Below are 57,671 nucleotides of genomic sequence, written 5' to 3' on the forward strand. Positions count from 1 at the left end.
AAAGATCAACACGCCCTAGATAAAGTTATTGGGGTTAAATAATCTATTGTTCTCTTCATTTAGAATGTAAGCAAATTGATTACTATTTCAATAGCAGAAGTTATCCGAAACTTTAAGTGCTCTGAGGTTCGTAACAAGGTTTTGTCCAAAAATGAGTTGAACGAAGCCGCTCTGCGACTGTAACCCGACTATCAGCTAACCCTGTTAAAAGTCCGTCAATTTTAGCAAACCTTCATAATCACTGGCTCGAATCACTGAGTTGATTTTTCATATACGCCAGAAACGAAAAATGTCGCATCCATGCGACATTTCTCTTTTGGCGGCCAAACCAGTTTTGCTATATCCATTCTAGATTTCAATCCATTAGGAGATTATTCAGAATGTAATTATAAGACGCTGTTAATGTTGATTAGTTCCCTTTATGCGGCATTTTTTTTCGATTTATCTTCTAAGTCGAATCACGCAGCGATTAATTTCTTGGTGTAGTTGTTTTTCGGCGCATTGAAAATCTCTTCTGCAGACCCTTCTTCCATTACTTCGCCCTTCTGCATCACCAGTACGCGATCCGACAGTGCTTTCACTACCGAGAGATCGTGGCTGATGAACAGGAAGCCGATATTGTGCTTGGCTTGAATGTCTTTCAGCAGGTCAATCACGGTCAGTTGTACTGAGCGATCGAGTGCTGAAGTCGGTTCATCCAGCAAAATGAAAGAGGGCTCTAGAATCAGTGCGCGAGCAATCGCGATACGTTGTCTTTGCCCGCCAGAGAACTCATGTGGATAACGGTTTATTGAATTCGGCTCTAAGCGAACTTCAATCAATGCTTTGCGCGCTCTTTCTAAACGTTCTTGCTTGGATAGATGAGGTTGATGCACCGTTAAGCCTTCGGTGATGATTTCCCCAACTGTCATGCGTGGTGATAAAGAACCATAAGGATCTTGGAACACCATTTGGACATCTTTCTTGAGCTTGTGACGCTCTTTATCATTTAATAAGCTAACGTCTTGGCCTTTGTAAACAATACGTCCGGTACTCGGCAGCAAGCCGATTAATGCACGTCCAAGGGTTGATTTACCTGAACCAGATTCACCAACAATGCCTAGCGTTTCGCCTTGCTTAAGATTCAACGAAATGCCTTTTACGGCTTCGAAGTACTGGCTTTTACTCTTGATAAAGTGTGATTTCACCAAGAACTGAACTCGGATGTCGTCAGCACACAATAGTTCTGGGGCTGTCGCCTCAACAGGAACCTTAGCGCCTTTCGGAATCGAGTTAATGAGCATTCTTGTGTAATCATGTTTAGGACTATCGAACAAAGATTGAGTCATCCCTTCTTCTACGAGCTCACCTTTACACATCACTAGCACGCGGTCTGCAAAGTGTTTCACCACACCTAAGTCATGGGTGATGAACAAAATTGCCATGCCCATTTTGTTTTGGATTTCTTTGATAAGAGAAAGCACTTCCGCTTGTACGGTCACATCCAATGCGGTGGTGGGTTCGTCGGCAATCAAAATATCGGGCTCGTTGATCAAAGCCATCGCAATCATGATGCGCTGCAACTGACCGCCTGAAAACTCATGCGGATACTTGTTGTAAGCTTGTTCTGGCATTGGTAAATGCACAAGATTGAAGAGCTCTAGCACACGCTGTTTTGCTTTTGATTTCGATACATTGCGGTGACACATAATGGCTTCTTCCACTTGTGTGCCCACGCGAAGGTATGGGTTGAGAGAGGTCATCGGTTCCTGAAAGATCATGCCGATTCTATCGCCACGAATCGACTGCATTTCTCGTTCAGTCTTGCCAAGTATTGATTGCCCCTCAAATTCTATTTCAGATTGAGCATCAATGATGGCGTTATCAGGGAGCAAACGCATGAGTGCGTTAGAAGAGACTGATTTACCTGAACCTGATTCACCAACAATGGCCAAGGTTTCGCTGGATTTAAGGGTAAAGTTAACCTTTTTTACCGCATCAATGATTCCATCATTGGTTGTGAAGCTAACGGAGAGGTTATTGACTTTAAGAATGGCCCGGTCCGACATGATATATCCTTATCAATTTAAGACATTAGGTGAAGATTTCACTTCTGACGTGGTTTTAAGTTGCCCAAAATGGTGATGAGCACGTTGAATTTGTTCTAGTTTGAGCATCCAATACGAACTGCGCTGAGCGCTGCAAAAAGCGATCAGGTGATTGAGCAAACCTTCGCTCTGCTTTTCCAATAATCCAAAGGTACGTTGAATCAGCTCAGTGTTCTCCAGAGAGATAAATTGCATCAGAGCGTAAGATTGATTCAAGGTATCGAAGGCTTGTTGGTGCTGACCTAATCGGTTGAGTATCTCTGATTGAGCGACGCTCGCGTCTCTTAACCCGGCAAGCAAGCAGGCAAATTGGCAAGGCTTGATATCGCTTTGGTATGCTGCATCTTGGATGTGGTGAGGAAGTGAGGTTAGAACATCACCATATAGGCGCTGTGCTTCAGGCCAGTGACCTTGTTCCATTAACTGTTCAGCTTTTAGGTAGTGCATCCAGCATCGTTCAATTTCCATATCCACATCCTCAATTTATAATATCCGTAAATGTTAATGATATTTGTTATCAATTGCAAATTAAAATCATTCACATGTTAAGTTGGTGAATTAAATGACGAGCTATTCCTAAAAACGGCTTAAATTGTGTGTTATTTGTTCAGTTGAACAGCTGTGTAGCGTAAGTCACTAAATTTGTAGGAAATTACATCTACACTGATTTTATCTACACCCAAGTAATGAAGGACTAAGGAGGCGGCGATGGCGATGCAAAGACTCAATACAGAACAGCTGTATCAGGTAGCGGATTTAGACAAGCTACCATGTAAGTCGACCAAAGAACTGGCTCCAATTGACGAAATCGTCGGGCAGGAACGGGCACAAAAAGCCGTTGAGTTCGCGATGTCAATCAAGGAAAAGGGTTACAACATTTATGCGATAGGGCGAAATGGTCTGGGTAAACGCACCATGATCTTGCGCTATCTGAACCGTCACCCTCAAGAAGTGCAGGAGCTTTTTGATTGGTGTTATATCGCGAACTTTGAAGATATTCGTACACCTAAGGTACTGAAATTGCCGCGTGGCGTTGGCAGCAGCTTAAAGCAAGATATTGAAAAATTGATGCGTAAACTGCTGAAAGGTATGCCTCTAGCGTTTGATAACGAGATGTACTTTAGCCGTGCTGACAGGCTTAAAAACCAATTAGCAGCTAAGCAACAAGCCGCGTTAGAAAGCATTAGCCAAGAAGCGAAAGACAAGGGCATTAACCTGACGATCACCACTCAGGGTGATTACCAGTTTGTGGCAATGAATGGCGATGATCTTCATACCGAAGAGAGCTTTGATCTGCTTTCGCCGGAAGAGCAAGATCAATTCGATAAAACCATTGATGGATTGGAAGTCGGCCTACGAACCATCTCTCGTGAACTGACGGAACTTGAAGAGACGTACACTGAGAAAATTCAAAAGCTGAATGATGATACGGCGCGAGATGTGATCACGCACTTCATCAAGCAATTGAAGAAGGATTACAGCCAATATCCAGACATCAAAAAGTACCTAACGGCACTGCGTAAAGACATTGTCGACAACGCTGACATCTTCTTAGAAGAGAGCACGGAGCAAGCAGAAGTTGCAACGGCCTCTTTGGATAAGAAAATGCCGCGTCGCTACAAGGTTAATGTGATTGTGAGCCAAAAGGAGGAGACTCTGCCGATCGTGGTGGAAGAGAATCCAAATTATCACTCTCTGTTTGGCTATGTAGAAACGGCGACGTTCAAGGGTACTGTCTTTACTGACTTCTCATTGATTCGCGCAGGTAGCTTACACAGAGCCAACGGTGGCGTATTACTGATGGATGCGGTGAAGGTACTTGAGCAGCCGTACGTTTGGGAAGGCTTGAAACGAGCACTGCGTTCACGTCAATTGAGCTTCACTTCATTAGAAAAAGAGGTGACCTTAACGGGGGCGGTATCGCTTGATCCAGAACCGATTCCATTGGATGTTAAGATCATCCTGTTTGGCGATTACCGAACTTACCAATTGCTGCAACACTACGATGCAGAGTTTGGTGAACTGTTCCGTGTAACGGCCGATTTTGAAGATGAGATGAAGCGTACTCCCGATTCTGAAATGCATTACGCGCGCTTTATTTCGAGCATCGTGCACGACAACAACATGCTGCATTGTGACCGTAAAGCGATCGCTCGCATCATTGAGCACAGCTCTCGTCAGGCGGGTGACCAAGGTAAATTGTCTCTGCACTCTGCTCACATTGCTAATCTGCTTCGTGAATCAAACTACGTGGCGAGAGGCTCAAAATCGAACCTGATTCGTGCAACGCACGTTGACCAAGCGTTATCTAACCAACAGATGCGTGTCGGACGACTGCAAGACAGCGTGATGGAAACCTTCACTAACGGCACAACGCTAATCCATGTTGATGGTCAAGCGGTTGGGCAAGTGAATGCGCTGTCTGTACTCAGCACGACGGATCATATGTTTGGTGCGCCGAACCGAATCACGGCAACCACCGCTTACGGTGATGGTGAAGTGATTGATATTGAAAGAAACGTAGACCTAGGTGGCAGCATTCACTCAAAAGGCGTGATGATCTTGTCGGCTTACCTTTCTTCCGTATTTGGCAAGACAGCCAAAGTCCCGCTCACCACTAACATCACCTTCGAACAATCGTATGGTGGCGTCGATGGTGACAGTGCGAGTATGGCTGAGTTCTGTGCGGTGGTGTCAGCGTTTTCTAAGCAGCCAAACCGTCAAGACATCGCGATTACAGGCTCGATGAACCAGTTTGGTGAGTCTCAGCCTATTGGTGGTGTGAACGAGAAAATTGAAGGTTTCTTTGATGTGTGTGAAATCAAAGGGCGTTCAAACGAACAAGGGGTGATCATCCCGCGTTCAAATGTTCACAACCTGATGCTGCGTAGCGATATCGTGAAAGCGGTTGAAAAGGGCGAGTTTAATATCTGGGCGATTGACCATGTAACAGAGGCGATTGAGCTGTTCACAGGCAAAGCCGCTGGTGAAGCAAGTGATGAGGGTAGCTATCCAATTGATACTATCTTTGGTATCGCCCAAGCTAAACTGAACGCACTGCGCAAATAGTTTGAATATCTAGATACACAGTTTAATAGCTAAGCTAAATAGATAGATAAACAAACAGATAAACAGCCAAAACGCAAAAGCCATCGATTCTAGAGTCGATGGCTTTTTTGTTGGTTGAGGTTTAGTTTGCCAGTGAACTAATTGTAGTTGGTCAGCTTGCTGTATTCGGTGAAAGTCGCGTGTTAAAAGGCGTTACCCATTTCGTAAGCAAAGCTTGGTGCCATCGAACTTCAGTTTTGCCAACAAGTGTTTGGCGTTAGCTCGGCCAATATCATCAAATTCGACACCGTATCGAGCGTAGTGTGTCGATTTCTGTAGATTGCAGACGATGCCTCGCAATGGCGGAATCAGTGGTCCGTTGTAGTTCTCAGGGGTTATCTCAATAGACACGCGATCGGCAATCTGAATCGCACGAGAGGTTGGTGAGGTAACGAAACGACAACCACTTTTCGATAAATCTCGTATCTCACAGTTTGCTCGCTGGTCGTTGAAGATGATTCTTGAAGCCAGATTCACTTCATAGCGTGTTTCTTTACGTAGCTGTGTCACTTGCATCGTGCTTGGTGTAGACAGCACTAGAATAGGGAAGGGTTCACCAATTTTATGGTGAATTTGGCTTCTAAAGTGGATAAGCGCGCCTTCACCTCGTAGAGAATACGCACGAGCGGTCATCCAAAAACCTTCTTGAAAGAAAAAGTTCAGATCTTCATTGGATACCTCGGGAACCTCAACCACAATACAGTTATCACTGTGCGTACCGATAAACTTGGTGGTGGCGAGAAACTTCGTGCCAACGGGAGTCGAGACATTTAATGTCAGCTCACTGCCGTGCTCAATCATGGCCAGTGCATCAGTGCTATTGATAGTGGAAACGGTGCGATTACGAGGGTCTTGAAGTGCCTGATTATGCTCCAAAGGCTTCTTCAGGGGTGCGTTCATTATATGTTCTCCATGCGCCAACATGCGTCTGTTAGTTATACTGGTAACTTGCTAACAAGGGGTTATTACGTGCTAGATTTAGTGGACGTACTCACATAGATTTATAGAGTGCCTTTTATCATTTCTGATTTTATATTAAGCCGATTGCACTGAATTATTTGCTGTGTTTGTAAGTACTTAGTTTTATTTATATGCACTTGCGCTAGTCTATTACAAGGAACTCATACTTCAAACTTTTATTGTTTGTCGTATCAATTATTTGCAGGAGTTGAGAATGCAGGCAGTAAAATGGGATCAAGAAGTGAACCAGATCACGGTAGAGTTAGAACCCAACCAGTTCGCGGTCGTTAAGTATCAAAAGGACGGAGATGTACTACATATCACGTCGACACGCATTCCTGATGAACTGCAAGGTAAGGGCTTTGGTAAGGTGATGATGGAGTCGGTATTACCTGAAATTGAACAGGCGGGCTTCAAAATTGTGCCGGTTTGTAGCTATGTGGTTCACTACATGAATAGGCAGCCACAGTGGTCACATCTTCTATCCGAAAAAGCATAGCAACGAGTTATATGTCTCAATCAATACCGTCAAACAATCTTGCTCAATCACAAGTGAGTACGAGTCCAAACCAACCTGAGCTTTATCAAAAAATTGCGACCTTACTGGGTTGCCATCAAGGGTTTGATATCCAAGTTATTCAACGCCTATGGGGCGGGTATGGCGAGCTAGTTCGCTTAGTCTTTGATAAAGATAATAGCGGCTCGATGAACAACGCCTCAGTAAACAGTGTGATCGTTAAGCATGTCGCACTGCCAGATAAAGCCGAACACCCCAAAGGCTGGAACACCAAATTATCTCATCAGCGAAAGGTGCACTCTTACCAAGTTGAGACGGCTTGGTATCAGTCGTTCACTCAGCAATGGGATGAGCGTTGCCCTGTGCCTGTTGGGCTGCAATGTGAACTAGAAGAGAATGAGTGGCTGATTGTGATGCAAGACTTAGCGGATATAGGTTTTCCGTTAACCTCTCATTTTGATGTTCTTGCTGCTTCTGACTATCAGGCACCTAGTTACACACGAGAAGAGCAAAAACAACGCGATGCTTGCCTTAAATGGCTCGCTAACTTTCACGCAAAGCATATCAATATCAATCAAGAGCAGTTGTCATCATTGTGGCAAGTCGGTACTTATTGGCATCTAGATACACGTCCTGATGAGCTCAATGCCTTGGCTGATTTACCATTGAAGAACCAAGCCAAGCACATCGACCGTTTACTAAAAGAATGTCCATATCAAACCTTAGTCCATGGCGATGCCAAGCTCGCCAATTTTTGTTTTGATTCTGAAAGCGAGCGCGCGGCTGCGGTCGATTTCCAATATGTGGGCCATGGTTGTGCGATGAAAGATGTCGCTTTGTTCATGAGTAGTGCGGTGAGGCCGCAAGACTGCGCTGAACTTGAGCCACAGGTACTGGATATTTACTTCCGACACTTGAAAGAGGCATTGGCGTACTATCAGCCACAGCTTTCGTTCTATGAAGTCGAATCCGCTTGGCGACCAATGTTCTATGTCGCATGGGCCGACTTCCAACGTTTCGTAAAAGGCTGGAGCCCAGAGCATTGGAAGATTAACCCGTATACTGAGCAGTTGACCTTACGAGTGCTTACTCAATTAGACGAACAGGAGTCCGTCAATGTTCGATAGAACTGCGAGCTGGAAAACGCCGCAAAACTTTTTATTACTGATTTCGATTGTTGTCCCTATCGCGTTTTCGAGCTGGATGGCACTGCTTAATAACTTCGTGATTGAAAAAGCGAACTTTGATGGTGCGGATATTGGTTTACTGCAAAGTGTTCGTGAAATACCTGGTTTCTTAGCGTTTACCGTAGTGTTTGTGCTGGCCTTCATACGTGAACAACGCTTTATGTTGATATCGCTAGCGATGCTCACTGTAGGCACCGCGATTACGGGTCTGTTCCCTTCACTCACTGGTCTGTTGCTGACTACGATTTTGATGTCGACGGGCTTCCACTATTTTGAAACGCTGAAGCAGTCTTTGTCACTACAATGGTTGAGTAAAGAAGAAGCACCAGAGATGTTAGGTAAGATGATCTCCGTTGGCGCGTTGGCATCTTTAATCACTTATGGCTCTATTTGGGTGATGTTAGAGCAACTCAAACTCGACTTTGCTTGGGTGTATGGCATCACTGGCGGAATTGGTTTTGTTTTAGTTTTGGTGATGACCTTTGGTTTCCCTGAATTTCAGACTAAGACCCAACAAAATAAGAAACTGGTATTGAGAAAGCGTTACTGGCTCTACTACGCGCTAACGTTTATGAGTGGTGCAAGAAGACAAATCTTCACCGTGTTTGCAGGCTTTCTGATGGTAGAGAAATTCGGTTACTCGGCAGCTGACATAACGCTATTGTTCTTAATCAACTACCTATTTAACTTCTTGTTCGCAAAACGTATTGGTCGATTTATTGGTGTGGTGGGTGAGCGTAAGGCGCTGATTTTCGAGTATGTCGGTTTGATTGGTGTATTTGTCGGTTATGGCTTAGTGCAAAACGCAGAGTGGGCGGCAGCACTTTACGTGGTCGATCATTTGTTCTTTGCATTGGCACTAGCGATCAAAACTTACTTTCAGAAAATTGCAGATCCGGCTGACATGGCATCAACCGCTGGTGTCTCTTTCACCATCAATCATATTGCAGCGGTCGTTATTCCAGTGGTGTTTGGTGTGATTTGGTTGTCTTCTCCTGCAACGGTTTTCTATATTGGTGCAGTGATGGCCGTGGTTTCTCTAGCGCTATCTTTAAACATTCCGAAGAAACCTGAAGAGGGCAACGAAGTGCGAATGTTTAGCTGGCGCTAATGTTGGTCTCGATATTATGAAATAAGCAAAAAGCTCCAATAGTGATATTGGAGCTTTTTGTTTATGTGGGATATGTATATCTAATCCGCAAAATAGGTTTCACGCGGATCAGTTTCTTACGGTTTTTAATTCGGTACGCAGCTTGAAAATTCCCTTTGGTGCCTTGGTGAGTAAAATGCCGCAAAGTAGGGGGATCATCATAAACAATGATTGTTCAGACAGAACTTCACCGTTGACGTAACAAGATATTAGCAGCGCTACTACCGGGAAAATCAAAAAGCAGATAGACGCTTGGAAAGGGGTCGAAACCTGCCCTAATTTGAAGTAAGCCACAATGCCGCCAACACTCGCGACAAAGCCTAGGTAAACCACGGCTGAGATTGAATCCTCAGTGAAGGATTCAACATTCACGTTTTCACCTACAGCTGAAACAGCGAATAAGAATAAAGCAGCAATCAGGCTCGGTACGGCGTTGTAGGTCAGTACTTCAATACCTTTGCAGTGCTTTTGAACCAGCACATACATAACTGCGTGAATCGCAACAGCAAGGCCTAAGCAAACCGTGCCAATTAGGTAGTCATCGCCACCCATCTGCATTTCGTTGCCAAGGATTAAACATAGGCTCACAACAGCAGCGATCAACCCGAATATCTGGTGCTTCGCTAGTCGTAGACCTAAGAATAAGCCAGACATCAACATCACAGCCACAGGCATGTTGGCGAAGATGATCGACGCTAAACCTGAAGAGATGTATTGCTCGCCATAGATCATCAACGTAAACGGAATCGCGAAATACATCAACGCAACAATAAGCAGCCATTGGCGCTTACCTTTAGGGAACAGCAGTGGTTGGTTGAAGACTTTCGCCAATACTGCAAGCAGAGGTGCTGCAAGTAAAAAGCGCAACGCAGTAGCAAAAATAGGTGGGATAGAATGCAATGCTACTTCCATAGCGAACCAAGTGGTTCCCCAAATTAAGCAAACAGAGACAAAAAGCAAAATAGTTAGCGACTTCGAATTCATGGTGACTACTCATTAATAATTATTTTAAATCATAGGCTTGTAGCGCCTTAATGACGTGGCACAGTATAGAAAGGTAGTCGGAGAAAAGTTTTGTCTTTTTATCTCTAATTTGAGTTTTTTGTGGAAATTAAATCTCTAGTATGATTATTTTATAGAAAATAAATTCGATTTAGATAGTTAAAGTAAAGTCATTGTTCTTTGTGAGGTTTAATTTAACTTAAGGAATGGTCAACTCAACGAGTATGGCTGTTGGGTTATTGCTGTTAGCGTAGCAACAAAAAACGCGCCCTCAATGAGGCGCGTTTTTGAACAATACGTTTAAGAGGCTGCGTCTACTGCGTAACAGGCTTGACTTGTTTGGATTGTCTTACCGCAAGGATAAGTTGTGGTAGCAGTGACATCACTATCATGCCGGTCATTAGTGAGTATTGTACTGCAGTGAATGATTCACCCATCAACACCATACCGGTCACGATGCCAGCTACTGGGTTTGCGATGCCACCGAAGGTGAAATCAACCACCGACATACGCTGTAGCAACCACACATACATGCCGTAACCCAGCGCTGTGTTTAGCCCAATAACCCATACGAGTCCCATAGCATTACGAGTATCGAAATGAGTGACAGCGTTAATATAAGGCTGCGGATCGATGAATGCATGAACGCCAGACGCGACAGACAAAATCGTACCGCCCAGAATCAGTTGCCATGTTAATACCTTCCACCAGTGCATGCGGTTACCCAGTGACTTGGTAATGCTGCTGCCGATGACAATACACATTATTGCGGCAAACATTGCGCCTAAACCGATTGGGTTCAGAGCAATTTGGCTTGGGTTAAACAGTATCCACGCTAAGGTGATCAAGCCAATACCCGAAAGGGCTTGAATCAGATGCGGGCGCTGTTTTTTCACTACCCAGTGGAAGATCATCGCGAACACCGGCACGGAGATCATGCCCACGCCAGAGATTGCCGAAGGCAGCGTTAGCGCCATCACGAAGATCAAGCCAAAGAAGGTCGCGATATTGATAAGGCCCAGTGTGAAAATGATTTGCCACTCGCCTTTTTTAGGCAGTGTTGGTTTTACTGCTAGCAATAACAAACCAGCAGGTAACGCACGCAAAGCACCCAATAATAATGGTGGCCACTCCTGTAGCGTAAATTGCGTCACTGCATAGGTTGTTCCCCAAAAGAACGCGGGGATCATTGCTAATAATATGTTCATTTAAAATATCTTTACGTTAAGATAACTATTGTGTGAACTGTATACTGAGAACTAGTGGTTGTAAAGTATCTTTATGTTAAACTAGTTTGAAGTAATCAGACTAACAACGGAGCGAGATTGCAAATGGATGCTATCGACCGCGTAGTAGAGCAATGGGCAAAGGAAAAGCCCGAACTAGATACTGAGCCTATGGCAATGATGGGTCGGATTATGCGTATTGCCAAGTATATGGAGACGCAAGTTGCCGAGCTTCATAAAAAATACGACATGAAGCTGGGTGAGTTTGATGTGCTGGCGACGTTGCGACGTTCTGGGAAGCCTTACCGACTGACGCCATCTGAACTGATTGGATCCATGATGCTGACATCTGGCGCGATGACCAATCGCCTTGATAAGCTAGAAGCCAAAGGGCTGATCAGTCGTGAACACAGCAAAGAAGACAGACGCAGCGTGAGTGTCCAGTTAACTAAAGATGGTCTTATTCTGATTGACCAAATGATGACTGAACATGTCGAAATGCAGAAAAAACTGGTTAAATCATTGTCTGCGAGTCAGAAGAAGAACACCAACCAACTTCTGAAAACATGGTTGAGCGCGTACGAGTAGTTTTTCTGATCTTCCTTTAGATTCAATAAAAAACCGAAGCCTAATCGCTTCGGTTTTTTTGTTCCTGTCTAAGAATTTCAAGTACAGAGAGTTAGCGAGTTAAGCTTGCAGCATCTCATCACTGAACAGTTCTGCGCAGCCAATACCATTAATGGCGCAGCTTTCATCAATGTCTGAAATGTCACCGCTCACGCCGATAGCACCCAATACCGTTTTATCCTTGTCTCGAATCAGTAGCCCCCCAGGAACTGGCACCATGTTTCCGTGCGCGAGCACGTTTACGGCGGAGATAAATGCTGGTCGGTTGTCAGCATCTTGGGCGAGTTTTCTAGAGGAACAACCCAGTGCGAGTGCCCCCCACGCTTTAGCGATCGCGATGTCTGGTCGCATCATGCTAGAGCCGTCTTGACGTTGCAGAGAAATCAGCTTGCCACCGCTGTCTAAGACGGCGACCGTCAAAGGTTCTGTGTGGATCTTGTTTCCTGCTTTTAAGGTGCCATCAATGATGGTTAACGCTTGTTGTAGAGTCAAACTTCCCATGTTATCTCCTAGTTTTTCAAGGGGCCGTGTACCAAGCTAAGTCAGCCAATCATTACGCTTGTTGTGAATATCATCGACTGATTCAGCTCGGTACAAGAGTCCTAACTGGACTCTTGTAATAGCCCATAGCTGGGTAAAGTTAGGAAGGCAGCGAACTCTTTGGCTGTAGAAAGTTGATAGAAAAGATCAGCTGTCTCTTCAAATCGACCTGCTGTATAGCGCGAGTCTCCGACTTCATGTTTTATCGTGTCTAGCTCTTGGTAAAGCCAAGAGTGGAATAGTGATTTGGTAAAGGTTTGGCCATCATCGAGTGTTACCCCGTGGTGGATCCACTGCCAGATATTGGCTCTTGAGATCTCAGCAGTCGCGGCATCTTCCATGAGGCCGTAGATAGGCACACAGCCGTAGCCTTGAATCCAAGCTTCGATGTAATACAGCGCGATGCGTATATTCTTACGTACTCCTACTTCGTCGCGACTGCCCTCACAAGGCTTTAGCAACGAGTCTGCATTGATCACATGCTCTGGGCTTTGAAAATCCATTTGGTTTACTTTGCCATCTAAGTGCTTATCAAAGATCGACATTGCCAAATCAACCAGTGCAGGGTGCGCGACCCATGTGCCGTCGTGTCCGTTCTGAGATTCTCTTTGCTTATCTTCGATAACCTTGGCGGTTACACGCGCCATTTCTTGCGGATCTTTCGCTGGAATAAAGGCCGACATACCACCCATCGCCAGTGCGCCGCGAGCATGACAAGTACGCACCAACAGTTGGCTATAGGCATTTAGAAACTCTTGATCCATGCCGATCCCGTGGCGGTCAGGCAGGATGCGGTCTTTATGGTTTTTCAGCGTTTTGATGTAGCTGAAGATGTAATCCCAACGGCCACAGTTCATTGCCACGATATGATCACGCATTGCGTACAAGATCTCTTCCATTTGGAATACGGCTGGAAGCGTCTCAATCAAAACCGTCGCACGAATGGTGCCTTTGGGTACGTGGAAATAGTTTTCGGTGAAGCTGAAAATATCGTCCCACCACTGTGCTTCTTCCATGCTCTCAAGCTTGGGAATGTAGTAGTAAACCCCTAAACCTTGTTGTGCTCGTGATTGATAGTTATGGAAAAAGTACAAGGCGAAGTCCATCAAGCAACCGCCGATAGGCTGATTGTTGAATTGGATGGATTGCTCAGGAAGATGGATCCCTCGTGGGCGTGCGATCAGCAGTGCAGGATCGTCGTTTAATTGGTAACGCTTCTGCTTCTTCTCATCGAAGTAGCTAATGGTGCCAAGGTTGGCGTCTCTTAGGTTGATTTGCCCTTCGACCATATTGGCCCAAGTCGGGGAAGACGCATCTTCAAAACAACACATGAAGACTTTCGCGCCTGAGTTTAGCGCGTTGATCACCATTTTTCTTTCGATAGGGCCGGTGATCTCTACGCGGCGATCCAGTAGCTCTGGTGGCGGTGTTGCTACCTTCCACTCTTTATTCTGACGAATGGAGATGGTGTCCTTTCTGAAATTGGGTAACTCGCCGTTGTCATATTGAGCTTGTTTTATGTCGCGGTCATTTAGCAGGGTATGACGGCGATCTCCAAACTTATTAACAAGGGCTTCTAAGAACTTTAATGCATCTTTAGACAAGATCTCTTTGTACTCGGAGTTGTCCATCTTCCCAAGTACCTGCATACACAGCACATCTTTTCTCTCTTTCACGTCATTCATCATTGCTTGTCTCCTTTACACAATATGATGTCATTTTGTATACAAAATTCTCTTTTTAAGGATATTTATATGGTAGAAATTGTAAACAAGCAAACGTTATTTAACATTTATTTATCATTTGATCTTTTTGTAATTTATTTTCACGTAAAGATATTTTATGTAAAGCAATGAATTGTAAGCTTTTCAGGGTAAGTGCGTACTTAATGTGATGGGTTGATGTAACAAGATTGTTTCATTCTGGGGTTGATAAATAGCGAGGATGGCTCATAGTATACAAAAGTTATGTTAATTGTATACAATCTGAACTGGAGGTTCGAATGGCAATTATGAAAGCGATTGAAGCAGCGGTAGAAGTGCTTAAACGTGAAGGTGTAGACATCGTATTTGGTGTTCCCGGCGCAGCAATAAACCCTATGTATGCGGCTATGAAAAAACTCGGAGGAATCGACCACGTCTTAGCTCGCCACGTAGAGGGTGCATCGCATATGGCTGAAGGGTACACACGTACCAATCAAGACAATATCGGTGTGTGTATTGGTACTTCTGGCCCTGCGGGAACGGACATGATCACGGGTCTTTATTCTGCGTCTGCTGATTCGATTCCAATTCTATGTATCACAGGCCAAGCGCCCCGTGCTCGTCTTCATAAAGAAGATTTCCAAGCGGTCGACATTGAATCTATCGCTAAACCAGTCACTAAATGGGCAACCACGGTGCTGGAACCTGCACAAGTGCCACGCGCATTTCAAAAAGCCTTTCATTTGATGCGTTCGGGTCGCCCGGGGCCAATCCTGATAGATCTACCGATTGATGTTCAGCTGGCTGAGATTGAGTTTGATATCGATACCTATGAACCGCTAGAACCTTACAAACCGCAAGCAACTCGCGCGCAGGTTGAGAAAGCATTAACCATGATGTCTCAATCGGAGAAACCGCTGATTGTATCGGGCGGTGGCGTGATTAATGCTGGTGCGTCTGAATTGTTGCAACAGTTTGCCGAGATCACTGGAGTTCCTGTGATTCCAACCTTGATGGGTTGGGGCTCGATCCCAGATGATCATGAATTAATGGCAGGCATGGTAGGGCTACAAACGTCTCACCGTTACGGCAACGAAACCATGCTCAACTCTGACTTTGTGTTTGGTGTCGGTAACCGATGGGCTAACCGTCATACCGGTTCTGTGGATGTTTACACTGAAGGCCGCAAGTTCGTACATGTGGACATTGAACCGACTCAAATCGGCCGCGTGTTCTGCCCAGATTTAGGCATTGTCTCTGATGCGAAAGCAGCACTAGAGCTAATGGTCGAAGTGGCGCAAGAGTGGCGTGATGCAGGCAAGCTGCCGAACCGAAACGCTTGGGCAAGTGAGTGTCAGGAACGCAAATCGACCATGCTGCGTAAAACCAATTTCGATGAAGCGCCGATGAAACCGATGCGCGTTTATGAAGAGATGAACAAGGCATTTGGTCGTGACACTTGTTATGTGAGCACCATTGGTTTGTCGCAAATCGCCGCCGCTCAGTTCCTGCATGTTTATAAGCCTCGTAACTGGATCAACTGTGGTCAGGCTGGCCCGCTAGGTTGGACAACACCCGCCGCATTGGGCGTACGAGCGGCCGATCCAAATCGCGATATTGTCGCTATCTCTGGTGATTACGATTTCCAATTCATGATTGAAGAACTGGCAGTAGGCGCGCAGTTCAACTTGCCATACATTCATGTGTTGGTGAACAACTCATACTTAGGTTTGATTCGCCAAGCGCAGCGCCAATTTGATATCGATTATTGTGTACAACTGGCGTTTGATAACCAGAACGCGCCAGAGCTTGAAGGCTACGGTGTTGACCATGTTGCCGTTGTTGAAGGCCTAGGCTGTAAGGCGATTCGAGTTCGTGAACCAGAGCAAATTGCCGCTGCGTTTGAGCAAGCAAAAGAGCTGATGAACAAGCATAAAGTACCGGTTGTTGTTGAGCTGGTTCTTGAGCGAGTAACCAACATTGCGATGGGCGTTGAGATCAATGCCATCAACGAGTTTGAGCCACTTGCCGAAAGTCGCGGCGATGCCCCAACGGCGCTAGCGTACAAGTAATCATTAAGTCATGTGTATCCGTAGAGCACAGGTTTAGCTCTACGGAAAAGCCTCCAATAGAGCGAGGCTCCACTACAAATAACCAGATTTTCAAAAATAAAGAATAAGGACAGAGTCATGGCAAAATTTGCAGCAAACTTGTCAATGTTATTCACGGAAGTTGATTTTATGGATCGCTTTGAAGCTGCCGCAGAAGCGGGCTTTCAAGGTGTGGAATACCTTTTCCCTTACGCCTTTGATGCTAAGGAAATCAAAGCAAAGCTCGACGCTAATAACCTAGAGCAAGTGCTATTTAACTTGCCTGCGGGTGATTGGGATTCTGGCGATCGTGGTATCGCGGTAGACCCAGCGCGAGTTGAAGAGTTTCAAGCGGGTGTACCTAAAGCCATCGCTTACGCAAAAGCGCTCGGTTGTACCCAAGTGAATTGCTTGGCTGGGATTGTTCCGCAAGGTGTGACCCAACAAGACGCGCAATCGGCGTTTGTGATTAACCTGCATTACGCGGCGAACGCACTCGCAGCAGAAGGCATCAGCTTAGTGATAGAAGCAATCAATACTCGCGATATTCCGGGCTTCTTCTTGAACACGACTGAGCAAGCCAAAGCGATCCTCAAAGAGGTAGGGAGCGATAACCTTTCTATCCAATACGATATTTATCACATGCAAATTATGGAAGGCGATCTTACGCCGACCATGCAGCAAAACATTGGCCAAATCGCACACGTTCAACTGGCTGACAACCCAGGTCGACACGAACCGGGGACCGGAGAAATCAATTACCCATTCGTGCTCAATTATCTTGATGAGCTTGGTTATCAAGGCTGGGTTGGCTGCGAATACAAGCCGAAAACAACAACGACAGAAGGCCTTGGTTGGCTACACCAGTACCGTTAATTGCGTCTGGTAACCCTCAAACGTTAAGGAGAACAACATGTCTAAAATTGCATTTATCGGAACTGGCATCATGGGGAAACCTATGGCGAGTAACCTTCAAAAAGCAGGTCACGATTTGATTCTGTCGGATCACTTTAATGCAGCACCTGCCGATCTTGTGGCAGCAGGAGCAACGGTTTGCCATTCACCCGCAGAAGCGGCAGAGGCGGCGGATGTCATTATCTTAATGGTGCCGAATACACCACAAGTTGAAGATGTCCTGTTTGGTGACAACGGCGTCGAGCAAGGCCTCACAGCAGGTGGCGCAACGGGTAAGCTAGTTATCGATATGAGTTCAATCTCGCCAATCGCGACCAAAGCCATTGCCGCTCGGATCAACGAAGGCGGTGCTTCATACCTTGATGCTCCGGTATCAGGTGGCGAAGTAGGCGCTATCAATGCAGCGCTGACTATCATGGTGGGCGGTGAGCAAGACGCCTTTGATAAAGCCCGTCCGCTATTTGAAATCATGGGTAAGAACATCACGCTGGTGGGTGATAACGGTGCAGGTCAAACGTGTAAAGTGGCTAACCAGATCATCGTTGCTCTGAATATCGAAGCCGTGTCTGAAGCGTTAGTTTTTGCTTCGAAAGCCGGTGCCGATCCAGCACGCGTACGTCAGGCTCTATTGGGTGGCTTTGCTAACTCTAAGATATTGGAAGTACACGGCGAGCGCATGGTTGAAGGCACCTTTGACCCTGGCTTTAGAATCTCACTTCACCAGAAAGATCTGAACTTAGCGCTAACGGGCGCACAAGAATTAGGTGTTGCACTACCGAATACGGCGAATGCTCAGGAGTTGTTTGGCGAGTGTGCCGAAATGGGCGGTGAAGGTTGGGACCACTCTGCGCTTATCCAAGCGATTGAGAAACGCTCTGACCACTCGATTCGCTAATTAATTAAGGCTGCTATCGATTCGTAGCCCAACAGTTTGTTTATAAATCGCGTAGTTTCGTCTCCTTTTATACGCGTTCCTGATACGAGGCAGAGGTTGAAGTTGTTCCTTTCCAACTTGATCTTAGCAGGCACCCTTTGGCCTTGTATCGGGGTTCTTTTTTTCTCCGTCAACTAAGGAGTGGCTGATGGACATTGATGCTAAGCAGTTTCTACAAACCCTTTTCTCAAGTGCTGTTAATCAGGCGCTACCTAAAAATCACATCGAACCTTTTCTTCCTCAAGACATTTTTTATCGCTCTGCTAATCAAGCCGGGCGTACTGTGGTGATAGGAGCAGGAAAAGCAGCCGCGTCGATGGCCGCAGAGCTTGAAGCGGTTTGGCAGGCAAAGAAACAGCAAGATCTCGCACTGCGTGATCTTGAAGGCTTAGTGGTGACTCGTTATGAGCACACCGCACCTTGCGAACACATTGAGGTGATTGAAGCGGCGCATCCAGTACCAGATGCGATGGGCTTAGAGGTAAGCCAACGTATGCTGCAATTGGTGAGTGGTTTGAGTGCTGACGACACGGTTATTTGCCTACTGTCAGGCGGTGGCTCTGCTTTGCTAAGTTTGCCCGGTGGTGACATCAGCCTAGCAGAGAAGCAACAAATCAATAAGGCGTTGCTTAAATCAGGCGCTGCCATTGATGAGATGAACTGTGTTCGCAAGCATTTATCTTCGATTAAAGGTGGGCGACTAGCAAAGGCTGCTTACCCAGCAAGAGTCGTATCTTTGGCGATTTCAGATGTGCCGGGCGATGACATTAGTGTGATTGCCTCTGGCCCAACCGTACCCGACACCACCACGCGTTTTGATGCGATGGCAATTTTAGAGCGTTACCAAATAGAAACACCACGCACGGCATTTGAATGGTTAAATAATCCAGAGTCAGAAACCGTAAAGCCAGATGACGTATGTTGGAAAAATGCAGAGCACCATATTATCGCGACCCCGATGTCGGCATTGGAATCCGCTGCAGCAGAAGCTGAAGGCTTAGGCATTCCGGCTTATGTGTTGAGTGATTGCATAGAGGGAGAAGCGCGAGATGTTGCGAAGGTGCACGCTGCGTTGGCTAAGCAAGTGGCCAATCACAAGCACCCATTTGAGGCGCCTTGCGTGATACTTTCCGGTGGCGAAACCACAGTAACCGTTAAAGGCAATGGTCGCGGTGGGCGTAACTGTGAGTTCTTGTTGAGCCTATATAACGAGCTTAAAGGCCAAGACAACATATTTGCATTGGCTGCTGATACCGACGGGATTGATGGCGTGGAAGACAATGCGGGCGCATGGATCACGCCTCAAACATGGCAACAAGGTTCGAGCCTGTCGCTTAAAGCGCAAGACTACCTCGATGCCAACAACAGCTACGATTTCTTCAAGCAAGTCGATGTGCTTCTTACCACGGGGCCGACGCTGACAAATGTGAATGACTTCCGCGCAATATTGATTCTTTAACTTGAACAGTTCAAAAACACGGTATGGAATGGTCGCTTCTTAACAAATAGAGCGGCCATTTTATTGTTATCAATGCGGTGACCTTGAGTTCTGAGATTATCTTCTGGACTAATGAAGCACGTTGATTACTATGATTTTAGTAACGAGCTGTAAAGGATGCAATATGTCTAGGATCAGACAAAAGAATCAAGATTTAATCATCGAAGTCGCGTGTGAACAATTCGCCACTCATGGTTATGCTGCAACAAAAATGGCCGATATCGCGAAAGCGGCCGACATTCCCAAGCCTAACGTATTCTATTATTTCAGCTCAAAAGATAAGCTCTACAACGCTGTGCTTGAAACCGTCACTCAGCCTTTACTAGAAGCGTCTCGTCCGATTGAAGAGCTCAGCGATCCTGTTGAAGCCTTGTCTCAATATATTCAAACCAAGCTGATCATTTCTCGCGATCATCCACATGCCTCTAAGGTATTTGCCAATGAAGTGATGTCTGGCGCTAAAGTATTGCCGAAAGAGATTGGTGACGAGCTGTATAAGCAATCCCAGATGATTCTTGATAAGTTCTCGACATGGTCGGCGCAGGGCCTAATGGACGATGTTCCCGCTCATCACCTGATGTTTACCATCTGGGCGGCAACTCAAACCTACGCCGATTTTGGCTGGCAGATTTGCAGCGTGATGCAGAAGGACCAACTCGATGATAAAGACTATGCCGATGCCGCTGAGTTCATCACTCAGCTAGTGATTAAAGGCTGTGGTGTGAAAGGGAGCACTTGAAAGCTGGAGAGTCTTGCTGAGAGTTGCTTTAAGCTTGCTCTTCAGGAAATTGAAATGCCTTATCGTAGAATAAGGCATTTTTTACGCTTGTATTTTAGCTGTATGAGGCTTAGCCAACTAACAAGAAGAAGAGAGCTGTTGCGACAATACCTATCAATGCGTAGGGGAATTGAGTGGTTGCGTGTTGCATTGAGGTACACCCGGAACCTTGAGCTGACAATACCGTTGAGTCACTAAAGAAACATGAGTGACTGCCCGCTGCTGATGCCGAAAGCAGAGCCGCAATAGTTAAATGTAGAGGTACGCCAAGTTGTTCGCCTAGAGGCAATACGATTGGCATAGCAACTGCAAAAGTTCCCCAAGAAGATGCGGTAGCAAACACCAATGCACCGGTGATCATAAAGATAATTGCTGGGAAGTAAGACGCCGATAGATAAGGGCTTACTGTCTCGATGACATATTGTGTCACTCCTAGAGAATCATTCACAGACTTCAGCATGAATCCACCAATCACCGTTGCCAATGGCAGCAGCATAACTTTGATTCCGTCGTAGACAGCTTCAAACATATCATTCATTGAGATTAGACGTTGAACACCATAGAAGCAGATAGTAAAGATAATTGCGACAAATACGCCTGCTAATAGATCAATACCGAAGTACCAGCTTGCACCAACTAACACCACCATAGGCAATAGGAAGTTGATTAATCCCATCGTTGGGTTGGTGTGCGCTGTAATATCTGCGCCAAAGTCGATGTCTGTTGCACCGTCAGGACGTACTTGACCTTTCTTCGCTCGTTCCTCAGCCTGCTTCATTGCGCCTAAATCCGGCATCTTTTCTAACGCAACGAGAAGGACGATTATCAGCGTAACCCAGCCATAAGCCATGTATGGAATCGCTTCAATATATGCTTTGATACCCTCACCAGCTTCAGCCACTCCATTCGCTTCAAGCAGTGAGCTAAAGAAAATAGCCCATGTTGATATTGGCACCAGAATACAAATCGGCGCAGCGGTGGAATCGACTAGATAAGATAGTTTTTCACGGGAGATGTTGTATCCGTCAGTAATCTTCTTCATCGATGATGAGATAGCGATCGCGTTCAGATAGTCATCAATAAAGATCATGATGCCGAGGAAAAAGGTCATCAGCATAGATTGTTTACGGCTCTTAACCTTTGTGACCAACATATCTGAAAAGCTTAAAATACTGCCGCCTTTTTCGAGAATTGCGATTAATCCCCCCATCAGTCCGCAAACTAGAACGATCCATGCAATGGTTTCGTTCATCATTACATCCATCGATATGCCGACAATTTGCTCAACGGCTTGCGCAGGATTGAGTAGTAGTACACCAGCGATGGTACCACTAAAAAGCGCCTCTACGGTGCGGTGTGTAGTTAGGGCGAATACCAAAACAAGTGCGGTAGGGAGAAGGCTCATCCATCCATAGGCCTCTCCTTCTTGGTGGTTCAATCCAATTGATGTGAAGAAAATGAAAGTCGCGACAACCAATAGAGATACCATGATGTGTTGACTGTTGATCTTCAGCGGCGCGTCCAACGCCTTAGTTTGCGTAGTCATACGTGTAGTTCCTTTGTTTATGCTGAGTGCAACATCCAGTCGATTTCTAATGGAGTGATGGCGCGTTCAAACTCCGCCAGTTCACTTCGTTTACAAGCTAAATATAGATCGACAAACTCTTTAGAGATGTACGGGGTCAGCTCACTGCGTTCTAGCTGATCGAGAGCTTCAGACATACGCAGAGGTAAGTCTATTGCATCATCACTGAGGGAGTTAGGACATTGGTCTTTGGTATAGTTTTCACTCGCTAATACTGCGGATAGTACTACTGCAGCGAGAATGTAAGGGTTAACGTCAGCTCCCGCAATGCGGTGTTCAATTCGGCGATTGTTGCTGTCGCTGATAGGAACACGCAGTGCGACACCACGATGGTTCTCGCCCCAGTCTGCTTTCGTTGGCACGTAAGCTCCTGGAACAAAGCGGCGGTAAGAGTTAACGTTAGGGCAAATCAAGGCCATGGAATCGGATGTTTGAGCAAGCATCGCGGCCATGGTTTGATAAAAGAGATTACTGGGTTCACCATCTTGTTGGCTGAAGTGGTTATTGTCGTTGGAATCCACCAAGCTAAGGTGGATGTGCATACCGTTACCAGCTTGCTCACTAAATGGCTTAGCCATGAAGGTAGCATCGAAATCATGTTGATTAGCAATTTGACGAATTAGGCGTTTGACGATGATGATTTCATCACACACTCGTAGTACATCTTTAGAGTGGTTGAAGTTAATTTCGAATTGTCCTGGGGCGGATTCAGATAGTGCCCCCGAAGTATTTAACCCTTGTTCTTGAGCGACTTTGTTAAGATCGGCCAAAAAGTCTGCGTAATCATCCAAACCATCTAAGTCATAGACTTCGGTATCTTTTTCTCGTGATTTTTTGTTTGGGTTGATGGCTGTTTGTAGTGCTCCCATCTCACCCCGCTTCCTGTCTATTAAGTAAAACTCTAGCTCTAAGGCAACACATGGATGTTGATCTTTGGTGTGTAACTTTTCGAGAATTTCACTGACGATATTACGAATAAAGAGCGGGTTTGGGGTGTGGGCTGACTCATCCATCATACTCAACATTATTTGGCCCACTTGCTCTTTAGCGGTAGGCATCAATGTATCCGCAATTGGGAAACACATGTTGTCTGGTTCTCCCAATTCTTCACCTAACCCTGCTGTTTCAACCACATTACCTTTGGTATCTAAAGTAATTGTCGAGAGGGGAAGAGCTACTCCTTTATGCAGCTTGTGTAGTGCACTTACTGGGATGCGCTTGCCTCTTGGTGTGGCATTGATGTCGGTAAAAATCAGATCAACAAACTCGATGTTGGGCCATTTTTGTCGAAAATTTTTAACTTCCTGTAGATACGATTCCATTGTGTTCTCCAACTAGCCTCTATTTGGTAAATTAAAAGTAATAAAAAAGAAACAAGTCAATTGTACTAATTAGACTAAAGTCTAGTTTTAAAGGTTATTTCCTTTTAATACATAAGCTTGCGTTGATTACTTTGAAATTTACAATTTTATTGAAAGATGTTTCTGTTAACTATTTTGTAACAGTTGATTGTGTTTTGCTCAATATAATGTCCAAAATTAGTCGTTTTTTTGACCAAAAAGGTGGGTTTGGTCACGCTTTGGTCATAATATCGAACATCGGTGTTGATAATTTTGTACATGATTTGTAGTGTAAGTGTTAAATAAATCGAGCACGGAAGTAACATGTCTAGAACAAGCAAACCCATTATTGGAATTGTTAGTTGCGCTAAAGAATTGGGTGGCTATCAAATACAGGCAGTGAATAATTTTTACCTCACGGCTGTGAAAGACTTTGGTGGGTTGCCACTGATATTGGCTCCGGATATGGCAAGTGAAGACGTTGAGCGTCTTCTTAACATCTGCGACGGTTTTTTATTTCCGGGGAGTCACTCAAATGTGGCACCACATCATTACAACGGCACTCATGAAGAGTCTAAGAAAGATGAAGCTCGAGATGAGCTTTCCTTTACTTTGATTCGTCAAGCGATAGACAAAGACATTCCGTGTTTTGGTGTTTGCCGTGGATTTCAAGAGATGAATGTTGCTCTGGGAGGCTCACTGAACCCAGCAGTTCATGATTCAGGTTTCAACGACCATAGAGAGAGTGAGGTCGAAGACTTTGAGGAAAAGTACGCTCCATCACACGCGGTGTTGGTGCAAAAACAAAGTTTGTTTGAGAAATGGCTGACTGAAAATCATTGGGAAAACACTATCTTTTTTGAGGTTAATACTCTTCATAACCAAGGGGTTGACCAATTAGCTCCCCAACTGACTGTGGAAGCTAAAGCACCGGATGGTTTAGTGGAAGCGTTTAGTCTTCCAGGGCAAAAATTCTTTGTTGGCGTGCAGTGGCACCCAGAATGGAAAGCAAAAACGAATCATTTCTCTCAAATTTTGTTTAAAGAATTTATGATGGCGGCCTCTCTATAAGTTAGGAGCCACCTACATGGACAACCAAGAGATTGGTAAAAATATTGTTCGATTAAGAAAAGAACATGGATTGTCACAACGAGAATTAGCCGAACGAGCAGGTATTACACATAGCGCGATCTCTTCGATTGAGAATGCGAAGGTAAGCCCTTCAGTAAGTTCGTTGCAAAAAATAGTGAATGTTTTTTCTTTATCTCTTTCGGAGTTTTTCACACTTGAACAACCCAAAAGCGATGAAGTGAAGGTTGTCGTTGCACCTGAAGAGTTGGTTGAAATGGGCAGTGAGTCGGTTTCAATGAAATTGGTAACCAACGGCAGCAAAGAACAGGTAATTGGATTTTTGATTGAAGAGTATGCCCCCCACGGCACAACGGGTGCGGCGGAAATTAAACATGAAGGCGAAGAGATCGGCACTATTTTAGAGGGCGAAATCACTCTGGAATACAAAGAGCAATCTTTTGTCCTTAAACAAGGTGAATCGTACATTATTGATACGACGCAGCCGCACAAGTTCACAAATCACACAGACAAGGCTTGTCGAATGATAAGCGCGCATACGCCAACCACATTCTAAGTGGGCCTTGCCTTGTTGTGATAACAAGGAGAGCGTATGAAAACCCAAGAACAATGGATTGAACTGAGAAACAATCTAAACATCGAAAATCGTGCCTTTATTAATGGCGAATATAGCGCAGCTATCAGTGGAGAAACTCTAGATGTTGTTAACCCGGCTACCGACGAGACACTGACCCAGATAGCTCGTTGCCAAGAAGAAGATGTTGAGCTTGCGGTAACATGTGCTCGTCAAGCTTTCCTTTCTGGTGAATGGAGCAACAGCGCTCCGTCATATCGCAAAGCGGTACTCAGCCAATTTGCAACGCTGATTGACCAACATCGTGAAGAACTTGCGTTGCTGGAAACCCTAGATACGGGTAAGCCAATCAGCCATAGCCTTTCAACCGATATCCCTGGTGCTGCAAGTGCACTGCGTTGGTATGCAGAAGCCATCGATAAAGTGTATGGGGAAGTCGCGCCAACGGAACAAGATGTACACGCCTTTGTTTCTCATCAAGCTATCGGTGTTGTTGCAGCGGTAGTTCCATGGAACTTTCCATTATGGTTAGCTTGCTGGAAACTTGGCCCTGCATTAGCAGCAGGTAATAGCGTTATTCTTAAACCCTCTGAAAAATCTTCTCTCACTGCTATTTATATTGGTCAACTCGCCAATCAAGCAGGCTTACCACGTGGCGTTTTTCAAGTCGTTACTGGCTTTGGCCATGAAGCCGGTGATGCTTTAGCGAAACACCATGACGTCGACTGTATTGCATTTACGGGTTCCACTCGTATTGCTGGTCAATTAATGGTTCGTTCTGGTGAAACTAATCTTAAGCGTGTGTTTGCTGAGGCTGGTGGTAAGAATGCCAATATCGTATTTGAAGACTGCGAAGACCTCGATCGTGCAGCCGCAGAAACCGCTGGTGGTTGCTTCTATAACCAAGGCGAAGTCTGTGTCGCTGCAACTCGTTTATTAGTGCACGAAAGCATCAAAGATCGCTTTGTTGATAAAGTCATTTCTGCGGCTCAATCCTTTATGCCGAAAGACCCAATGGACACCTCATCTTCGATGGGAGCGCTCATCGATCAAGGTCACAAATCAAAAGTGCTTGAATATATAGAGCTTGGCCAAGCGGAAGGTGCAGTTCTTCGTTGCGGGGGTGATGTTGAAGGCAAAGGTGCATTTGTTGAGCCGACCATTCTTGATAACGTTGACAATAAAATGCGTGTCGCCCAGGAAGAGATCTTTGGTCCTGTACTTTGTGTTATCTCATTTAAAGATGAAGCTGAAGCCGTCGCAATCGCCAATGACTCAAAATACGGTTTAGGTGCGGCGCTTTGGAGCAATAACATTAACCGCGTACACCGTGTAGCTAAACAGCTTCAGGCAGGTTCTGTTTGGGTGAACAACTACAACGAAGGTGATATGACCGTCCCTTTTGGTGGGTTCAAAATGAGTGGTAACGGCCGTGATAAATCACTGCACGCCATCGAAAAATTCACAGAAACCAAAACCACTTGGATTCGCCTTCACCCTTAGCCTGCTGATGATTAATAAAGGAATATCACTATGAATAAGCATACGGATTCGTTTTACGCCCACTCTATCCCGAACATGCCAGAGTTCCCACAACTGCAAGACAACATTGAGTGTGATGTGTGTGTGGTTGGGGCTGGGTTTTCAGGTTTATCTTCGGCTCTTCATTTAGCCGAGAAAGGTTTTAAGGTAGTGGTACTAGAGAGTGCCAAAGTTGGTTTTGGAGCAACTGGTCGTAATGGTGGACAGATCGTCAATAGCTACAGCCGAGATGTTGATGTAATAGAAAGCCGTTACGACCAACCCCAGGCTAAAGCCCTGTGTGACATGATTTTCGAAGGCGGAGATGTCATTCGTGGCCTAATCGAAAAATACGATATTGAGTGTGACCACAAACGCGGTGGCCTATTTACCGCGCTAAACAAAAAGCAGTTAATAGGTTTAGAGCATCATAAGAAAAACTGGGAGCGATATGGTAATGACCAGCTCACCATGTTGGATGCTAGCCAAGTAGAAGAGGCGGTTGGTACTCAAGCTTACACCGGTGGCTTGCTTGATATGCGAGGTGGGCACATTCATCCGCTTAAACTCGCATTGGGGGAAGCCGCAGCATTTGTTTCTCTTGGTGGCCAAATTTTTGAGCAATCAGCGGTAACGTCCATTGAAAAAGGTGCGAATCCTGTTGCAAGAACAGCGAGCGGTAGCGTGAAGAGTAAATACTTGGTGTTAGCTGGCAACGCCTACTTAGGTGGGTTGGCTCCGAATATCAGTAACAAAGCCATCCCATGTGGAACTCAAGTCGTGGCGACAGAGCCGCTTACCGATGAGCAACTAAAACAGGTTTTACCAAGTGACTACTGCGTTGAAGACTGTAATTACTTACTGGACTATTTCCGATTGAGTGCCGACAAACGCTTGTTGTTTGGGGGCGGGGTGGTTTATGGCGCTCGTGACCCTCAAGACATTGAGTCTCTGATTCGTCCTAAGTTAGAAGGTATTTTCCCTCAACTTAAAGGTATCAAGATTGATTACACATGGACTGGTAACTTCTTACTTACCTACTCACGTATGCCGCAGTTCGGCGCATTCGACGACAATATTTATTATTTGCAAGGCTACAGTGGTCATGGAGTTACCTGTACTCACTTGGCTGGCAAGTTATTGGCAGAAGCCTTAACAGGGCATGCCGAACGATTTGATGCCTTCGCACAACTCAAGCACTACGCCTTCCCTGGTGGACGTCACTTCCAAATACCATTCACAGCAGTTGGCGCAGCGTATTACAACCTAAGAGATAAACTGGCTATCTAACCGGACGATAAGGAACATCCAATGAGTAGAGTAGTAAAATTCGCGGCCCTGCAACTGACCAAAAGCTGGGATCTGGAAGATAACCTAAATAAAGCTAAGCAAGCGATTCGTGAAGCTGCGAGTAACGGTGCCAATGTGGTTTTGCCGCAGGAATTGTTCGCTGCTCCTTATTTTTGTAAGAAGCAAGAAGCTAAGTATTTTGAGTTGGCTGAGGAAGTAGACAATTGTCTGTTGATAACAGAGATGAGTGCATTGGCAAAAGAACTCGGGGTCGTGATTCCAGTTAGTTATTTTGAAAAAGCGGGCAATACCTTCTTTAACTCATTAGTGATGATTGATGCCGATGGCACTGTGCTAGATAACTACCGCAAATCACACATCCCGGATGGTCCGGGTTATAGCGAAAAATACTATTTTAGTCCTGGAGATACTGGTTTCAAAGTATGGCAAACCCAGTTTGGTAAGTTCGGCGCTGGTATTTGCTGGGATCAATGGTTTCCCGAGCTTGCTCGTAGCTTAGCGTTACATGGTGCAGAAGCCATTTTTTACCCAACCGCTATTGGCAGCGAACCACAAGATCCAACTTTAGATTCTCGTGATCACTGGCAACGCACTATGCAAGGCCATTCCGCTGCAAACTTGGTTCCTGTGATTGCGTCTAATCGCGTAGGCACAGAATGTGATGATGGCATTGAAACCACATTCTACGGTTCTTCTTTTATTACCGATCATACTGGTGGCAAGTTGGCAGAAGCGCCACGTGATGAGGAAGCTATCATTTACGCGGAGATTGATTTAGCCGCAACGGCTCAAGCGCGTCACTCGTGGGGGCTGTTCCGTGACCGCCGCCCAGATCTATATGGCTCTGTGGGCAAACTAGCAGTTTAAAGGGGCAGACTATGCAGTTATCGACAACACCACTGCAAGATGGGTTCTACTTTCCAGCTGAGTTTCATCCTATTGAAGAAGTTTGGTTGGCTTGGCCAGAAAGACGAGACAATTGGCGTGATAACGCCCTTCCTGCCCAGCAAACATTCGCTAGCATTGCGAATGCAATAGCAGAAGTGACTAAGGTTTGTGTCGCCGTGAGTGCGAAGCAATTTGATAAGGCGAGAACATTGCTTCATTCAGATATTCGGCTTGTTGAAATCCCATTCAATGATGCGTGGATGCGTGATATTGGGCCCACAGTGTTGGTGAATCAAGACGGCGAGCGTCGTGGAATCAACTGGCAGTTTAACGCTTGGGGTGGTGACTATAATGGCCTCTATGAAAACTGGCAGCAGGACGACCTAGTGGCTAGCTCAGTATGTGACATTATCGGAATTGATCACTACAACGCCCCATTCGTTTTAGAGGGGGGCTCAATTCATACTGATGGCGAAGGTACGCTCTATACAACAGAAGAGTGTTTGCTTAGTCCGGGACGCAACCCTGAGTTGAATCAACAACAGATAGAAACACATCTCAAAGAATATCTAGGTATTGAAAAGGTCATTTGGCTGCCTAAAGGACTATTCGATGATGAAACTGACGGACATGTTGATAATTTGATGCATGTAATTGCCCCGGGGAAAGTGGTATTGAGTTGGACAGATGATCCATCAGACCCACAATTCGCATTATCTCGTCAGGCGGAACAAGTGTTAAAAGATCAATCTGATGCTAAAGGTCGAGAGATTGAAATCATCCGTTTACCGTTGCCAGGGCCTTTGCACTATAGCGAAGCAGAAGCAAGCGGAATTGATAAAAGTGATGGAATGACACGTGATGCAGGGGAAAGGTTAAGTGCTTCTTATGCCAACTTTCTTATCGCGAATGGTTATGTGTTTTTGCCATTGCTCGATGATAGAACTGACGAGCAGGCAATAAAAATATTGCGGCAAGCGATGCCTGAACATCAAGTCGTTGGTATACCAACGCGTGAGGTTTTGCTGGGTGGAGGTAACATCCACTGCATTACTCAGCAGATCCCTGCTTAGGAAAACCATTATTAAAACAATGAACTATTGGTTTTCTGCTTGGTAGGGTAACTATCAGTAGACGCCAAGGTAAAGCTGTCAAAAGGAATCCCCATGCAACAAATTACAAATCAATCATTGCTGTCGTTTATGGTGCTAAATCAAGACCAAGGTATTGCTGTAAGTAACCCCGCGACGGGTGAAATACTTGGTTATGCACCAGTGTCGTCTGAACATGACATTTTAGATGGGGTCGAGCGTGCAAGCTTCGCGCAAAAAGAGTGGGCTTTGCTGCCAGCCAAAACCCGTTCTGGTTTACTACAAAAATGGTATCAGTTGTTACTTGATAACAAGGAAGATCTCGGTCGCCTGATGACGTTAGAGCAAGGCAAGCCATGGGCAGAAGCACAAGGTGAGGTGTTGTACGGCGCAAGCTTTATCGAGTGGTTTGCTGAAGAAGCGAAGCGTACCTATGGTGAGACAATTCCAGCGCCAAGTAGCGACAAACGCCTTGTAACTATGAAACAACCTATTGGAGTAGCTTGTGCGATTACTCCGTGGAATTTTCCTATTGCAATGATAACTCGTAAGGCAGGTCCAGCACTTGCGGCTGGCTGTAGTTTTATTGTGAAGCCGTCTGAATCCACACCTTTATCTGCTTTTGCTGTAGCTGAGCTAGCATATCAAGCGGGCATTCCTCGTGATGTACTGCAAGTGGTATTGGGCGCGAATTCTCGTCAAGTTGGCGGTATTTTTACCTCACATCCTCTGATTCGTAAGCTCTCTTTCACGGGCTCTACGCAAGTTGGAAGAGTGCTGATGCAGCAAAGTGCAAACGACATCAAGCGAACGTCAATGGAGCTCGGTGGAAATGCACCATTTATCGTATTTGATGATGCAGATATTGATGCGGCTGTGCTTGGTGCAATGGCGTCTAAGTTTCGTAATGCCGGTCAAACTTGCGTCTGCGCTAACCGTTTTTATGTACATAACAAGGTGTACGATGAGTTTGTTGAAAAATTCGATGCAGCAGTGCAGCAGCTTAAAGTAGGCAATGGTCTAGAAGAGGGTGTAAATGTTGGTCCGGTAATCAGCGAATCAGCAAAACAAGGTATTCAGTCCCTCATTGACGGCGCAATCGAACAGGGCGCGAAACCAGTTACTGAGCCGAAAACTCTTGATGGTCTATTCATGCAACCTGTCGTTCTCAAAAACGTTACGCATGATATGGATATTATCTCGCAAGAGATCTTTGGCCCCGTCGCTCCTGTGATCAAATTTGATGATGACCAACAGCTTATCGAAATGGCTAACGACACTATCTATGGCTTAGCGTCTTACTTCTATAGCCAAAATATCCACCGTGTATGGAAGATAGCAGACGCACTGGAGTACGGCATGGTAGGAATTAACGAAGGCATGATCTCTACCGAGGTAGCCCCTTTCGGTGGAGTTAAGCAGTCCGGTATAGGGCGTGAAGGGGCAAAACAAGGTATCGATGAATACATGAGCATCAAATATCTCTGCTTTGGCGGCAACTAATCAAAGGACATGACAATGACAAATCAACAACTACATCAAAGAAGAAGCGAAGTTATCGCTCAAGGCATGGGCGCACTGTACCCACTTTATGTCGAAAAAGCAGAGAATGCTCACGTGTGGGATGTGGATGGAAATAAATATATCGACTTTGCTGCTGGTATCGCGGTAACGAATACAGGGCATGCAAATAAGCGTATCAACGAAGCGGTAAAGGCTCAACTGGATAACTTTTCACACACTTGTGCTATGGTGACGCCTTATGCCTCCTTTGTTGAACTGGCAGAAAAGCTCACAGAACTCGCCCCCGGTGACAGTGATAAAAAAGCGATTTTCCTGACAACAGGAGCTGAAGCGGTGGAGAATGCTGTGAAAGTAGCGAGAGCTCATACTGGCCGCAGTGGTGTGATTGCTTTTAAAGGTGGCTTCCACGGCCGTACTAATATGACCATGGGGCTAACTGGTAAAGTCGCGCCTTACAAAGCGGGCTTTGGCCCATTTCCAAATGAAATATTTCATGCACCTTACCCAAATGCTTTTCATGGCGTAAACACAGAACAAAGCCTGCAAGCGCTCGATGATTTGTTTGCGTGTGATATTGAGCCATCACGCGTGGCGGCGATAATCTTTGAGCCTGTGCAAGGTGAAGGCGGTTTCTATCAAGCCCCCGCGGAGTTTGCTCAAGGCCTGCGTGAGTTGTGTGACAAATACGGCATTATGCTTATCGCGGATGAAATTCAAACGGGCTTTGCGCGCACGGGTAAAATGTTTGCCACTGAATATCTGGGCATTGAACCCGACATGATAACAATGGCAAAAGGTATTGCGGGTGGTTTCCCTATCTCAGCAGTAGTGGGAAAAGCCGGTGTTATGGATTCGGCACTACCAGGTGGCTTAGGTGGTACTTACGCTGGCTCTCCGTTGGGGTGTGTGGCTGGTTTAGAAGTCCTAAAAATTATCGAAGAAGAGCAATTGTGTGCTAAAGCAATGGGCATTGGTGAGGTTGTGAATGCCCGTATGAGCAAGCTACAGGAATCGGTTCCAGCTATTGGTGAAATACGTACCACTGGAGCGATGATGGCTATTGAGTTTACTGATCCAGAGTCAGGCAAGCCATTGCAGGACTTAACTAAAGCGGTGATAGCGAAAGCACAAGAAAATGGTCTTATTCTGCTTTCGTGTGGTGTAAAAGCGAATGTAATTCGTCTGCTTCCACCATTAACTATTGAATCTGAAGTACTCAGCGAAGGCTTAGATAAGCTTGAGAAAATTATTCTGGAAGTTGTTTAGGATTTGAGTTAAGACATTGTATTTTAATATAAAGGTCATTGTAGATATTCTTTTCGTGCTTATAATGTCCCTTCCTGAAATGTATTTACACATTGAGGACGGGGCTGTGAATGAATAAGTAAGGCCGACATCATGTCGGCCTTTTTGTTTTCGCTTTTCTAGTTGGCGTGTACCTAGTTATTCATCGCCAGTTTGCCTAGCTTCATTGCAGCTGCATGGTGGCGGTGCATTAGTTGTTCCATGTCTACGCCAATCACAGCGCCATCGTTCACTCGCCACTTACCTGCAACCATCACTTTATCCGCTTGTTGAGCACCACAAAGTAGTAATGCGGCCAGTGGGTCGTGGCTGCCAGAAAAACGAATATCATCGAGCTTGAACATCGCGATATCGGCTTGTTTGCCAACCTCTAGTGTACCAATGTCGGTTCTGCCCATTGCCGCGGCAGAACCGGATGTCGCCCAGCGCAATGCATCAAAGTGTGAAACGTTGGCGGAACCATATTGCAGGCGTTGTAGATACATCGCCATGCGCACTTCGGCAATCATATTAGAGCCGTCGTTTGAGGCCGAACCATCCACACCTAGCCCGACTTTTACGCCTGCTGCTTCTAGATCGTTGTTTTTACAAATACCGGAAGCCAACATCATATTGGAAGTTGGGCAGTGACTGATACCAATGCCTGCTTTACCCAAACGTTTGATCTCTTCTGGATTGAAGTGAATACCATGAGCGAGCCAAGTGCGCTCGTTCAGCCAACCCACATCTTCTAGGTAATCAACTGGGCGCAAGCCAAACTTCTCTATACAGAAGTCTTCTTCATCGAGCGTTTCGCATAGGTGCGTGTGCATCATGACGTTTTCACGCTCACTGATCTTGGCGGTCTCTTTCATCAGGTCGGTAGTGACTGAGAACGGCGAACAAGGCGCGAGCGCGATTTGAATCATCGCCCCTTCATCACGCTGGTGGTAATCACGAATCAAGCGCTGGCTGTCATCAATGATGGTTTGTTCGGTTTGAATGGTGTGTCTTGGTGGCAATCCACCCTCATCTTCCCCTAGGCTCATGGAACCTCGGGTAAATATCGCTCTAACGCCCAGTTTCTCTGCGGCCTCGACTTGCAAATCAATAGCGTGCTCAAGCCCGTCTGGTAGCAAGTAATGGTGATCGGAAGCAGTGGTACAGCCCGACATCATCAGCTCAACCAGAGCAAGCTCTGTTGCGAGGCTCATCATCTCCGAATCGAGGTTGGCCCAAACTGGGTAGAGGCTTTGTAGCCAATGGAAGAGTTCTTTATTGAGTGCGCCGGGGTAGGCTCGCGTTAGGGTTTGATAGAAGTGGTGGTGCGCATTGATAAGCCCAGGAGTCACAACATGACGAGAGGCGTCGACGCTGTAATCTACGGGTAAGGTCGGCTCTTTGTGTTTGCCAACCAGTTCAATGATTTTATTACCTTTTATGACGATTCCGCCTTCTGCATCAGCCTGCGAGCCAGTGTAGATTGCGAGAGGATTCTTAATCCAGATGGTTTCCATTCATAGTAGTCCTTAGCCATCTCAGCCTTTTCAGGGAAGAGGGTCTTTATTTGGTATTTGTTGTTGAAAGATAAATTCAAATCAAGGGCGATGAGACATTCACTGTTATCGTTACGCCCGTGATTCTACGGAAATCGGTTTTACGCTCGTTAGCGATTTATCTAGTTCGTTTTTGGCTCAGGGTTATCTGATGCCGTTTGAACTTCAGTTTCTGTTGTTGCTTGTTGAATTTCTAATTGCTCGTTTGAGTGTAGTTCTTCTTCTGCTTGTTCTTTCATTTCTAGCTCAACTTGCGCTTGGCTTTCGGCTAACGCTTCTTGTTCTTCTGCGCGTGAAGATTTAGGCAATACAAGGTTAAGAACAACCGTCATGATGGTGCCAGTCGTAATGCCAGAGTGAAGGAAATTGGCCAAATCGTGTGGCAAATGTTGAAGCAATCTTGGTTCGAAGGTGACGGCTAAGCCAGACGCTAAACCTACACAGATTACTAAGGCATTTCGCTTGGTGTCTGCGGCCTTGATCAACATGCGGATACCCGCGTAAGCAATCATCCCGAACATCACAAAGCCCACACCACCCAAAACAGGTTTCGGAATCGTGACGGCAATAGCGGCTAATTTCGGGAATAAACCACCTAAAATTAACAAACCACCGGTTGCAGCTACTACATAGCGACTTGCTACACCTGTGATACCCACAATACCGACGTTTTGGCTGAATGACGCCAGTGGCATCGCTGTTAAAATCGAAGACAAGGTACTACCAAGACCATCGCCTAGCAGTCCACGTTTTAGATCTTTACCGCTGACTTGGGTTTGGCAGTTGTTGCCAAGCGCCATGAAGTCACCGGTTGCTTCAGCGATAACCACGATGTATACCAAGCTCATGCTGATGATGGCACTAGCAGAAAACGTAAAGCCATACTTAAATGGTTCTGGGCCACCGACCCAAGCAGCAGAGCTGATCTGCTCAAGATCGACCATGCCGAGTGACAGCGCCACAATGTAACCACCTGCTAGGCCAATCACGATAGCGGAGGCCGCAACCGCGCCTTTACAGTAAACCGATACGCCAATCACTATCCCCAAAGAGACCAGTGCGAGAAACAGTTTTGGTAGCGTGGCGAATTGTTCCGTGTTGGCAGGAGAATCGCCAACCCAGTTCATGGCAACCGGTAAAATGGTTAAGCCGATTAGGGTAACCACCACACCACTTACCACGGTCGGGAACAGCTTGCGAACCTTGTCCATGTAGAAGCTGGCACCAATTACCACGAATGAGCCGATAAGTGCTGAGCCCATGATAGCGGCGACACCACCTTCGTTACCGATGGAAATAGCCACACCTAAAAAGGCAAAGCTTGATCCCATTACAACAGGCAGTCGAATACCAACAGGGCCAAAACCGAGACATTGCGCGACAGTCACAATACCAGAAGCCAATAGCGCCGCATTGATCAGTGAAACGATCTCTGTGTTAGGTAGGCCGATAGAAGCACCGACAATAAGCGGGACAGCGACGATGCCACCAATCGAGGCGAGCATGTGTTGTAAAGCAAGTAGAAGGGTTAGCCCATGGGGCGGTCTTTCATTAAGGGTGTACAGAAGTTTCATTTGATATTCCTCTGCCTGCGTTTCCGTTTACAGGCGATTGGCGGTCAAATAATGACTTCTACAAACTGCGTAGGGTCATAAAAAAGTGCACTGAATCGGTAGGGTTTCTGCTCTCTCGTCATCAATGCAATTAGCTTTCTTAAAAATCATGTTGTTGCTTGGCTTGCGAACCAGCCAAGCAACGTTGTGAGCAATCAAGAAATGACTGCTCAGGAGCTTTAGGGTTAACCGATGAACACTAGCTTGGCGATGAAGATAGCCGCTAGGAAGTACATCGAGATAGACACATCTTTGGTTTTACCTGTCGCCAACTTAAGCACTGTGTAGGTAATGAAACCCAATGCGATACCGTTCGCGATAGAGAAGGTCAGTGGCATCATTAGTGCGGTAATCGCGGCTGGAGCACCGTTAGTGAAGTCTTTCCAATCGACGTGCTGCATGCTGCTCATCATCACGAATGCGACGTAAATAAGAGCACCAGACGTTGCGTAAGCGGGGATCATGCCTGCAAGTGGAGATAGGAAAATCGCCGCTAAGAACAACACCCCAACCACAATCGCAGATAGGCCTGTTCGTGCGCCTGCTGCAACACCGGCTGCACTCTCTACATAACTGGTTACTGGCGGACAGCCTACACACGCACCTGCCACGCTTGAAATACTGTCGGCTTTCAGTGCTTTGCTAAGACCTTCAATTTTGCCCGTTTCAGGATTAGTTAGGTTTGCGCGCTCTGCCACGCCCATCAAAGTACCTGCGGTATCAAACATGTTTACAAAAAGGAAAGCCAAGATAACGCTGATCATCGAAACATCAAGCGCACCCATAATGTCCATTTTTAGGAATGTAGGCGCTAAACTTGGTGGTGCTGCGAAGAAGCCGTTGTAATGCACTAAGCCAAGCATCATGCCGACAAGCGTTACACTCAAAATACCGATCAGTACCGCGCCAAATACTTTACGCTCACTTAGAACCGCAATAATCAAGAATGCGATAGCAGCGAGCAGAGCTTCAGGTTTAGTGAAGTCACCAAGTGATACCAAAGTAGCTGGGTTTTCGACGACAATGCCTGCTGTTTTTAAGCCAATCAGGCCTAAGAACAAACCAACACCCGCTGTCATGGAGTAACGCAGACTCACTGGTATACTTTCAATTATCCATTGGCGGACTTTGTAAAAACTCATCCCGACAAACAAGATACCGGAGATAAACACCGCACCCAGTGCCACCTCCCAGCTGTAACCCATTTCGCTCACAACCGTGAAAGAGAAGAAGGCGTTCAAGCCCATGCCCGGTGCAAGGCCGACAGGCCAGTTCGCGAATAAGCCCATTAACAAACAACCAATCGCGGCACCAATACAGGTAGCGACAAATACAGCCCCTGCATCCATACCTGAAGCGGCCATGATTTGTGGGTTAACGAAGATGATATAAGCCATGGTTGCGAAGGTGGTGACACCGCCGACTAACTCATTTTTTACGCTGCTTCCGTGTGCCTTAATCTTAAAGAGTTTCTCTAAAATTCCGTTGTTCGCATCTTGGTTGAGTATTTCTGTTTTACTCTCACTCATGTCTGCAAGTCCTTTTATGTTGTGATCCATTTATTGAATACAGCGAGATTTCAATATTAAGTTTTAAGGTTTTTCCTAGCTCTAACTCGTTATGAATAAGCTTTTCGTGGCTCACTTTTTAACTGTTAACGTTGTTAGTATTTTTATGTGAGCGTGCTTAATGAGCGCGCATCTTTTTAGATGCACGCATGAATCTGTTTATTATTGGGTGATAGAGCCTAGATCGGGATTCTAAGCATCGGGACTAACTGCCCCGATAAGTCGAGAAACTGTATGGTGAGACTAAAAGCGGAACGTGGTAGTGCGCATCGGGATCATCCAAGCCGAAGCGAATAACCACATCGTCTAGGAAAGGCACGCCATCCAATTCCACACCTTTGTTTTTGTAGTAGTCGGCTACATAGAATACCAATTGATATTTTCCCGGTCGGAATTCATTCCCAGCCAGAATCGGCGCATCGGTTCGGCCATCGGAGTTGGTGAGCACGGTCGCCAGCTTTTCTGTTGAGTCTTCGTTTACCTTATAAAGCTCTACCTTGATCTCTGCGCCAGGCAAGCCGTGTGTGGTGTCTAATACGTGTGTTGTTAATCTTCCCATAGTCCTTTAATAGCGCTTTTGGCGCTCCTCTGTTCCGTGGTTTATGTATCCATTTCGACCTTGCAAAAGAGTGCAACTGGTCACTTTGTTATCACTAACTATGTACGAACTGTACACAATTAGTAAAGCGAATTGTTGGAAAAATGTTGACTATTGTGTCTTTTTTTCTGGCTTTATAGATCCTGATTATCGTTTTTTGGTGAGATTGTGATTTGTTAAGTTATTGTTTTTAAATTACAAAAGTAACAAAATTTAACTTGAATAACAAAATCTTTACATTGAGATAAATAATTGTATACAATAAATGTACAGGGGTAAGGTTACTCGGTTTTGAAATAACCAATAGAAGAATCATATTGATGAACCAGCTAAAGAGCGGCTAAGCCAACCACTTATGTTAGGAGTACTTGGATGAATAAGGATTATTCAAGAAATTTGATCGGTTACGGAGCTAACCCTCCCAACCCTCAATGGCCAGGTAATGCGCGCGTCGCGGTTTCTTTTGTATTGAACTATGAAGAGGGCGGTGAGCGTTGTTTGTTACATGGAGACGACGAGTCTGAAGCCTTTCTCTCAGAGATCCCGTCAGCACAGCCGATCAAAGGCGAACGTCACATCAGCATGGAATCCATCTATGAGTATGGTAGCCGTGTAGGTGTGTGGCGTGTTCTTCGCTTGTTCGATGAATATGAAATCCCACTGACTGTGTTTGCGGTTGCCATGGCCATTGAGCGTCACCCAGACGTAGCGAAAGCCATGGTAGAAGCAGGTCACGAAATCTGTAGCCACGGTTATCGCTGGATAGACTATCAATACATTGATGAGTCAGAAGAGCGTGATCATATGACCAAGGCGATTGAGATTATCCAACAAGTGACGGGTCAACGACCACAAGGTTGGTATACCGGTCGAACGGGGCCAAATACGCGTCGCTTGGTAGCAGAAGAGGGCGGCTTCCTTTACGACTCCGATGCCTATGATGATGACCTGCCTTATTGGCACACCGAAACCGGTGATCCACAACTGGTGATCCCTTACACACTCGATGTGAACGACATGCGTTTTTCAACAGCGCAAGGCTTTAACTCGGGTGAGCAGTTCTTCCAATACCTGAAAGACACGTTTGACACCCTTTATATGGAAGGCGAAACCGCACCGAAAATGATGTCGGTTGGGCTGCATTGTCGTCTGATTGGTCGCCCCGGTCGTATTGCTGCATTAAGACGTTTCTTAGATTACGTAAAACAGCATGACAGCGTGTGGTTATGTCGTCGAATCGATATCGCCAACCATTGGCACCAACATCATCCATATCAACCAAATAACGCTAATCATCAACAGCAAAAGTAGCAGTGAAGCAAGGAGGCTTAACGTGACTGAATTTCGATCATGCCAACCAACAACCATGGACCGCGATACCTTTGTCGCTCACTTCGCTGATGTCTACGAGCACAGCCCATGGGTTGCAGAAGTGGTGTATGACCAAGGTTTGAATGCCGAAGATGACCATATCGAGAATCTTCATCTGAAAATGGCATCGACCTTGTTAAGTGCAGACCAAGGCAAACAGTTGGCTTTGATCAACGCTCACCCGGATTTAGCCGGTCGAGCAGCAGTAAACGGCGAACTCACCGAGTCGTCGACCAAAGAACAAGCGGGGGCGGGCATCGATCAGTGCAACGCCGAAGAATTTGAAAAATTCACTTCTTACAACAACAGCTACAAAAGTCGCTTCAATTTCCCTTTTATCATGGCGGTGAAGGGAGCCAATCGTTACCAAATTCTTGAGTCGTTCGAGATGCGATTAGGAAATGATAGTGAAACTGAGTTTGCTACGGCGATTCAAGAGATCAACAAGATCGCGATGTTTCGTCTCTGGGATATGTAAGTTAACGGAGTTAACAGCTATCTCAGCCCAGTCTTAGTGCGTTAAAGGTTTGATTTGTAAAAACATAAGCCACTAAGTTCTCATTTTATTATTACTTGATTAATTTCATAGGATTACACGGACATGACCCATAAATTTGAACAGTACATAAACCTTGCAGACGAAAAACTCGGCGCAGAAGCTATCTTCGCAACCGACGATTTTTTCGCAGATAAAAGCCGTCTACTCAGCCACGCAGCGCCAGAGTGGAAAGACGACTTATATGACGACAACGGCAAGTGGATGGACGGCTGGGAAAGCAGACGCAAACGCGGCGAAGGTTACGACTACTGTGTCGTTCGCCTTGGCCTAGCTGGCACCATTGCTGGCGTTGATATTGATACCTCATTCTTCACAGGTAACTTCCCACCTTCGGCATCAATCGACGCGTGTTATTCACCACAAGGTGAGCCAACAGATTCAACAGAGTGGCAAGAAATTCTGTCTTCAATGGCACTACAGGGTGATCATCATCATCTTGAAGACATCGAAAGTGACCAAGTATTTACGCACCTACGTTTGAACATCTACCCAGACGGCGGTGTCGCACGTCTACGTGTTTATGGCCGACCAAGTGTGGATTGGGACGCAATAGATTCTCAGCAACAAGTTGACCTAGCAGCCGTTGAACACGGTGGCCGAGCACTCGCATGTAGCGATGAGCACTACGGTAACAAAGCCAACATCTTAGGCCCAGGCCGTGGTGAAAACATGGGTGATGGCTGGGAAACAGCACGTCGTCGTACACCGGGTAACGATTGGGTAATAGTGGCATTAGGCCACCCAGGTAATATCGAACGCATCGTTGTTGATACAGCCCACTTCAAAGGTAATTACCCAGACAGTTGTTCAATTCAAGCGGCTTACGTGAAGGGCGGTACCGACGACCAAGTAGAAACACAAAGCCTATTCTGGCGTGAACTGTTGCCTGCACAAAAGCTGCAAGCGCATGAGATTCACGAATTCATTTCTGAGGTAAACGACCTTGGTGCGATTACCCACGTACGTGCAAACATATTCCCAGATGGTGGTATCAGCCGTTTGCGTCTGTTTGGTACGAAAGCGAAATAGGAAATGAGTATGAGTAATGGAATACGTCGTTTATCCATCGAACCGTTAACCAAGCAGGCTTTTGCAGAGTTTGGCGATGTTATCGAGTCCGATAATAGTGATTTCTTCATGATCAACAGTGGATCAACACGTCGCTACCACAAGCTAGCGACAACGGATGTGCAAGACCAAGACGGAGAAGCGATCATCAGCATCTTCCAAGCCACACCGTTGAGCTACCCACTGACTATCAAAATGTTAGAGCGTCATCCACTTGGCTCTCAGGCATTCATTCCATTACTTGGTCAACCCTATTTAATTGTTGTTGCGCCAAAAGGCGATGATCCAACATTAGCCAATAGCCGAGCTTTCTTGAGCAACGGTCGTCAAGGAGTGAACTATCACAAAGGGGTGTGGCATCACCCAGTGCTCGCCCTCACCGATCAAGACCAGTTCTTGATCGTCGATAGAGGCGGAGAAGGACATAACTGTGACGAAGTTTATTTCGAGAACGATAGAGTGGCATTGCATTTGGAAGACTTGCCAACGGAAGACAACAAGGAAGAGCAACGCTTAGCTAAAGCGTTGTGATACAGGAGTTTATTATGGATCCGCATATTACAGAGTGGTTGAATTTAGCGATTCGCTGGATTCACATGATTGTTGGTGTTGCGTGGATAGGCGCATCATTTTACTTTGTTTGGTTAGAGAACAACCTTAACCGAGTAAACCCAAAAACTGGCCTTTCAGGCGACTTATGGGCAATTCACGGCGGTGGTATTTATCACCTAGAGAAGTACAAACTTGCGCCACCAGAGATGCCAGAGCACCTGCACTGGTTTAAATGGGAAGCCTACTTCACGTGGATCACCGGTGTGTGTCTACTGGGTGTGGTTTACTACCTTAACGCTGAAATCTACCTGATTGCACCGGGCTCTGGCCTTGATTCAACAACGGCAATCGCGATTGGTATTGGTTCATTCGTTGCTGGTTGGTTTATCTACGACTTACTGTGTGACTCGCCTTTAGGTAAAACCCCCGTGTTGCTTGGCGTTGTGCTGTTTTTGCTGCTCGTCGCTGCGACGTACGGCCTAACTCAAGTGTTCAGTGGCCGTGGTGCTTACATTCATGTGGGTGCAATCATTGGTACCATCATGGTGGGTAACGTATTCCGCGTTATCATGCCTGCACAACGTAACTTGGTGAAAGCGATTGAAGAGAAGCGCGAACCGGATCCGGCATTGCCAGCGAAAGGTCTACTGCGTTCTCGTCACAACAACTACATGACCCTGCCAGTGCTGTTCATCATGATCAGTAACCACTTCCCAAGCACTTATGGCTCGGAATACAACTGGCTGATCCTTGCTGGTTTAGCGATCTTCAGTATCTTGGTGCGTCACTACTTCAACACCCGTCATGGTAGCCAGAAGTTTGCATGGACAATACCAGTAGCAGCATTGGGTATGATCACGCTTGCGTTTGTTACCTCACCTTACGCGAAAAAGCAGATGACTCCGGTTGTGCAAGCACCAGTGGTTCAAGAAGTGCAAGTGAGCGCGACTGAATCAGCGACAGAAGAACTTGCTGCAAACGACACCGCTTCAACGACTAGTTCTCAGGCCGCACCAGCAGACCACGCAATGCAAACTGCTAGCGCAGGTGTAAGCTTTGAAACCATCAACAAAGTCATTCAAGAGCGCTGTTCTGTGTGTCACTCATCAACCCCGAGCCACGCCGCTTTTGCTGCTGCGCCAGCCGGCGTGATGTTTGATACCCCAGAAGAGATTAAAGCCAACGTCCCAAGGATTGTTGCTCAAACGGTAACAACCAAGGTGATGCCGCTTGGTAACATGACTCAAATGACCGACGCAGAGCGCGCACTCATCGGTACTTGGGTAGAGCAAGGCGCTACGCTTCAATAATCATACTTTGTAATAAAAGTACTCAGCATCCTTTACCTAAGAGCATGAGTCTTAGGTGAGGCTTGGGGAGAGTTTGGTTTACGGGCACGCGCCAAACTCATCCCACCCTGTTTCCCCGGTTCCTATAACCGGGGCTTTTTGTTTTTGGACAAAGGAAATGCAGATTTATCATTCAGTTGGTGACTCTAGGTGCATATGTGAATTAAAGTGTGCTGTTGGTTGTTCCTGTCTAGTCGGGCAGAGTGTTGATGTTCAAGATCAGTTGAGAGAGTTATGAAAAATATCGTTGTATTTAATACTGAAACAGCAGAGCACCGAGTTTTTGACGTATCAGATTCTGATGCGGAGAATTATCAAGAGATACGTTCTTTGCTAGTCAAAGCTTTAGATCTAGAAATTATTTATGACCAAATAATTGAAGCATATTGGGACTTCAAAAATAAAGTTAATTATTGGAATTTAAGGTCTATTTCAACCCCGTTTGCTGACTATGTACTAAACTATGAAATTCGTAGCTCTTTGAATAGTTTGGCTTTTAACTTGTTCAACTTAAGTAAGTTATATCTTGATTGGCATTTTAATGAACGGAAGAAGCGATGTTTTGCATTTGAGATTACGAATGACGAAGCTGCTAGAGTTGCTGTCGAATCACAACGTCAGGATATTTACGACTCAAATATTCATTACGTAGTTGGCTGCGACTTGAGAGGACATAGCCAACATAGCGCTTTACCTGTAAGAACTTTTACTACTGGTGTTCGCTACGATCACGAAACATCAAGTCGCACTGCTCATTTCAGTATTTTTTACGATTACGATGACCTAGTTAAAGCTGGTGTCCCAAAGAAAAAATTATCACATGATATTAAGCTAGAACTCTCAGAAATTATCGACGGTTTCGTATACGCGATTTCTCAAAAGCACATGTTGAATCGTGAGTTATCCGATTCAATTGTTCGTGATGGCCGTGAAAGATATTTGACTAAGTGGCAAAGTTTGGTCAATGACACGAATTTTGAACGGTATCGTTGCGAACTACATTTGGAAGGTGGTGAAAAGCATGTGTTATCTCTTGAGTGGTTTGAGGTGTACGGTCATCTCCAATTAAAGCATCGTAGGTCAATAGATTACTCAGCGATTCGGTTCGAAAAGTGAGTTAGATATAATCAAAAATGAGTTGTATGTAGTTTTAATCACAGTGTCTGAGCTATTAAATAGGGTTTAAGGAAAAGACAAATATGGATATTGCCGTACTAACATTTGATGGATTTAACGAGCTAGATTCTTTCATCGCATCGGGTATTTTGAATCGAATGAAAGAGTTTGGTTGGAATGTGCAGATTACTAGCCCTACAGAATCAGTGACTTCAATGAATGGAGTCACAATTAAATCTCAACAGCCTTTAGAGTTCGCGAATACAGCTGATGCGGTGTTGTTTGGTAGTGGCATGTTGACCCGCGATGTCGCCCAAGATGATAAATTACTCTCAAGGTTAAACCTTAATCCACAAACACAATTGATTGGTGGTCAATGCTCAGGGACTTTATTGATGTCGGTATTGGGGTTACTGAATCAAGTTCCAGCCTGTACTGATTTAATAACGAAGCCATGGGTAATTGAATCCGGTGTGACCATATTGGACCAGCCGTTTTATGCGGAAGGAAACATTGCTACAGCAGGCGGCTGCTTGTCATCCAAATATCTAGCAGCATGGGTTATCAGTAAACTCGCAGACCAAGCACATGCCGAAGCTGCAATTCACTATGTTGCGCCTGTTGGTGAGAAAGAAGACTCTGTGAATCATTGCATGTCGATAGTAAGTACTTACGTTTAAACTGATTCATTGCGTGCGCAGTCCTGTATAAGGTCCTTGATATGAATCTCTACCCATGGCATTTTTAGTCCAAATTGACTTTAGTTAGGACAAAAAATGGAAGACTTGATAGTCGCGTATTTTAGGGCATTGAGCTCATTCTTTAGGTATCTGTTTCAGTCGATATTGATTGAGTTCATTGGTTACGGAGCTGGCTGGATAGTCTGTAAAGCATTCACACTAGGGCGCTTCCCCCCATTGATTCCAACTGAAAAAGAGCGAACCAGAATCTCTTATATCGGAGCTATTAGCATCGTGTTGCTTCTGTTAGCAATTGGTGTGTTCAATAGTTTGTGATTCGGAGTGAGGATATATGAAATTTTACCCCGCGGAACAATACCAAGCGGCTTGCAACGAGCTGTTTATCCGATACGAACGTGACATCAAAAAGCTAATCCCTAACGCGAGAGTTGAGCACGTAGGCGCATCTTCTATTCCTTTTGCCGTGTCTAAGGGCGATCTAGATATTTTCGTAGGTATTGAACTTGGTATGTTGTAATCCACATCTGCTGATGATGTGGCCTTGCAAGTGGTCAGTGTTATTGACTATGAGTGGAACTTAAATGTTGATAGCCTAGTGAAGTTAGACTATCAACATTTATTGATTATGATTCTGCAGATTCTGCTTTATCAAGAACTGAATCGTTATAAGCTTTGGTGCCCTTGTAACCTAGGAAAAGCGAAACTATCCATAAAATAAATGATACTGGAGAAGCAATAACGGTGATCGCGCAAACTACGATGAGAATTAAGTTAACAACTCCCCACATGACGCTCCCTGCATACATCTGAGCGCCTCCTGGTATTACAAAACCTAACAGTAGCGCTATCATAGGATTTTTCATTTTGTTTTGTATGCGAGCTTGTTGAATTGCGTCATTCATAATTATGCTTCCTTATGCATTTAGTTGTTATTCTCGCACTCTATATCTATCTTATTTTTAGTCAAGAATTTAGTTAAATATTTGATTTGATTGATTGTTTTGTGATCTGATATTTGCTGGGTTAATGAGTCTTCCGGTTTTATTGTGTTTGGTTTATGGTTTGATCTGAGATATATAGGGAGGAATATCGCTCTATTGTTTATTACACTACTTTTTGTGCTGTTTTTACTTTCCCCTTACACTCTTTTCAAGTATCGAACCTAGTATCAAATTTCTCTTTGTTATACAGGCAAGTCTCTCATTATGAAGAACTTCTTTGATAGCGAACTCATGCTCTCTAGCTCCTTGAATTTCGTTTTGCTATCGCTTGGGCTAACGCTCCTTTTTCATCTTCCGATTTGGTGTGGGTTCAACTTGAGCCGACGAAAGTGGAAGCTCATGGATTATTTATGGCCGTTTCTAGCGGGTATCGGGATGCTGGGTGCAGTGTCTGAGATTCGTGCGAAAGTAGCGGGCGATTGGGTTGAAACAGAACAAACTAGAGCGGTCGCGATTTTAGAATCGGTTCAGCAGTTTTCTTTGGATAAATTAAGAAGTGATACCTGCACTGGTCAGCCATCTTTAGATAATCACGCTCAGCACCACGAAGCGTGTTTGTGGTATTTGAATACGGCGATCACGTTCAAAGATGTCGATTTTACCTTGTTACCCAACGCATCGGATTTTACGGTTCCTGCGCCTAGCGTGTCGCTGGTTGAAAGTGATGCAGTGTGGGTGGATGGTATGTTGAGTCAGTATGAGAAGCAGAAAAACCAATACATAAAAACCAGAGAAGCGCAGGTGAAGCAGCCATTAGAAAGCCTCTTCTGGTATGTGAGTCCTTACTTAGTCTGTTTCGCTATTGCTCTGCGCCTTACTAAAGTGACGGCAGAGCTTAAACTGGATAAGTGCGTAAACAATTAACTCGACATAGACAGCGCGAACGACAGTAAAATAGGCAAGGTAACCACACTTAGGAAGTTGCCGAACAACACCATAGATGCGACTTTAGGCGGCTCGACATTGAACCGTTCAGCGAACAGGTAGTTCATCACGGCAGGTGGCAGCATGGTGAACAGCACCATCATTTGTAGGTGCAGCGTTGGCAGCGGGATAAAGAAGTAGATGATGGCGAAGGCGATGGCACCAGTAAACAGCGATTGAGCCGTACACAGCAAGCCAACTTTGAGTCCGCTTAGCTTCAAGTTCACCATTTGCGAACCCAACGACAACAGCATGATGGGCACGGCTGCTTGGCCGAGTAGCGATGTTGCTTCGTAGATTGGATTCCATACTGCAATGCCAGACAGGTTGAGCGTCATCGCTAATGCTGCGGCTAAGAATATCGGCATCTTGAGGATCTGTTTGATCGGATTACCTTCGCTTAGTAGCGCTAAACCGACACTAATGTGCACGCATGCCGATACCACAAACAGCAATACCGCAGGGGCTAATGCACTCTCACCAAAGGTATAGGTGAACAGGGGAATGGCCAGGTTGCCACTGTTGCGGAACATATGTGGCGGCGCCCAAGCTTTGAAGTTGAGCTTAAAGATCTTACAGATTGGTATCATCAATAAAGCGGGCACCAACACCGCGACCAAAGAGGCGGTGATGAGTGGCAGTTGTTCGGTGTCGAGAGGCATGGTGGTCAGCGAGGCAAACACTAGCGCAGGAATACACACATCCATGTTGATGCGATTGATCGGTTTGAAATCGGGCTTGAGCCAACGACCCACCGCAAAGCCAGCACTGGCTAAAGCAAAAACGGGAAACAGAATGCTGACGACCTGTTCGAACATAGAATTCCTTTCTAGATTGAGTGCTTCCATTTAGCTGAGAAACGAATGTTTTAGAGAGACGCTAAAGTGAAGTATGAAGTCGATATGTATAAACATTAACCTATCAATATAATGACTTGGCGTCACCGAAGATCGTTGTTTGTGAACGGTTAATTTATATTTCTTTGAATGAAGCACAAAAAAGACCAGTGGCATCAGCAACTGGTCTTTCAAGGCTAGATAAATCTGGACGGATTTTTAATTAACGACGGCTGTCGCTGTCTAGCGATTGTTACTCGGTTTTCAGTCTAGCTAACGAGCTTTTGATAATCTTTGAAATTCACATCGTAGGCTTTCTCGCCGTAGATGTAAGTCTCGCTGACGGTTCTGTCGTCACCCAGGCTCATCAATACAAATAGCTTCTCTTCAAGCTTGGTCGCTTGTTCCATTCTAAAGCGCATCAATTGTGTGGCGTGTAAGTCCAACACCACGAAATCGGCTTCTTTTCCTACTTCCAAGTTGCCAATCTTGTCTTCTAAATGCAGTGAACGTGCACCACCTAATGTGGCTAAGAATAGCGACTTAGCTGGGTGCAATTTCTTATGTTGAAGCTGCATGATCTTATAGGCTTCACTCATGGTTTGTAGGATTGAGAAGCTAGTGCCTGCGCCGACATCAGTCCCCACGCCGACACGAATACCGTGATCTTCCATCTCTGGTAATCGGAACAACCCCGAGCCTAAGAAAAGGTTAGAAGTTGGGCAGAAGGCGATGGCAGATTCAGTATCGGCAAGGCGTTTACATTCACAATCAGAAAGGTGAATACCATGAGCAAATACCGAACGTTTGTGAAGTAGTCCGTAATGGTCATATACATCTAGGTAACTGTCGCGCTCTGGGAACAGCGATTTCACCCACTCGATCTCTTTCTCGTTTTCAGAAAGGTGAGTGTGCATGTACACGTCTGGATATTCTTCTAGCAGTTTACCTACAGTAGCAAGTTGCTCTGGTGTGCTGGTTGGCGCAAAGCGAGGTGTCACTGCGTAAAGCAAACGGCTACGGTTATGCCATTTTTCAATCAGTTCCTTGGAATCAGCATAGCCAGATTCTGGTGTGTCGGTGAGGTAATCAGGCGCATTGCGATCCATCAAGACCTTACCGGCGATCATTCGTAGATTACGCTTCTCAGCTTCTTCAAAGAATACGTTGACGGACTCTTTGTGTACGGTACCAAACACCAGTGCCGTGGTGGTGCCGTTGCTTGCCAATTCGTCTAGAAATAGCTTTGCCACTTTGTGTGCATAAACTGGGTTTTTGAAGCGTTTTTCTTCTGGGAAGGTGTAGTTTTCTAACCAATCAAGAAGCTGCTCACCGTAAGACGCGATCATCCCTGTTTGAGGGTAGTGGATGTGCGTATCAATAAAGCCAGAGGTGATCAGCTTGTCTTTGTATTCTTTTACTTCGAGTGTTTTAGGTTGGCGAGCTAATACCTCGTCGGCATGCCCTAGGTCGACGACATGGCCGTTCTCAACCACTAAAACACCGTCTTCAAAATAGTCGTAAGACTCATCGATACCGACATCTTTTGGGTCGGCGACGCTGTGTAAAATGCTGGCGCGATAAGCTTTGCGTTGCGTTGTCATGTTTACTTCCTTTTAATGACTTCAGCGACGTTATGGCCACTGAAGCTTTGCGACTTTTATTAGGCGATCTTCTCTTCCAATGGTGGTTCGCCTACGTCGCTTGGTTGACTGTGTTGATCGGTCAAATCCTGATTTCGATATTGTTTGGTTGGGCGCTTTTGTTCAAGTGCTTGGCCTTGATAGTGTGCGATCAGTTCACCGGCAACCGATACTGCGATTTCCGCAGGATGTTTGCCATTCACCGCACTAATACCAATCGGGCAAAGCATGGTTTCAATTTGTTCTTGGCTATAGCCGCGCTGCTCTAAGCGGAAATCGAACTTCTTGCGCTTAGTGAGCGATCCAATCATGCCAAAGTAACGGCTGTCTTCACGGTCGATAATGGCTTTGGTTAGGTCAAAATCGAGCTGGTGGTTGTGCGTCATCACTAGGTAATAGCTGTTCGGTGGCATGTGTTTCACTTCGCCAACCGGATCGTCTGAGACAAGCTTCTTCACACCGTGTGGTAGCGCTTCAGGGAATACTTCTTCGCGTTCATCAATCCAGGTCACGCGGAAGGGTAGGGTCGCCACAATGTGCAGCAGCGCTTTGGCAACATGACCTGCGCCAAACAGCACAAGATGGTTCTGCTGAGTGCCAATCGGTTCAAAGCTTAACGTTGCCATTCCACCACAACATTGGCCTAAGCGAGCGCCTAGGTTGAAGCGTTCTACTTTGAGTGATTTCTCGCTGGCAATCAGCATCTCACGCGCCATTTTAGTGGCCACATGTTCAAGGTGACCACCACCAATCGTAGCGATGATTCGGTCACGAGTGACAAGCATTTTGGTACCCGCATCGCGTGGAACGGAACCTCTGTCTTCAAGAACCGTCACCATCACACATGGTTCGTAGTTCTCTTCCAGTTTTGCCAGTTCGTGAATCCAATTATCCTTAAACATATGTCCTCCTAAATCCCTTCTATGCTTCCTAAGCTATTTATAGGTGCTCTAAGCTATTTATTGCGCCCTAAGCGGTCTATATAAACCGAGCCCTAAGCCGTTTCTGATTGAGCATCGACCGAAGTCGGAGCCGTTTCAGTGACTTCCTGAATCGCCATCAGAATACGTTCTGGCGTTGCAGGTGTGTTGAGCTTAGGAATCGCGCCATCGACGGCGACATAGCTGATTGCGTCTTTCAGTGCGCTCCATACCGACATACCCAACATGAAAGGCGGTTCACCCACGGCTTTCGAGTTGAAGACGGTGTCTTCTGGGTTGTTACGGTTTTCTAAAAGATGCGTTCTGAAATCAATTGGCATATCAGCAATCGCTGGGATCTTGTAACTCGCAGGACCATTGGTCATCAAGCGGCCTTGCTGGTTCCAAACCAACTCTTCCGTGGTTAACCAACCGACACCTTGCACAAAGCCACCTTCGACTTGGCCGATATCAATTGCTGGGTTCAGTGAAGCGCCCACGTCATGCAAAATATCGACGCGCAGGATCTTGTTTTCACCGGTTAACGTATCGACGATAACCTCTGAGCAAGAGGCACCATACGCGTAGTAGTAGAACGGGCGACCGCGTGCTTTCTCGTGATCGTAATAGATCTTCGGAGTGCGGTAGAAACCAGTGCTCGATAGCGATATTTGGTTAAACCAAGCCAGTTCAACAAACGAGTTGAAGGTCATGATCTCGTCGCGGATCTGCACCATGCCGTTCTTAAATATCACCTCTTCAGGCCACACTTTGAAGTGCGAAGAAGCGAAGTCAATCAGGCGCTGCTTAATGGTCATTGCGGCGTTTTGCGCGGCCTTACCGTTGAGGTCGGTGCCCGATGAGGCTGCGGTTGGTGATGTGTTCGGAACTTTGTCTGTGTTTGTAGCGGTGATCTGGATACGTTCGACATCGACTTGGAACTCCTGTGCAACGATTTGTGCCACTTTGATGTTCAAGCCTTGCCCCATTTCCGTACCACCGTGATTCAAATGAATACTGCCATCGGTGTAGATATGGATGAGCGCACCTGCTTGGTTCAAGAAAGTCGCAGTAAACGAGATGCCGAATTTCACTGGTGTGATCGCAAGGCCTTTCTTCAAGATAGGGCTCTGCTTGTTGAACTCAGCGATTTCTTTACGACGTGCGTGATAGTCACTGCTGCGTTCAAGCTGTTCGGTTATCTCAGGTAAAAAGTTGTCTTCAACGGTTTGGTAGTAATGGGTCACGTTACGGCCTTCTTCGCCGTAGTAGTTCGCCTTACGTACTTCCAAAGGATCTTTTTTCAGGTAACGCGCAATCTCGTCCATGATGTGCTCGATGGTCATCATGCCTTGCGGGCCACCAAAGCCACGGTAAGCGGTATTCGATGCCGTGTTGGTTTTGCATCGGTGACCGACCACAGTTGCATCACCTAGGTAATAGGCGTTGTCTGAGTGGAACATTGCGCGGTCGACAATAGAACTTGATAAGTCTGGTGAGTAGCCACAGTTACCTGCAACGGTAATGTCGGCACCTTGAATCACGCCATTGTCGTCAAAACCGATGGTGTATTGGTTGTAGAACGGGTGGCGTTTACCGGTTTGCTGCATGTCTTCATTGCGCAGCAAACGCATTTTGGTTGGACGACCGGTGAGGTGAGCAATCACCGCGGCCATACATGCTGGAGAGGCTGCTTGAGTCTCTTTACCACCGAAACCACCACCCATACGACGCATATCAATCACGACTTTGTGCATCGGTACGCCAATCACTTCCGCAACCAGTTTTTGAACTTCGGTCGGGTTCTGTGTAGAGGTGTAGACGATCATGCCGCCATCTTCAGTGGGCATCACGCTACTGATTTGAGTTTCTAGGTAGAAGTGTTCTTGTCCGCCGATCTCAAGGTCGCCAGAGATCACGTGTTTTGCTTTTGCCAGTGCGGCTTTCGAGTTACCACGCTGTTGAGTGTGGCTTTCTGTTACGAAGTGCTCTTTCTCTAGCGCTTCTTTTACATCAAGAATCGCGGGTAGTTCTTCGTATTCAATAATGGCTGCATGTGCGGCTTTACGTGCCGTTTCCAAATCGTTGGCAGCCACGGCAATCACAGGTTGGCCGTAGTATTCTACTTTGCCATCAGCAAGCAGTGGGTCACCCGGTAGGATAGCGCCGATATCTAGCTCACCCGGTACGTCTTTGGCTTGAATGGCAATCGCCACGCCTTCGAATTCGTAACACGGTGATAAATCTATCTTGGTGATGTTGGCGTGTGCTTGCGTGCTCAGGCGTGCGTATACATGCAGCTGATTTGGGAACTCTAGGCGGTCATCAATGTATACCGCTTCGCCCGTGACTTGCTTGGCTGCACTGTCGTGTTTAACGCTTTTACCTACGCCAGTTTTTAGGTCTTGTTTTGCAATGGTAACCATCTCTTCGTGGGTCATCGCATTGCTCTTGTGAACAGAGGAATTTGATTTAGACATAAGACGTTACCCTTGTTTCGATTTGGTTGTTTTTGTTCTGTTGTTCAATGAAGTAGCGACGCAGCATGTTGGCCGCCGACAATGAACGGTATTCTTGGCTTGCACGGAAATCAGATAGCGGCTCAAAGTCGTTATACAGTTCCTGCATCGCTAACTTAATATTAGCGTCTGTCCACGGTTTGCCTAATAACGTATTTTCACAACGAGTTGCACGCTTAGGCGTTGCTGCCATACCGCCCAAAGCGATACGAGCGTAAGAAACCTTGCCATCTTCAATTTGAATATCAAACGCACCACACACCGCAGAGATGTCGTCGTCTAAACGTTTAGACAGTTTGTAAGCTCGGAAGCTATCGTTGCTTGGCTTAGGAATGATGATCTGTTCAATGAACTCACTCTCTTTCTGCGCCGTCACTTTGTAGCTGATGAAGTAATCTTCAATCGGCATGGTGCGTGACTCGTCGCCACAACGAAGTTTGATCTTCGCGTTCAGGGCAATCAGCAGAGGAGGGGTGTCACCGATAGGTGAAGCATTGGCTACATTGCCGCCGATGGTGCCTTGGTTACGCACTTGCAGTGAAGCAAAGCGATGCAGCAGTTCACCAAAATCTGGGTAGTGTTTTTTCAGTAGTGCGTAAGAGTCACTGATAGGCAGGTTGGCACCAATGATTAAATCGGTGTCGGTCTCTTCACATACCTTCATATCTTCAACAAGGTTTACGCTGATCAGCGTTTCAATCTCACGATGGAATTGCGTCACTTCCAGCGCTAAATCCGTACCGCCAGCAACCAGCTTAGCGTTCGGGTGGGCTTGAAAAAGCTTGGCCAGCTCATCAGTGCTTTTCGGGGAAAAAGCGGTGAGGTGACCAAGGCGTAAGTTAGCCTCAGTGTCTTGAATGCTTTCTAGCTTCTTGATGGTGTTGCGTTCAAGTTCAGCAAATTGGTCGATCAAAGGTTGGTCTGTCGAAAGCGACATCGCAGCATCAACAATTGGTCGGTAGCCAGTACAGCGACATAGGTTACCTGCCAGCGATTCCATGACGTCTTCTTTACTCGCATCGGGTTTGTTCTTGCCTAGCGCAAACATCGACATGATGAAGCCAGGTGTGCAGTAACCACACTGTGAACCGTGAAAATCCACCACCGCTTTCTGCACTGGGTGCAAAGAGCGATCTCGGTTTTGTAGATCTTCTACTGTGATCAGTTGCTTTCCATGCAGCGCTGAAACGAACGTCAGGCAAGAGTTCACCGAGCGGTATTGCAGCTGCCCATCAACCACTTCACCCAGAACTACGGTACATGCACCACAGTCGCCCGACCCACAACCTTCTTTGGTACCGGTTTTATTAACCTTGGTACGAAGGTAGTTGAGCACTGTCATATTTGGCGACAGATTATCTTCACGTCTTATTTCCTGATTGAGCAAAAAAGTAATCAAGAGACCTCCTTGTAAATCGACATATTTCCATGTGTATTCTTTTTGACTTCTAGGTCAATAATTATCCATCCTGACCCTGCGGTCAACTATTTATTTACAAAAATGCAACAAATAGTCTTTTGTGGAGATTGTGTACAATTTTATTTTAACTTTAGTTGCTTGTTTTATAAGGGGTTGAATTAAAGGCGAACAGTTTTATGGTGTGAATGAATTGATAGCTATGTATACAAGATAAAGGAGGGGCTTATGGCACTGTTGGAAGTGATTCTATAGAGGCTAAGATCGTTGTTGAGGGCAGAATAGACAGTATTTTTAGATGGATGTGAGTCGATCGTCGTATTTGTTTTTAGAGGAGAGGGCATAAAAAAGAGAAGTAAACACTAAGGCTTACTTCTCTCCTGTTTTGTTAACAAAAAGTTGTTAACAAAAAGCTGTTAGCGGATGGTTATTAAGCGCTTGTTGAATCTTCTATGACTTGCTCTTAAGCAGATCTGAGAACACGACATGCAGATCACTAGAAGCTGTACTGCTGTCTAGGTTGAGCTTCGAACGAATATGGCTTAGGTGTTCTTGCATCAACTCGACGGCTTGTTGTTCATTGCCTGACTCTATCGCATCCAGTAAGCCTGAGTGTTCATCTAGAGAACAGTTCGAGTGGTTGCCCGTTTCGTACTGAGCGATCAGCAGTGAAGTTTGCGATACCAAGCTGCGTTGGAAAGCCAGCAGTGGCGCGTTCTCTGCCATTTCAGCCAATTTGATGTGGAACTCACCAGACAAACGTAGGCCAGAGCCGTAATCGCCTTGGTCGAAAGCACAGTTCTCTTTCGCGACTAATTTTCTGCATTCTTCTATTTGAGCTTTGGTTGCGTTTTTCACCGCCAGCTCAGTGATAGCAATTTCCATCACTTCACGTGCTTTAAAGATTTGTTTGGCTTCGTCAACCGTTGGCGCAGCAATCACGGCTCCTCGGTTAGGACGGATCACCACAACTTGTTCTAAAGAAAGACGCAGTAAGGCACGGCGGATAATGGTGCGGCTAACGCTAAAGATTTCTGCTAACGCTTCTTCGCTTAATTTGGTGGCTGGTGGCAGCCTTTGTTCTAGTATCGCGTCGAAGATATGGCAGTAAACAACATCGTCTTGAGTCTGGCCTGTTACTTTTGTTTTTACACCTTTGGAGACAGAATTTTTGAGAGCTGTCATAGAGATAAGGACCCTTGTTTAGTCGAGTTGGGTTGGCCGAGAATAATTCATGAGTATTACTCTATATTGTATACATTTATCTATACAATGCCACTGGATGAAAGTGCGATGCACGCTTATTTGTTAATGACTTATAACATTTAGTTTGCAGGGAACTGTGTGCAATCTTGAGCTTTAAGTCATTCGCCCTAAAACTAGACGCGATTATCGCCGCAGCTGTACGCCACGATCTGGCTGATTTCGCTCAGGCTACGACCTGACTGTTGCTGCCATTCGTTGAAGGCTTTACCCGCTGCCAGTTGTGCTCGCTTGGTGTTACGACCGCTATCAACCACGTCTGTGCTGCGTAGGTGTGCTTCAACATCTGATGACAAGATGAAGGTATCTTTACCCATTTGGCGCAGAGTGTAGGCACCAGTGTTACCGCCTAATCGCTTGCCGTGTTTCTTCAGATAATCCCAAAGTTCAGTGATACGTTCTGATGGCCAGTCGGCAACCATTTGTGAGAAGGAATCCGCCTCACGCTTAGCATTGTGGATCATGGTGGCATTGGCAGGGATGGTCATCACCTTAGTGAGGTGGCGAATAATGCGCGGGTCTTGCGCTTTTTGTTCCCACATTTCATTCGGCAGCATCAGCATTTTTTCGATATTGAATTCAAAGAACACTTCTTCAAATTGCGGCCATTTCTTCCTCACTACATTCCATGAAATACCACACTGGAATACTTTTTCAGTAAAGGCGGCTAGCCAACGATCGTCGGTGATTTGTGATAGCTCAGCTTGTGAAAGGGGCGCACGAACAATCTTTTCGAGCTCGGCAGCTCCACCTTTACGGTGAGCAGCACGTTGATAAATAGTGTCGAATTTTTCTTGGGTCATTGGAGGTTCCAAACTAAAGCGATTCTTTATGATATGGGGACTAATTTCTATATGAAAAGGAGCTTAAGCTTCTGTCGCCAATTGAGCGAGAAAGCCACGCATGTAGTCGGTGCGCTTGTTGGCTTCTAACTTAGCGGATTCTGTATTCATGGTTTCAGCGAGCTTAAACAGCTTCACGTAGAAGTGGTCGACGCTGTAATGCTTGTCATCTAAGTCACGATGTTCAGCGAACGGGTCTTCGTGGTTATACAGCTCGGCATTAAAGCTCTGACCCACATACAAGCAGCGAGCGATGCCAATTGCTCCGAGCGAATCAAGGCGATCGGCATCTTGGACTATCTGAGCTTCTAAGGTTTCAGGTGTGATGTTGGCGCTGTAGCTGTGCGTGACAATGGCATGATGGATCTCATCAAGATAGGACGCGGGATAGTCGATAGATTTGAGGAAAGAGATCGCCTTGTCTGCTGCCATTTGCGAGCTTTTGGCTCTGTCTGGGTGGTTCTTGGGAAAGGTGAAACAATCATGAAGGTAAGCGGCGGGTAAAACGACTTCAAGCTTAGCCTGTTCTTGAGCACACAAAGCCTTAGCGGTTTTGACTACGCGCTTAATGTGGCTAATGTCGTGTGCTGCATCTTGTGTCATTTCTCGTTGTGCAAAATCAAGCAGTTGGTCTTCAAACTTTTCCTTCACGCGTCTCTTTCTCCCTATGTAGACGTTAGCAATCTTGTTGATCACCTAGCATTTATTTCACATCGACTTTAACAGTTTCAAGCGCGAGTTTTTATCTTTTATAAAAGGAATACCAACAAAAAAACCGACTCTGTGAGTCGGCTTAATAGAGGGGCTTGTCTACGTTGATAAAAGCATTATCAACGGCAGTCAGAGCTTAAGCTGCAGCTTGTTGAAGCTGTGCTAGCACATCATGCAGAGAAGGGCTGATGGTGTGTCCAAGCGCTTTCACTTCGTCACATGGCTCTACTAAATCAGGGATCTGGAAGCTGATCATGTTGGCTGCCATAGAAGCGCGAATTCCGTTGTTCGAATCTTCGAACGCTAGGCAGGTTTCAGGTGCAACACCTAAGCGTTCTGCCGCGAGTAAGTAGATCTCTGGGTGAGGCTTGCCGTGAGTCACTTCGCAGCCTGTGCTTAATGAGGTGAAGTACGAATCTAGGCCAGCCAGCTCAAGCTTCTTCTTTGCGATATCAAGCTGAGTGGAGGTCGCCACCGCGATTGGAATGTCATTCGATTTTAGCCATTCAAGCAGCTCAATCACGCCATCTTTTACTGGGATTGCTTGGTTTTTAACAATTGCACTGTAGCGGGTGCGCCATTCATTATTCAGCGCTGGGTAATCTAACCCTTCACCGTAACCATTTCGAAAAATCTGTTCGATGGTTTTTGCGTTACAACCAATGATGCCTAGGTAGACATCTTGCAAAAACGGAACACCTTGCGCGTGACATGCTTCTTCAAAAACCTGCATACAAAGTCGCTCGGTGTCGAGCAGCAGCCCATCCATATCAAAAATAGCAGCTTGAAAATTCATATCCGTGGTTCTTAATGTGTTGTCATCGTGAGGGCGGGTATTTTGACATAGTGTCTAGTGATAGGCGAGTCAACGTTCAGTAAGAATATATCCAATCGGCTCGGCAATATGCTTCTGCATGACTTTAAATGTGATTGATTGTGGTTGAAATAATATCGTTCAGTTATGAGCCTTGTGTTTTATAGGCCATCCAGATCTAACAGAAACAATTATGATTAT

50 protein-coding genes and 1 pseudogene are annotated in these 57,671 nt (G+C 45.8%); 28 read left to right on the forward strand and 23 right to left on the reverse strand.

Annotated elements, in window-relative coordinates:
- Window positions 1-458: 458 nt before the first annotated feature.
- Both AB4274_RS16250 and AB4274_RS16255 read right to left on the reverse strand, forming a co-directional pair.
- Window positions 459-2,048 (reverse strand): ABC transporter ATP-binding protein, encoded by a 1,590-nt coding sequence (locus AB4274_RS16250; RefSeq protein WP_372112625.1) that lies wholly within the window; start codon window positions 2,046-2,048, stop codon window positions 459-461.
- Between the two features lie 12 nt (window positions 2,049-2,060).
- Window positions 2,061-2,555: a hypothetical protein gene (locus AB4274_RS16255; RefSeq protein WP_372112626.1), complete on the reverse strand. Its 495-nt coding sequence runs from the start codon at window positions 2,553-2,555 to the stop codon at window positions 2,061-2,063.
- A 240-nt stretch (window positions 2,556-2,795) separates the two neighbouring features.
- Here AB4274_RS16255 and AB4274_RS16260 point away from each other — a divergent pair, with 240 nt between their 5' ends.
- Window positions 2,796-5,156 carry a Lon protease family protein gene (locus AB4274_RS16260; RefSeq protein ID WP_017061577.1) on the forward strand — a complete coding sequence of 787 codons (2,361 nt, stop codon included), beginning with the start codon at window positions 2,796-2,798 and terminating at the stop codon, window positions 5,154-5,156.
- A 192-nt stretch (window positions 5,157-5,348) separates the two neighbouring features.
- Here AB4274_RS16260 and AB4274_RS16265 read toward each other — a convergent pair whose 3' ends face one another.
- Complete coding sequence (locus AB4274_RS16265) at window positions 5,349-6,095, reverse strand: flagellar brake protein (protein WP_017065025.1); 747 nt, start codon at window positions 6,093-6,095, stop codon at window positions 5,349-5,351.
- Window positions 6,096-6,369: 274 nt separating this feature from the next.
- On the opposite strand from AB4274_RS16265, the gene AB4274_RS16270 reads away from it, so the two are divergent.
- The 3 genes from AB4274_RS16270 to AB4274_RS16280 are packed head-to-tail and all read left to right on the forward strand — an operon-like array spanning window position 6,370 to window position 8,970.
- The gene (locus tag AB4274_RS16270; RefSeq protein ID WP_102397885.1) at window positions 6,370-6,654 is read left to right on the forward strand and encodes a GNAT family N-acetyltransferase; all 285 of its coding nucleotides are present in this window, start codon (window positions 6,370-6,372) and stop codon (window positions 6,652-6,654) included.
- An 11-nt stretch (window positions 6,655-6,665) separates the two neighbouring features.
- Window positions 6,666-7,799 carry a phosphotransferase gene (locus AB4274_RS16275; RefSeq protein ID WP_372090749.1) on the forward strand — a complete coding sequence of 378 codons (1,134 nt, stop codon included), beginning with the start codon at window positions 6,666-6,668 and terminating at the stop codon, window positions 7,797-7,799.
- Complete coding sequence (locus AB4274_RS16280) at window positions 7,789-8,970, forward strand: MFS transporter (protein WP_010432674.1); 1,182 nt, start codon at window positions 7,789-7,791, stop codon at window positions 8,968-8,970. Before AB4274_RS16275 ends, AB4274_RS16280 begins: the two co-directional genes overlap by 11 nt.
- A gap of 108 nt (window positions 8,971-9,078) precedes the next feature.
- Here AB4274_RS16280 and AB4274_RS16285 read toward each other — a convergent pair whose 3' ends face one another.
- Together AB4274_RS16285 and AB4274_RS16290 are read right to left on the reverse strand one after the other, a co-directional pair.
- Window positions 9,079-9,993, reverse strand: coding sequence for a DMT family transporter (locus AB4274_RS16285; protein WP_017071268.1), 915 nt, complete (start codon window positions 9,991-9,993; stop codon window positions 9,079-9,081).
- 332 nt (window positions 9,994-10,325) lie between these two features.
- Window positions 10,326-11,219: a DMT family transporter gene (locus AB4274_RS16290; protein WP_017067653.1), complete on the reverse strand. Its 894-nt coding sequence runs from the start codon at window positions 11,217-11,219 to the stop codon at window positions 10,326-10,328.
- A gap of 123 nt (window positions 11,220-11,342) precedes the next feature.
- Between AB4274_RS16290 and AB4274_RS16295 the strand changes: the two genes are divergently transcribed.
- Window positions 11,343-11,825: a MarR family winged helix-turn-helix transcriptional regulator gene (locus AB4274_RS16295; RefSeq protein WP_017061583.1), complete on the forward strand. Its 483-nt coding sequence runs from the start codon at window positions 11,343-11,345 to the stop codon at window positions 11,823-11,825.
- A 99-nt stretch (window positions 11,826-11,924) separates the two neighbouring features.
- Here the strand turns inward: AB4274_RS16295 and AB4274_RS16300 are convergent, their stop codons facing one another.
- Together AB4274_RS16300 and aceB are read right to left on the reverse strand one after the other, a co-directional pair.
- Window positions 11,925-12,365: a heme-binding protein gene (locus AB4274_RS16300; RefSeq protein ID WP_008220964.1), complete on the reverse strand. Its 441-nt coding sequence runs from the start codon at window positions 12,363-12,365 to the stop codon at window positions 11,925-11,927.
- 101 nt (window positions 12,366-12,466) lie between these two features.
- Window positions 12,467-14,092, reverse strand: coding sequence for a malate synthase A (aceB, locus tag AB4274_RS16305; RefSeq protein ID WP_372112627.1), 1,626 nt, complete (start codon window positions 14,090-14,092; stop codon window positions 12,467-12,469).
- Window positions 14,093-14,406: 314 nt separating this feature from the next.
- Here aceB and gcl point away from each other — a divergent pair, with 314 nt between their 5' ends.
- The 5 genes from gcl to AB4274_RS16330 all read left to right on the forward strand — a co-directional run bounded on the left by gcl (window position 14,407) and on the right by AB4274_RS16330 (window position 20,283).
- On the forward strand, window positions 14,407-16,179 hold the full coding sequence (gene gcl / locus AB4274_RS16310; protein WP_372112629.1) for a glyoxylate carboligase: 1,773 nt from the start codon (window positions 14,407-14,409) through the stop codon (window positions 16,177-16,179).
- A gap of 117 nt (window positions 16,180-16,296) precedes the next feature.
- Complete coding sequence (gene hyi, locus AB4274_RS16315) at window positions 16,297-17,073, forward strand: hydroxypyruvate isomerase (protein ID WP_151408119.1); 777 nt, start codon at window positions 16,297-16,299, stop codon at window positions 17,071-17,073.
- A gap of 37 nt (window positions 17,074-17,110) precedes the next feature.
- Window positions 17,111-18,007, forward strand: a complete 897-nt coding sequence (locus AB4274_RS16320; protein WP_372112630.1) for a 2-hydroxy-3-oxopropionate reductase — start codon at window positions 17,111-17,113, stop codon at window positions 18,005-18,007.
- A gap of 187 nt (window positions 18,008-18,194) precedes the next feature.
- Complete coding sequence (locus tag AB4274_RS16325; protein WP_372082943.1) at window positions 18,195-19,505, forward strand: glycerate kinase; 1,311 nt, start codon at window positions 18,195-18,197, stop codon at window positions 19,503-19,505.
- Window positions 19,506-19,668: 163 nt separating this feature from the next.
- Window positions 19,669-20,283: a TetR/AcrR family transcriptional regulator gene (locus tag AB4274_RS16330; RefSeq protein WP_065584813.1), complete on the forward strand. Its 615-nt coding sequence runs from the start codon at window positions 19,669-19,671 to the stop codon at window positions 20,281-20,283.
- Between the two features lie 109 nt (window positions 20,284-20,392).
- On the opposite strand, the gene AB4274_RS16335 is transcribed toward AB4274_RS16330, so the two are convergent.
- Entirely contained in the window at window positions 20,393-21,868 is a 1,476-nt protein-coding gene (locus AB4274_RS16335; RefSeq protein ID WP_017067343.1) for a Na+/H+ antiporter NhaC family protein, read from the reverse strand.
- Window positions 21,869-21,885: 17 nt separating this feature from the next.
- Window positions 21,886-23,229, reverse strand: a complete 1,344-nt coding sequence (locus AB4274_RS16340) for a glutamine synthetase family protein (RefSeq protein WP_017065013.1) — start codon at window positions 23,227-23,229, stop codon at window positions 21,886-21,888.
- Between the two features lie 342 nt (window positions 23,230-23,571).
- On the opposite strand from AB4274_RS16340, the gene AB4274_RS16345 reads away from it, so the two are divergent.
- The 8 genes from AB4274_RS16345 (at window position 23,572) to gabT (ending at window position 32,511) form a co-directional block, all read left to right on the forward strand.
- Window positions 23,572-24,318 carry a gamma-glutamyl-gamma-aminobutyrate hydrolase family protein gene (locus AB4274_RS16345; RefSeq protein WP_017065012.1) on the forward strand — a complete coding sequence of 249 codons (747 nt, stop codon included), beginning with the start codon at window positions 23,572-23,574 and terminating at the stop codon, window positions 24,316-24,318.
- Between the two features lie 16 nt (window positions 24,319-24,334).
- On the forward strand, window positions 24,335-24,892 hold the full coding sequence (gene puuR / locus AB4274_RS16350) for an HTH-type transcriptional regulator PuuR (protein WP_017065011.1): 558 nt from the start codon (window positions 24,335-24,337) through the stop codon (window positions 24,890-24,892).
- A gap of 36 nt (window positions 24,893-24,928) precedes the next feature.
- Complete coding sequence (locus AB4274_RS16355; RefSeq protein WP_372112632.1) at window positions 24,929-26,413, forward strand: aldehyde dehydrogenase; 1,485 nt, start codon at window positions 24,929-24,931, stop codon at window positions 26,411-26,413.
- 30 nt (window positions 26,414-26,443) lie between these two features.
- Window positions 26,444-27,721 carry an FAD-binding oxidoreductase gene (locus tag AB4274_RS16360; RefSeq protein WP_017065009.1) on the forward strand — a complete coding sequence of 426 codons (1,278 nt, stop codon included), beginning with the start codon at window positions 26,444-26,446 and terminating at the stop codon, window positions 27,719-27,721.
- Between the two features lie 21 nt (window positions 27,722-27,742).
- A complete protein-coding gene (gene aguB, locus AB4274_RS16365) occupies window positions 27,743-28,609 on the forward strand; it encodes an N-carbamoylputrescine amidase (protein WP_017067340.1) in 867 nt (288 codons plus the stop codon).
- 11 nt (window positions 28,610-28,620) lie between these two features.
- Window positions 28,621-29,703, forward strand: a complete 1,083-nt coding sequence (aguA, locus tag AB4274_RS16370; protein ID WP_017065007.1) for an agmatine deiminase — start codon at window positions 28,621-28,623, stop codon at window positions 29,701-29,703.
- A gap of 93 nt (window positions 29,704-29,796) precedes the next feature.
- Window positions 29,797-31,224, forward strand: coding sequence for an NAD-dependent succinate-semialdehyde dehydrogenase (locus AB4274_RS16375; protein WP_372112634.1), 1,428 nt, complete (start codon window positions 29,797-29,799; stop codon window positions 31,222-31,224).
- Between the two features lie 15 nt (window positions 31,225-31,239).
- The gene (gabT, locus tag AB4274_RS16380; RefSeq protein ID WP_372112636.1) at window positions 31,240-32,511 is read left to right on the forward strand and encodes a 4-aminobutyrate--2-oxoglutarate transaminase; all 1,272 of its coding nucleotides are present in this window, start codon (window positions 31,240-31,242) and stop codon (window positions 32,509-32,511) included.
- A 173-nt stretch (window positions 32,512-32,684) separates the two neighbouring features.
- Here gabT and AB4274_RS16385 read toward each other — a convergent pair whose 3' ends face one another.
- The 4 genes from AB4274_RS16385 to uraH form a co-directional block, all read right to left on the reverse strand.
- Window positions 32,685-34,046 (reverse strand): 8-oxoguanine deaminase, encoded by a 1,362-nt coding sequence (locus AB4274_RS16385; RefSeq protein ID WP_017067339.1) that lies wholly within the window; start codon window positions 34,044-34,046, stop codon window positions 32,685-32,687.
- A gap of 161 nt (window positions 34,047-34,207) precedes the next feature.
- On the reverse strand, window positions 34,208-35,659 hold the full coding sequence (locus AB4274_RS16390; protein ID WP_269994009.1) for a nucleobase:cation symporter-2 family protein: 1,452 nt from the start codon (window positions 35,657-35,659) through the stop codon (window positions 34,208-34,210).
- 224 nt (window positions 35,660-35,883) lie between these two features.
- A complete protein-coding gene (locus AB4274_RS16395; RefSeq protein ID WP_016795479.1) occupies window positions 35,884-37,227 on the reverse strand; it encodes an NCS2 family permease in 1,344 nt (447 codons plus the stop codon).
- Between the two features lie 244 nt (window positions 37,228-37,471).
- A complete protein-coding gene (uraH, locus tag AB4274_RS16400; RefSeq protein WP_017071967.1) occupies window positions 37,472-37,825 on the reverse strand; it encodes a hydroxyisourate hydrolase in 354 nt (117 codons plus the stop codon).
- Window positions 37,826-38,236: 411 nt separating this feature from the next.
- Here uraH and puuE point away from each other — a divergent pair, with 411 nt between their 5' ends.
- The 9 genes and pseudogenes from puuE to AB4274_RS16445 all read left to right on the forward strand — a co-directional run.
- The gene (gene puuE / locus AB4274_RS16405) at window positions 38,237-39,175 is read left to right on the forward strand and encodes an allantoinase PuuE (RefSeq protein ID WP_372112638.1); all 939 of its coding nucleotides are present in this window, start codon (window positions 38,237-38,239) and stop codon (window positions 39,173-39,175) included.
- A gap of 22 nt (window positions 39,176-39,197) precedes the next feature.
- Window positions 39,198-39,713 (forward strand): 2-oxo-4-hydroxy-4-carboxy-5-ureidoimidazoline decarboxylase, encoded by a 516-nt coding sequence (uraD, locus tag AB4274_RS16410; protein WP_017067791.1) that lies wholly within the window; start codon window positions 39,198-39,200, stop codon window positions 39,711-39,713.
- A 123-nt stretch (window positions 39,714-39,836) separates the two neighbouring features.
- Window positions 39,837-40,823 (forward strand): allantoicase, encoded by a 987-nt coding sequence (alc, locus tag AB4274_RS16415; protein ID WP_108110678.1) that lies wholly within the window; start codon window positions 39,837-39,839, stop codon window positions 40,821-40,823.
- Window positions 40,824-40,832: 9 nt separating this feature from the next.
- A complete protein-coding gene (locus AB4274_RS16420) occupies window positions 40,833-41,393 on the forward strand; it encodes an ureidoglycolate lyase (RefSeq protein ID WP_371705473.1) in 561 nt (186 codons plus the stop codon).
- 14 nt (window positions 41,394-41,407) lie between these two features.
- On the forward strand, window positions 41,408-42,724 hold the full coding sequence (locus AB4274_RS16425; protein ID WP_372112640.1) for a urate hydroxylase PuuD: 1,317 nt from the start codon (window positions 41,408-41,410) through the stop codon (window positions 42,722-42,724).
- 273 nt (window positions 42,725-42,997) lie between these two features.
- A complete protein-coding gene (locus AB4274_RS16430; RefSeq protein ID WP_372112641.1) occupies window positions 42,998-43,879 on the forward strand; it encodes a hypothetical protein in 882 nt (293 codons plus the stop codon).
- Between the two features lie 83 nt (window positions 43,880-43,962).
- Window positions 43,963-44,559, forward strand: a complete 597-nt coding sequence (locus AB4274_RS16435; protein ID WP_372112643.1) for a DJ-1/PfpI family protein — start codon at window positions 43,963-43,965, stop codon at window positions 44,557-44,559.
- A gap of 96 nt (window positions 44,560-44,655) precedes the next feature.
- Window positions 44,656-44,895 carry a hypothetical protein gene (locus AB4274_RS16440; protein WP_372052116.1) on the forward strand — a complete coding sequence of 80 codons (240 nt, stop codon included), beginning with the start codon at window positions 44,656-44,658 and terminating at the stop codon, window positions 44,893-44,895.
- 16 nt (window positions 44,896-44,911) lie between these two features.
- Window positions 44,912-45,094 (forward strand): annotated as a pseudogene (locus AB4274_RS16445) (GrpB family protein); the annotation flags it as partial.
- A 109-nt stretch (window positions 45,095-45,203) separates the two neighbouring features.
- On the opposite strand, the gene AB4274_RS16450 reads toward AB4274_RS16445, so the two are convergent.
- A complete protein-coding gene (locus tag AB4274_RS16450) occupies window positions 45,204-45,482 on the reverse strand; it encodes a hypothetical protein (RefSeq protein WP_102351827.1) in 279 nt (92 codons plus the stop codon).
- 438 nt (window positions 45,483-45,920) lie between these two features.
- Between AB4274_RS16450 and AB4274_RS16455 the strand changes: the two genes are divergently transcribed.
- Window positions 45,921-46,445: a hypothetical protein gene (locus AB4274_RS16455; RefSeq protein WP_017067015.1), complete on the forward strand. Its 525-nt coding sequence runs from the start codon at window positions 45,921-45,923 to the stop codon at window positions 46,443-46,445.
- Here AB4274_RS16455 and AB4274_RS16460 read toward each other — a convergent pair.
- The 9 genes from AB4274_RS16460 to AB4274_RS16500 form a co-directional block, all read right to left on the reverse strand.
- A complete protein-coding gene (locus AB4274_RS16460) occupies window positions 46,442-47,323 on the reverse strand; it encodes an AEC family transporter (RefSeq protein WP_004732869.1) in 882 nt (293 codons plus the stop codon). The genes AB4274_RS16455 and AB4274_RS16460 overlap by 4 nt on opposite strands.
- A gap of 287 nt (window positions 47,324-47,610) precedes the next feature.
- Window positions 47,611-48,945, reverse strand: a complete 1,335-nt coding sequence (guaD, locus tag AB4274_RS16465) for a guanine deaminase (protein WP_372112645.1) — start codon at window positions 48,943-48,945, stop codon at window positions 47,611-47,613.
- 59 nt (window positions 48,946-49,004) lie between these two features.
- The gene (xdhC, locus tag AB4274_RS16470) at window positions 49,005-49,886 is read right to left on the reverse strand and encodes a xanthine dehydrogenase accessory protein XdhC (protein ID WP_017061606.1); all 882 of its coding nucleotides are present in this window, start codon (window positions 49,884-49,886) and stop codon (window positions 49,005-49,007) included.
- A 92-nt stretch (window positions 49,887-49,978) separates the two neighbouring features.
- A complete protein-coding gene (gene xdhB, locus AB4274_RS16475) occupies window positions 49,979-52,384 on the reverse strand; it encodes a xanthine dehydrogenase molybdopterin binding subunit (protein ID WP_372112647.1) in 2,406 nt (801 codons plus the stop codon).
- Window positions 52,377-53,822: a xanthine dehydrogenase small subunit gene (gene xdhA, locus AB4274_RS16480; RefSeq protein ID WP_372112649.1), complete on the reverse strand. Its 1,446-nt coding sequence runs from the start codon at window positions 53,820-53,822 to the stop codon at window positions 52,377-52,379. The genes xdhB and xdhA overlap by 8 nt, the downstream gene beginning before the upstream one ends.
- Window positions 53,823-54,290: 468 nt before the next feature.
- The gene (locus AB4274_RS16485) at window positions 54,291-55,025 is read right to left on the reverse strand and encodes a GntR family transcriptional regulator (RefSeq protein WP_017071662.1); all 735 of its coding nucleotides are present in this window, start codon (window positions 55,023-55,025) and stop codon (window positions 54,291-54,293) included.
- Between the two features lie 194 nt (window positions 55,026-55,219).
- The gene (locus AB4274_RS16490; RefSeq protein WP_017067459.1) at window positions 55,220-55,906 is read right to left on the reverse strand and encodes a DNA-3-methyladenine glycosylase I; all 687 of its coding nucleotides are present in this window, start codon (window positions 55,904-55,906) and stop codon (window positions 55,220-55,222) included.
- A 63-nt stretch (window positions 55,907-55,969) separates the two neighbouring features.
- Window positions 55,970-56,596 carry an HD domain-containing protein gene (locus AB4274_RS16495; protein ID WP_372112651.1) on the reverse strand — a complete coding sequence of 209 codons (627 nt, stop codon included), beginning with the start codon at window positions 56,594-56,596 and terminating at the stop codon, window positions 55,970-55,972.
- A gap of 196 nt (window positions 56,597-56,792) precedes the next feature.
- On the reverse strand, window positions 56,793-57,452 hold the full coding sequence (locus AB4274_RS16500) for an HAD family phosphatase (RefSeq protein ID WP_017069081.1): 660 nt from the start codon (window positions 57,450-57,452) through the stop codon (window positions 56,793-56,795).
- Window positions 57,453-57,671: the final 219 nt, after the last annotated feature.

The sequence above is a fragment of the Vibrio sp. 10N.261.55.A10 genome, from assembly GCF_041470825.1.
GTDB classification, from domain to species: domain Bacteria; phylum Pseudomonadota; class Gammaproteobacteria; order Enterobacterales; family Vibrionaceae; genus Vibrio; species Vibrio crassostreae_C.

What these genes read in the sequence shown, in the direction of transcription:
- uraH (WP_017071967.1), bottom strand. Translation starts at nt 37,825, where the DNA reads ATGGGAAGATTAACAACACACGTATTAGACACCACACACGGCTTGCCT.
- AB4274_RS16255 (WP_372112626.1), bottom strand. Translation starts at nt 2,555, where the DNA reads ATGGAAATTGAACGATGCTGGATGCACTACCTAAAAGCTGAACAGTTA.
- AB4274_RS16490 (WP_017067459.1), bottom strand. Translation starts at nt 55,906, where the DNA reads ATGACCCAAGAAAAATTCGACACTATTTATCAACGTGCTGCTCACCGT.
- AB4274_RS16300 (WP_008220964.1), bottom strand. Translation starts at nt 12,365, where the DNA reads ATGGGAAGTTTGACTCTACAACAAGCGTTAACCATCATTGATGGCACC.
- puuE (WP_372112638.1), top strand. Translation starts at nt 38,237, where the DNA reads ATGAATAAGGATTATTCAAGAAATTTGATCGGTTACGGAGCTAACCCT.
- AB4274_RS16250 (WP_372112625.1), bottom strand. Translation starts at nt 2,048, where the DNA reads ATGTCGGACCGGGCCATTCTTAAAGTCAATAACCTCTCCGTTAGCTTC.
- AB4274_RS16430 (WP_372112641.1), top strand. Translation starts at nt 42,998, where the DNA reads ATGAAAAATATCGTTGTATTTAATACTGAAACAGCAGAGCACCGAGTT.
- AB4274_RS16285 (WP_017071268.1), bottom strand. Translation starts at nt 9,993, where the DNA reads ATGAATTCGAAGTCGCTAACTATTTTGCTTTTTGTCTCTGTTTGCTTA.
- AB4274_RS16290 (WP_017067653.1), bottom strand. Translation starts at nt 11,219, where the DNA reads ATGAACATATTATTAGCAATGATCCCCGCGTTCTTTTGGGGAACAACC.
- AB4274_RS16440 (WP_372052116.1), top strand. Translation starts at nt 44,656, where the DNA reads ATGGAAGACTTGATAGTCGCGTATTTTAGGGCATTGAGCTCATTCTTT.
- AB4274_RS16500 (WP_017069081.1), bottom strand. Translation starts at nt 57,452, where the DNA reads ATGAATTTTCAAGCTGCTATTTTTGATATGGATGGGCTGCTGCTCGAC.
- AB4274_RS16375 (WP_372112634.1), top strand. Translation starts at nt 29,797, where the DNA reads ATGCAACAAATTACAAATCAATCATTGCTGTCGTTTATGGTGCTAAAT.
- aceB (WP_372112627.1), bottom strand. Translation starts at nt 14,092, where the DNA reads ATGATGAATGACGTGAAAGAGAGAAAAGATGTGCTGTGTATGCAGGTA.
- AB4274_RS16280 (WP_010432674.1), top strand. Translation starts at nt 7,789, where the DNA reads ATGTTCGATAGAACTGCGAGCTGGAAAACGCCGCAAAACTTTTTATTA.
- AB4274_RS16435 (WP_372112643.1), top strand. Translation starts at nt 43,963, where the DNA reads ATGGATATTGCCGTACTAACATTTGATGGATTTAACGAGCTAGATTCT.
- aguA (WP_017065007.1), top strand. Translation starts at nt 28,621, where the DNA reads ATGCAGTTATCGACAACACCACTGCAAGATGGGTTCTACTTTCCAGCT.
- AB4274_RS16485 (WP_017071662.1), bottom strand. Translation starts at nt 55,025, where the DNA reads ATGACAGCTCTCAAAAATTCTGTCTCCAAAGGTGTAAAAACAAAAGTA.
- puuR (WP_017065011.1), top strand. Translation starts at nt 24,335, where the DNA reads ATGGACAACCAAGAGATTGGTAAAAATATTGTTCGATTAAGAAAAGAA.
- AB4274_RS16390 (WP_269994009.1), bottom strand. Translation starts at nt 35,659, where the DNA reads ATGAAACTTCTGTACACCCTTAATGAAAGACCGCCCCATGGGCTAACC.
- AB4274_RS16325 (WP_372082943.1), top strand. Translation starts at nt 18,195, where the DNA reads ATGGACATTGATGCTAAGCAGTTTCTACAAACCCTTTTCTCAAGTGCT.
- gcl (WP_372112629.1), top strand. Translation starts at nt 14,407, where the DNA reads ATGGCAATTATGAAAGCGATTGAAGCAGCGGTAGAAGTGCTTAAACGT.
- guaD (WP_372112645.1), bottom strand. Translation starts at nt 48,945, where the DNA reads ATGACAACGCAACGCAAAGCTTATCGCGCCAGCATTTTACACAGCGTC.
- AB4274_RS16345 (WP_017065012.1), top strand. Translation starts at nt 23,572, where the DNA reads ATGTCTAGAACAAGCAAACCCATTATTGGAATTGTTAGTTGCGCTAAA.
- alc (WP_108110678.1), top strand. Translation starts at nt 39,837, where the DNA reads ATGACCCATAAATTTGAACAGTACATAAACCTTGCAGACGAAAAACTC.
- AB4274_RS16270 (WP_102397885.1), top strand. Translation starts at nt 6,370, where the DNA reads ATGCAGGCAGTAAAATGGGATCAAGAAGTGAACCAGATCACGGTAGAG.
- AB4274_RS16340 (WP_017065013.1), bottom strand. Translation starts at nt 23,229, where the DNA reads ATGGAATCGTATCTACAGGAAGTTAAAAATTTTCGACAAAAATGGCCC.
- AB4274_RS16320 (WP_372112630.1), top strand. Translation starts at nt 17,111, where the DNA reads ATGTCTAAAATTGCATTTATCGGAACTGGCATCATGGGGAAACCTATG.
- xdhB (WP_372112647.1), bottom strand. Translation starts at nt 52,384, where the DNA reads ATGTCTAAATCAAATTCCTCTGTTCACAAGAGCAATGCGATGACCCAC.
- aguB (WP_017067340.1), top strand. Translation starts at nt 27,743, where the DNA reads ATGAGTAGAGTAGTAAAATTCGCGGCCCTGCAACTGACCAAAAGCTGG.
- AB4274_RS16260 (WP_017061577.1), top strand. Translation starts at nt 2,796, where the DNA reads ATGGCGATGCAAAGACTCAATACAGAACAGCTGTATCAGGTAGCGGAT.
- AB4274_RS16420 (WP_371705473.1), top strand. Translation starts at nt 40,833, where the DNA reads ATGAGTAATGGAATACGTCGTTTATCCATCGAACCGTTAACCAAGCAG.
- AB4274_RS16265 (WP_017065025.1), bottom strand. Translation starts at nt 6,095, where the DNA reads ATGAACGCACCCCTGAAGAAGCCTTTGGAGCATAATCAGGCACTTCAA.
- AB4274_RS16450 (WP_102351827.1), bottom strand. Translation starts at nt 45,482, where the DNA reads ATGAATGACGCAATTCAACAAGCTCGCATACAAAACAAAATGAAAAAT.
- AB4274_RS16360 (WP_017065009.1), top strand. Translation starts at nt 26,444, where the DNA reads ATGAATAAGCATACGGATTCGTTTTACGCCCACTCTATCCCGAACATG.
- gabT (WP_372112636.1), top strand. Translation starts at nt 31,240, where the DNA reads ATGACAAATCAACAACTACATCAAAGAAGAAGCGAAGTTATCGCTCAA.
- AB4274_RS16330 (WP_065584813.1), top strand. Translation starts at nt 19,669, where the DNA reads ATGTCTAGGATCAGACAAAAGAATCAAGATTTAATCATCGAAGTCGCG.
- AB4274_RS16455 (WP_017067015.1), top strand. Translation starts at nt 45,921, where the DNA reads ATGGATTATTTATGGCCGTTTCTAGCGGGTATCGGGATGCTGGGTGCA.
- xdhC (WP_017061606.1), bottom strand. Translation starts at nt 49,886, where the DNA reads ATGTTTAAGGATAATTGGATTCACGAACTGGCAAAACTGGAAGAGAAC.
- AB4274_RS16335 (WP_017067343.1), bottom strand. Translation starts at nt 21,868, where the DNA reads ATGACTACGCAAACTAAGGCGTTGGACGCGCCGCTGAAGATCAACAGT.
- AB4274_RS16385 (WP_017067339.1), bottom strand. Translation starts at nt 34,046, where the DNA reads ATGGAAACCATCTGGATTAAGAATCCTCTCGCAATCTACACTGGCTCG.
- AB4274_RS16395 (WP_016795479.1), bottom strand. Translation starts at nt 37,227, where the DNA reads ATGAGTGAGAGTAAAACAGAAATACTCAACCAAGATGCGAACAACGGA.
- AB4274_RS16425 (WP_372112640.1), top strand. Translation starts at nt 41,408, where the DNA reads ATGGATCCGCATATTACAGAGTGGTTGAATTTAGCGATTCGCTGGATT.
- AB4274_RS16460 (WP_004732869.1), bottom strand. Translation starts at nt 47,323, where the DNA reads ATGTTCGAACAGGTCGTCAGCATTCTGTTTCCCGTTTTTGCTTTAGCC.
- AB4274_RS16355 (WP_372112632.1), top strand. Translation starts at nt 24,929, where the DNA reads ATGAAAACCCAAGAACAATGGATTGAACTGAGAAACAATCTAAACATC.
- AB4274_RS16295 (WP_017061583.1), top strand. Translation starts at nt 11,343, where the DNA reads ATGGATGCTATCGACCGCGTAGTAGAGCAATGGGCAAAGGAAAAGCCC.
- hyi (WP_151408119.1), top strand. Translation starts at nt 16,297, where the DNA reads ATGGCAAAATTTGCAGCAAACTTGTCAATGTTATTCACGGAAGTTGAT.
- AB4274_RS16275 (WP_372090749.1), top strand. Translation starts at nt 6,666, where the DNA reads ATGTCTCAATCAATACCGTCAAACAATCTTGCTCAATCACAAGTGAGT.